The sequence below is a fragment of the Campylobacter sp. CFSAN093233 genome, assembly GCF_011068165.1.
Taxonomy (GTDB): Bacteria; Campylobacterota; Campylobacteria; order Campylobacterales; family Campylobacteraceae; genus Campylobacter_D; species Campylobacter_D jejuni.
The window spans coordinates 56,853-114,523 of the sequence record NZ_JAAMWY010000008.1 but is presented as its reverse complement, the minus strand read 5'-3'; the positions used below and the strand labels follow the sequence as shown (position 1 = coordinate 114,523).

At 30.2% G+C, this 57,671-nt stretch carries 54 protein-coding genes, 10 tRNA genes and 1 pseudogene (2 of these 65 cut by a window edge); 46 read left to right on the top strand and 19 right to left on the bottom strand.

Translation table 11 applies throughout. The features are described 5' to 3' along the window. From FBF15_RS07855 to FBF15_RS07805, 11 genes are all read left to right on the top strand, one after another. On the top strand, positions 1 to 1,064 hold the 3' portion of the coding sequence (locus FBF15_RS07855; protein ID WP_002894188.1) for an ABC transporter permease. The gene continues 142 nt to the left of window position 1, outside the view; the window shows 1,064 of its 1,206 coding nt (coding positions 143-1,206); its start codon lies off the left edge, out of view; its stop codon occupies positions 1,062 to 1,064. A gap of 22 nt (positions 1,065 to 1,086) precedes the next feature. After that, complete coding sequence (locus FBF15_RS07850; protein ID WP_002853310.1) at positions 1,087 to 1,872, top strand: amino acid ABC transporter permease; 786 nt, start codon at positions 1,087 to 1,089, stop codon at positions 1,870 to 1,872. Positions 1,873 to 1,933: 61 nt separating this feature from the next. Further along, a tRNA-Lys gene (locus FBF15_RS07845) sits at positions 1,934 to 2,009 on the top strand. Positions 2,010 to 2,016: 7 nt separating this feature from the next. Then, positions 2,017 to 2,092 (top strand) — tRNA-Val (locus tag FBF15_RS07840). Positions 2,093 to 2,143: 51 nt separating this feature from the next. Then, positions 2,144 to 2,220, top strand: a tRNA-Asp gene (locus tag FBF15_RS07835). Positions 2,221 to 2,224: 4 nt separating this feature from the next. Beyond that, a tRNA-Lys gene (locus FBF15_RS07830) sits at positions 2,225 to 2,300 on the top strand. A gap of 19 nt (positions 2,301 to 2,319) precedes the next feature. After that, positions 2,320 to 2,395: transfer RNA gene (locus FBF15_RS07825), tRNA-Arg, on the top strand. A 6-nt stretch (positions 2,396 to 2,401) separates the two neighbouring features. After that, positions 2,402 to 2,477: transfer RNA gene (locus tag FBF15_RS07820), tRNA-Val, on the top strand. A 51-nt stretch (positions 2,478 to 2,528) separates the two neighbouring features. Then, positions 2,529 to 2,605 (top strand) — tRNA-Asp (locus FBF15_RS07815). Between the two features lie 67 nt (positions 2,606 to 2,672). Beyond that, entirely contained in the window at positions 2,673 to 3,053 is a 381-nt protein-coding gene (locus tag FBF15_RS07810) for a hypothetical protein (RefSeq protein ID WP_032582761.1), read from the top strand. A 44-nt stretch (positions 3,054 to 3,097) separates the two neighbouring features. Beyond that, positions 3,098 to 6,610, top strand: coding sequence for an acyl-[ACP]--phospholipid O-acyltransferase (locus FBF15_RS07805; RefSeq protein WP_002913444.1), 3,513 nt, complete (start codon positions 3,098 to 3,100; stop codon positions 6,608 to 6,610). Between the two features lie 7 nt (positions 6,611 to 6,617). On the opposite strand, the gene FBF15_RS07800 is transcribed toward FBF15_RS07805, so the two are convergent. The 3 genes from FBF15_RS07800 to FBF15_RS07790 all read right to left on the bottom strand — a co-directional run bounded on the left by FBF15_RS07800 (position 6,618) and on the right by FBF15_RS07790 (position 8,184). After that, entirely contained in the window at positions 6,618 to 7,529 is a 912-nt protein-coding gene (locus FBF15_RS07800) for an AEC family transporter (protein ID WP_002890662.1), read from the bottom strand. Positions 7,530 to 7,725: 196 nt separating this feature from the next. Continuing rightward, positions 7,726 to 7,811, bottom strand: a tRNA-Leu gene (locus tag FBF15_RS07795). A 34-nt stretch (positions 7,812 to 7,845) separates the two neighbouring features. Further along, positions 7,846 to 8,184, bottom strand: coding sequence for a F0F1 ATP synthase subunit C (locus tag FBF15_RS07790; protein ID WP_002853292.1), 339 nt, complete (start codon positions 8,182 to 8,184; stop codon positions 7,846 to 7,848). Between the two features lie 232 nt (positions 8,185 to 8,416). Here FBF15_RS07790 and FBF15_RS07785 point away from each other — a divergent pair, with 232 nt between their 5' ends. The 5 genes from FBF15_RS07785 to argH are packed head-to-tail and all read left to right on the top strand — an operon-like array spanning position 8,417 to position 15,914. After that, on the top strand, positions 8,417 to 9,751 hold the full coding sequence (locus FBF15_RS07785; protein ID WP_052803944.1) for a sodium-dependent transporter: 1,335 nt from the start codon (positions 8,417 to 8,419) through the stop codon (positions 9,749 to 9,751). A gap of 12 nt (positions 9,752 to 9,763) precedes the next feature. Continuing rightward, positions 9,764 to 11,104 (top strand): sodium-dependent transporter, encoded by a 1,341-nt coding sequence (locus FBF15_RS07780; protein WP_011049815.1) that lies wholly within the window; start codon positions 9,764 to 9,766, stop codon positions 11,102 to 11,104. Positions 11,105 to 11,135: 31 nt separating this feature from the next. Then, positions 11,136 to 12,935, top strand: coding sequence for a biotin/lipoyl-containing protein (locus FBF15_RS07775; protein WP_002859573.1), 1,800 nt, complete (start codon positions 11,136 to 11,138; stop codon positions 12,933 to 12,935). Positions 12,936 to 12,947: 12 nt separating this feature from the next. Next, positions 12,948 to 14,522, top strand: coding sequence for a phosphoenolpyruvate carboxykinase (ATP) (pckA, locus tag FBF15_RS07770; protein ID WP_002859572.1), 1,575 nt, complete (start codon positions 12,948 to 12,950; stop codon positions 14,520 to 14,522). A gap of 9 nt (positions 14,523 to 14,531) precedes the next feature. Further along, positions 14,532 to 15,914, top strand: coding sequence for an argininosuccinate lyase (gene argH, locus FBF15_RS07765; protein WP_002870278.1), 1,383 nt, complete (start codon positions 14,532 to 14,534; stop codon positions 15,912 to 15,914). A gap of 21 nt (positions 15,915 to 15,935) precedes the next feature. Here the strand turns inward: argH and ychF are convergent, their stop codons facing one another. The 6 genes from ychF to rpiB are packed head-to-tail and all read right to left on the bottom strand — an operon-like array spanning position 15,936 to position 20,413. Then, positions 15,936 to 17,039 carry a redox-regulated ATPase YchF gene (ychF, locus tag FBF15_RS07760; RefSeq protein WP_002853275.1) on the bottom strand — a complete coding sequence of 368 codons (1,104 nt, stop codon included), beginning with the start codon at positions 17,037 to 17,039 and terminating at the stop codon, positions 15,936 to 15,938. Next, on the bottom strand, positions 17,036 to 18,487 hold the full coding sequence (locus FBF15_RS07755; protein WP_038816986.1) for a leucyl aminopeptidase: 1,452 nt from the start codon (positions 18,485 to 18,487) through the stop codon (positions 17,036 to 17,038). Before FBF15_RS07755 ends, ychF begins: the two co-directional genes overlap by 4 nt. Then, the gene (locus tag FBF15_RS07750) at positions 18,484 to 19,080 is read right to left on the bottom strand and encodes a DedA family protein (RefSeq protein WP_002854047.1); all 597 of its coding nucleotides are present in this window, start codon (positions 19,078 to 19,080) and stop codon (positions 18,484 to 18,486) included. The genes FBF15_RS07755 and FBF15_RS07750 overlap by 4 nt, the downstream gene beginning before the upstream one ends. A gap of 18 nt (positions 19,081 to 19,098) precedes the next feature. After that, positions 19,099 to 19,647 carry an adenine phosphoribosyltransferase gene (gene apt / locus FBF15_RS07745; protein WP_038816987.1) on the bottom strand — a complete coding sequence of 183 codons (549 nt, stop codon included), beginning with the start codon at positions 19,645 to 19,647 and terminating at the stop codon, positions 19,099 to 19,101. Beyond that, complete coding sequence (locus tag FBF15_RS07740) at positions 19,644 to 19,976, bottom strand: membrane protein (protein ID WP_002853247.1); 333 nt, start codon at positions 19,974 to 19,976, stop codon at positions 19,644 to 19,646. The genes apt and FBF15_RS07740 overlap by 4 nt, the downstream gene beginning before the upstream one ends. Next, positions 19,976 to 20,413, bottom strand: a complete 438-nt coding sequence (gene rpiB / locus FBF15_RS07735) for a ribose 5-phosphate isomerase B (RefSeq protein ID WP_002856024.1) — start codon at positions 20,411 to 20,413, stop codon at positions 19,976 to 19,978. The genes FBF15_RS07740 and rpiB overlap by 1 nt, the downstream gene beginning before the upstream one ends. Before the next feature lie 164 nt (positions 20,414 to 20,577). On the opposite strand from rpiB, the gene FBF15_RS07730 reads away from it, so the two are divergent. From FBF15_RS07730 to kcuS, 9 genes are all read left to right on the top strand, one after another. Beyond that, the gene (locus FBF15_RS07730; RefSeq protein WP_002853263.1) at positions 20,578 to 21,132 is read left to right on the top strand and encodes a chemotaxis protein CheB; all 555 of its coding nucleotides are present in this window, start codon (positions 20,578 to 20,580) and stop codon (positions 21,130 to 21,132) included. A gap of 16 nt (positions 21,133 to 21,148) precedes the next feature. Then, positions 21,149 to 21,937 (top strand): CheR family methyltransferase, encoded by a 789-nt coding sequence (locus tag FBF15_RS07725; RefSeq protein WP_002853285.1) that lies wholly within the window; start codon positions 21,149 to 21,151, stop codon positions 21,935 to 21,937. A gap of 135 nt (positions 21,938 to 22,072) precedes the next feature. After that, entirely contained in the window at positions 22,073 to 22,801 is a 729-nt protein-coding gene (locus FBF15_RS07720; protein WP_002853259.1) for an amino acid ABC transporter ATP-binding protein, read from the top strand. A 21-nt stretch (positions 22,802 to 22,822) separates the two neighbouring features. Then, entirely contained in the window at positions 22,823 to 23,602 is a 780-nt protein-coding gene (peb1A, locus tag FBF15_RS07715; protein ID WP_002853252.1) for a bifunctional adhesin/ABC transporter aspartate/glutamate-binding protein PEB1a, read from the top strand. Between the two features lies 1 nt (position 23,603). After that, positions 23,604 to 24,356, top strand: coding sequence for an amino acid ABC transporter permease (locus FBF15_RS07710; RefSeq protein ID WP_002853332.1), 753 nt, complete (start codon positions 23,604 to 23,606; stop codon positions 24,354 to 24,356). 10 nt (positions 24,357 to 24,366) lie between these two features. After that, positions 24,367 to 25,026, top strand: a complete 660-nt coding sequence (locus tag FBF15_RS07705) for an amino acid ABC transporter permease (protein WP_002853290.1) — start codon at positions 24,367 to 24,369, stop codon at positions 25,024 to 25,026. 107 nt (positions 25,027 to 25,133) lie between these two features. Then, positions 25,134 to 26,063: a ribose-phosphate pyrophosphokinase gene (locus tag FBF15_RS07700; RefSeq protein ID WP_002853293.1), complete on the top strand. Its 930-nt coding sequence runs from the start codon at positions 25,134 to 25,136 to the stop codon at positions 26,061 to 26,063. Positions 26,064 to 26,229: 166 nt separating this feature from the next. Beyond that, positions 26,230 to 28,341, top strand: a complete 2,112-nt coding sequence (locus tag FBF15_RS07695; protein WP_038816696.1) for a carbon starvation CstA family protein — start codon at positions 26,230 to 26,232, stop codon at positions 28,339 to 28,341. Then, positions 28,322 to 28,519 (top strand): KCU-star family selenoprotein, encoded by a 198-nt coding sequence (gene kcuS / locus FBF15_RS07690; protein WP_002867452.1) that lies wholly within the window; start codon positions 28,322 to 28,324, stop codon positions 28,517 to 28,519. The genes FBF15_RS07695 and kcuS overlap by 20 nt, the downstream gene beginning before the upstream one ends. A gap of 39 nt (positions 28,520 to 28,558) precedes the next feature. Here kcuS and FBF15_RS07685 read toward each other — a convergent pair whose 3' ends face one another. Beyond that, entirely contained in the window at positions 28,559 to 28,972 is a 414-nt protein-coding gene (locus FBF15_RS07685; RefSeq protein ID WP_002853544.1) for an acyl-CoA thioesterase, read from the bottom strand. 61 nt (positions 28,973 to 29,033) lie between these two features. Between FBF15_RS07685 and ciaB the strand changes: the two genes are divergently transcribed. From ciaB to cysM, 3 genes are all read left to right on the top strand, one after another. Continuing rightward, the gene (gene ciaB, locus FBF15_RS07680; RefSeq protein ID WP_165434625.1) at positions 29,034 to 30,866 is read left to right on the top strand and encodes an invasion protein CiaB; all 1,833 of its coding nucleotides are present in this window, start codon (positions 29,034 to 29,036) and stop codon (positions 30,864 to 30,866) included. A gap of 101 nt (positions 30,867 to 30,967) precedes the next feature. Then, positions 30,968 to 31,264 carry an HU family DNA-binding protein gene (locus FBF15_RS07675; protein ID WP_002859562.1) on the top strand — a complete coding sequence of 99 codons (297 nt, stop codon included), beginning with the start codon at positions 30,968 to 30,970 and terminating at the stop codon, positions 31,262 to 31,264. Between the two features lie 126 nt (positions 31,265 to 31,390). Beyond that, on the top strand, positions 31,391 to 32,290 hold the full coding sequence (cysM, locus tag FBF15_RS07670; protein ID WP_002870166.1) for a cysteine synthase B: 900 nt from the start codon (positions 31,391 to 31,393) through the stop codon (positions 32,288 to 32,290). Positions 32,291 to 32,296: 6 nt separating this feature from the next. Here cysM and FBF15_RS07665 read toward each other — a convergent pair whose 3' ends face one another. From FBF15_RS07665 to FBF15_RS07650, 4 genes and pseudogenes are all read right to left on the bottom strand, one after another. Beyond that, the gene (locus FBF15_RS07665) at positions 32,297 to 32,857 is read right to left on the bottom strand and encodes an SCO family protein (protein WP_002859560.1); all 561 of its coding nucleotides are present in this window, start codon (positions 32,855 to 32,857) and stop codon (positions 32,297 to 32,299) included. Then, the gene (locus tag FBF15_RS07660) at positions 32,854 to 33,306 is read right to left on the bottom strand and encodes a hypothetical protein (RefSeq protein WP_002852445.1); all 453 of its coding nucleotides are present in this window, start codon (positions 33,304 to 33,306) and stop codon (positions 32,854 to 32,856) included. Before FBF15_RS07660 ends, FBF15_RS07665 begins: the two co-directional genes overlap by 4 nt. Before the next feature lie 3 nt (positions 33,307 to 33,309). Continuing rightward, positions 33,310 to 33,729: a copper chaperone PCu(A)C gene (locus FBF15_RS07655; protein ID WP_002935814.1), complete on the bottom strand. Its 420-nt coding sequence runs from the start codon at positions 33,727 to 33,729 to the stop codon at positions 33,310 to 33,312. An 85-nt stretch (positions 33,730 to 33,814) separates the two neighbouring features. Beyond that, positions 33,815 to 34,283, bottom strand: a pseudogene (locus tag FBF15_RS07650) (hypothetical protein). A 156-nt stretch (positions 34,284 to 34,439) separates the two neighbouring features. On the opposite strand from FBF15_RS07650, the gene FBF15_RS07645 reads away from it, so the two are divergent. The 4 genes from FBF15_RS07645 to FBF15_RS07630 all read left to right on the top strand — a co-directional run bounded on the left by FBF15_RS07645 (position 34,440) and on the right by FBF15_RS07630 (position 38,444). Further along, positions 34,440 to 35,417: a murein L,D-transpeptidase family protein gene (locus FBF15_RS07645; protein WP_004308420.1), complete on the top strand. Its 978-nt coding sequence runs from the start codon at positions 34,440 to 34,442 to the stop codon at positions 35,415 to 35,417. Beyond that, complete coding sequence (locus FBF15_RS07640; protein ID WP_038817109.1) at positions 35,418 to 36,404, top strand: alanine racemase; 987 nt, start codon at positions 35,418 to 35,420, stop codon at positions 36,402 to 36,404. Positions 36,405 to 36,406: 2 nt separating this feature from the next. Then, positions 36,407 to 36,874 (top strand): tRNA (cytidine(34)-2'-O)-methyltransferase, encoded by a 468-nt coding sequence (locus FBF15_RS07635; RefSeq protein ID WP_002859556.1) that lies wholly within the window; start codon positions 36,407 to 36,409, stop codon positions 36,872 to 36,874. A gap of 103 nt (positions 36,875 to 36,977) precedes the next feature. Then, entirely contained in the window at positions 36,978 to 38,444 is a 1,467-nt protein-coding gene (locus tag FBF15_RS07630; protein WP_002860540.1) for a sodium:alanine symporter family protein, read from the top strand. A gap of 27 nt (positions 38,445 to 38,471) precedes the next feature. Here FBF15_RS07630 and FBF15_RS07625 read toward each other — a convergent pair whose 3' ends face one another. Further along, a complete protein-coding gene (locus FBF15_RS07625) occupies positions 38,472 to 39,200 on the bottom strand; it encodes an amino acid ABC transporter ATP-binding protein (protein ID WP_002858785.1) in 729 nt (242 codons plus the stop codon). Next, positions 39,193 to 39,936: an amino acid ABC transporter permease gene (locus tag FBF15_RS07620; protein ID WP_002852595.1), complete on the bottom strand. Its 744-nt coding sequence runs from the start codon at positions 39,934 to 39,936 to the stop codon at positions 39,193 to 39,195. Before FBF15_RS07620 ends, FBF15_RS07625 begins: the two co-directional genes overlap by 8 nt. 82 nt (positions 39,937 to 40,018) lie before the next feature. On the opposite strand from FBF15_RS07620, the gene FBF15_RS07615 reads away from it, so the two are divergent. Both FBF15_RS07615 and FBF15_RS07610 read left to right on the top strand, forming a co-directional pair. Beyond that, the gene (locus FBF15_RS07615; protein WP_074485675.1) at positions 40,019 to 40,198 is read left to right on the top strand and encodes a hypothetical protein; all 180 of its coding nucleotides are present in this window, start codon (positions 40,019 to 40,021) and stop codon (positions 40,196 to 40,198) included. Then, positions 40,191 to 40,760, top strand: coding sequence for a DJ-1 family glyoxalase III (locus tag FBF15_RS07610; RefSeq protein ID WP_052803947.1), 570 nt, complete (start codon positions 40,191 to 40,193; stop codon positions 40,758 to 40,760). The genes FBF15_RS07615 and FBF15_RS07610 overlap by 8 nt, the downstream gene beginning before the upstream one ends. A gap of 29 nt (positions 40,761 to 40,789) precedes the next feature. Here FBF15_RS07610 and FBF15_RS07605 read toward each other — a convergent pair whose 3' ends face one another. Continuing rightward, a complete protein-coding gene (locus tag FBF15_RS07605; protein WP_002852408.1) occupies positions 40,790 to 41,155 on the bottom strand; it encodes a histidine triad nucleotide-binding protein in 366 nt (121 codons plus the stop codon). A 122-nt stretch (positions 41,156 to 41,277) separates the two neighbouring features. On the opposite strand from FBF15_RS07605, the gene pheS reads away from it, so the two are divergent. The 10 genes from pheS (at position 41,278) to abc-f (ending at position 54,431) form a co-directional block, all read left to right on the top strand. After that, on the top strand, positions 41,278 to 42,270 hold the full coding sequence (pheS, locus tag FBF15_RS07600) for a phenylalanine--tRNA ligase subunit alpha (protein ID WP_002852567.1): 993 nt from the start codon (positions 41,278 to 41,280) through the stop codon (positions 42,268 to 42,270). Continuing rightward, a complete protein-coding gene (gene pheT / locus FBF15_RS07595) occupies positions 42,267 to 44,588 on the top strand; it encodes a phenylalanine--tRNA ligase subunit beta (protein ID WP_038817112.1) in 2,322 nt (773 codons plus the stop codon). Before pheS ends, pheT begins: the two co-directional genes overlap by 4 nt. Next, positions 44,585 to 45,871 carry a 3-phosphoshikimate 1-carboxyvinyltransferase gene (gene aroA / locus FBF15_RS07590; protein ID WP_038817113.1) on the top strand — a complete coding sequence of 429 codons (1,287 nt, stop codon included), beginning with the start codon at positions 44,585 to 44,587 and terminating at the stop codon, positions 45,869 to 45,871. Before pheT ends, aroA begins: the two co-directional genes overlap by 4 nt. After that, positions 45,861 to 46,694, top strand: coding sequence for a 4-hydroxy-3-methylbut-2-enyl diphosphate reductase (locus FBF15_RS07585; protein WP_038817115.1), 834 nt, complete (start codon positions 45,861 to 45,863; stop codon positions 46,692 to 46,694). Before aroA ends, FBF15_RS07585 begins: the two co-directional genes overlap by 11 nt. Positions 46,695 to 46,825: 131 nt before the next feature. Then, entirely contained in the window at positions 46,826 to 48,496 is a 1,671-nt protein-coding gene (locus FBF15_RS07580; RefSeq protein WP_038817116.1) for a 30S ribosomal protein S1, read from the top strand. Further along, positions 48,496 to 48,984 (top strand): hypothetical protein, encoded by a 489-nt coding sequence (locus tag FBF15_RS07575; RefSeq protein WP_038817117.1) that lies wholly within the window; start codon positions 48,496 to 48,498, stop codon positions 48,982 to 48,984. Before FBF15_RS07580 ends, FBF15_RS07575 begins: the two co-directional genes overlap by 1 nt. Further along, on the top strand, positions 48,981 to 50,564 hold the full coding sequence (serA, locus tag FBF15_RS07570; RefSeq protein WP_002852643.1) for a phosphoglycerate dehydrogenase: 1,584 nt from the start codon (positions 48,981 to 48,983) through the stop codon (positions 50,562 to 50,564). The genes FBF15_RS07575 and serA overlap by 4 nt, the downstream gene beginning before the upstream one ends. Then, positions 50,551 to 51,213: a response regulator transcription factor gene (locus FBF15_RS07565; RefSeq protein ID WP_002860529.1), complete on the top strand. Its 663-nt coding sequence runs from the start codon at positions 50,551 to 50,553 to the stop codon at positions 51,211 to 51,213. The genes serA and FBF15_RS07565 overlap by 14 nt, the downstream gene beginning before the upstream one ends. Then, positions 51,207 to 52,496, top strand: coding sequence for a HAMP domain-containing sensor histidine kinase (locus FBF15_RS07560; protein ID WP_002860528.1), 1,290 nt, complete (start codon positions 51,207 to 51,209; stop codon positions 52,494 to 52,496). The genes FBF15_RS07565 and FBF15_RS07560 overlap by 7 nt, the downstream gene beginning before the upstream one ends. Before the next feature lie 3 nt (positions 52,497 to 52,499). Continuing rightward, complete coding sequence (gene abc-f, locus FBF15_RS07555; RefSeq protein ID WP_038816706.1) at positions 52,500 to 54,431, top strand: ribosomal protection-like ABC-F family protein; 1,932 nt, start codon at positions 52,500 to 52,502, stop codon at positions 54,429 to 54,431. A gap of 28 nt (positions 54,432 to 54,459) precedes the next feature. Here abc-f and FBF15_RS07550 read toward each other — a convergent pair. Together FBF15_RS07550 and FBF15_RS07545 are read right to left on the bottom strand one after the other, a co-directional pair. Continuing rightward, positions 54,460 to 54,534: transfer RNA gene (locus FBF15_RS07550), tRNA-Gly, on the bottom strand. 10 nt (positions 54,535 to 54,544) lie between these two features. Further along, a tRNA-Leu gene (locus FBF15_RS07545) sits at positions 54,545 to 54,631 on the bottom strand. A 181-nt stretch (positions 54,632 to 54,812) separates the two neighbouring features. On the opposite strand from FBF15_RS07545, the gene flgL reads away from it, so the two are divergent. Together flgL and FBF15_RS07535 are read left to right on the top strand one after the other, a co-directional pair. After that, on the top strand, positions 54,813 to 57,065 hold the full coding sequence (flgL, locus tag FBF15_RS07540) for a flagellar hook-associated protein FlgL (protein WP_165434624.1): 2,253 nt from the start codon (positions 54,813 to 54,815) through the stop codon (positions 57,063 to 57,065). A 109-nt stretch (positions 57,066 to 57,174) separates the two neighbouring features. Continuing rightward, on the top strand, positions 57,175 to 57,671 hold the beginning of the coding sequence (locus tag FBF15_RS07535; protein ID WP_038816708.1) for a DNA translocase FtsK. 2,344 nt of this gene lie beyond the right edge of the window; 497 of the gene's 2,841 nt are visible here — the first part of the coding sequence; the start codon lies at positions 57,175 to 57,177; the stop codon falls past the right edge of the window.

The window sequence follows — 57,671 nt, the reverse complement described above, 5'->3', positions numbered from 1 at the left end:
TGAATGGTTTTGATAAAGAATTTGAAAAACGCTTTTTTGTGATGAATTATCCTATTACTATTTTGCCTAAATTCTATGCTCCTGTAAATGATGAATTTATAGATGAGTTAAGAAAAACATTTCCAAATTTGTTATTTAGCCCTTATTTAAGCACTCAAGTTGTTGTAAAGGGAGATAATCGTTTTGAAGGTGGTGTGCTTTTTGGCGTTAATTTTAATGATGAAAAAAAAATAAACGAAGTGGTTGCTAAAGCTTTAAAGGATGAGAATTTAAGTGGTTTTGATATACTTGTAGGATCAGCACTTACTGATGAATTTGGTTTGCATAAAAATGACAAACTTTCACTTATTTTTTCAAATCTTAATCCTAGTGGATTTTCTTTAGTACCGCAAACTAAACGTTTTGATGTTAAAGCGCGTTTTACTTCAGGGCTTGCATTTTATGATAAAGCTTATATGTACACAGATGTTGATGCATTGAAAAAAGTACTTGGAATACCTAAAAATCCAAATTATGATGGAATTCATGTATATAGCAATAATGCTTTTAAGGATGTTGAAAAAATTAAATCTTATTTAAAAGATGATTATGCTGTGGTGGGTTGGTGGGAGCAAAATAAAAATTTTTTTTCAGCCTTAGAACTTGAAAAAAGAGCGCTTTTTATAGTGTTGATGCTTATTATTTTGGTTGCAAGTTTAAATATAGTAAGTTCTTTATTGATGATAGTAATGAATCGTCGCAGTGAAATAGCACTTTTACTTGCTCTAGGTGCAAGCAAAAATGAGGTAAAAAAGAGTTTTTTTGCCTTAGGTATGCTTATTGGTGGTGGTGGTATGATAGTGGGTGTGGTACTTGCATTTTTTGCTTTATGGCTTTTGGGAAATTTTGATATTGTAACTTTACCTGTTGATGTTTATGGAACCAGTAAATTACCACTTGATTTGTCTTTAATGGATTTTTCTTTAACCATTGTGGGTGCTTTAATAATCATAGCTTTATCATCTTTTTATCCTGCAAAAAAAGCAACTCAAATTAATATTTTAGATACTTTAAGAAATGAATAAATTGTAATTTTGGAGATTTTTATTGTCTTTGTTTACTCAAAAAAATAAGAATTTTAAACCTTTAAAACCTCTATCAAAGTCAAAAATAATCACTAATTTAATTCTTTTGATTTTATTTTTAATATTGTTTTGTTATTGTAGTTTTAGTATAAGTGCTTATCATTTTGATTTTAGCGCAATTGCAACCTATAAAGAAAAATTTCTTCAAGGTTTTTTAAATACTTTAATAATCAGTTTTTTTTCTTTATTGTTGAGTATAATTTTGGGTGGAGTTTTTTGTGCTTTTTCTTTAAGTTCGATTGTTTTTTTAAGATTTTTATCTACATTTTACATAGAGCTTGTCAGAGGAACCCCTTTACTAGTGCAGGTATTATTGATATATTATATCATTGCAAATAATTTAGGACTTGATAATCGATATGTGGCTGGAGTTATTATTTTATCATGTTTTTCTGCTGCTTACTTAGCTGAAATATTTAGAGCTGGAATTTTAAGTATTTCTATATCTCAGCTTGAGAGCGCTAGGGCTTTAGGGTTAAAAGAGATGCAGGTTTTTGCGTATGTAATTTTTCCCCAAGCTTTAAAAAATATTTTAGCACCGCTGAGTGGACAATTTGCAAATTTAATTAAAGATAGTTCCTTATTAAGCGTTATTGCTGTAAATGAATTAACCCAAAGTGCGCAAGAGATAAATTCTTATACTTTTGCTACTCTTGAAGCTTATGTAATTTTGGCTATTACATATCTTGTTTTGACTTTACCTATAAGTATATTTTCTCGTTATTTGGAGAGAAAATGCCAAAAATGATTTAAAAAAGCTTGACAAATAGAGCTAATTTTGGCATAATCACATTTTTATTTCAGAAAATGTCTCGTTAGCTCAGCCGGTAGAGCATCTCCCTTTTAAGGAGGGGGCCGTTGGTTCGAATCCAACACGGGACACCATTATAAAGGTCGCTTAGCTCAGTTGGTAGAGCGCCACCCTTACAAGGTGGATGTCATAAGTTCGAGTCTTATAGTGACCACCATTTTATAAAATCATAAATAGGTTTTATAATCTCTACTTCTTTACTTTGGATGCAGCGGTAGTTCAGCTGGTTAGAATGCCGCCCTGTCACGGCGGAGGTCGCGGGTTCGAGCCCCGTCCGCTGCGCCATATTGTCTCGTTAGCTCAGCCGGTAGAGCATCTCCCTTTTAAGGAGGGGGCCGTTGGTTCGAATCCAACACGGGACACCATTTTTATTGTTAGGGTTATGACCCTTTCGTCTAGTGGCCCAGGACAACACTCTCTCTGTGTGGAAACAGAGGTTCAAATCCTCTAGGGGTCGCCAATCATAGGTCGCTTAGCTCAGTTGGTAGAGCGCCACCCTTACAAGGTGGATGTCATAAGTTCGAGTCTTATAGTGACCACCATTTTATAAAATCATAAATAGGTTTTATAATCTCTACTTCTTTACTTTGGATGCAGCGGTAGTTCAGCTGGTTAGAATGCCGCCCTGTCACGGCGGAGGTCGCGGGTTCGAGCCCCGTCCGCTGCGCCATCTTGCTTGGTAACAATTTTATAAGTATAATTTACAAAATAATAAAAAATAGAGCTAAGGAAAAAAAATGCTTATTATTGGACATAAATTATTAAAAAATTTAGATTTTTCTTTTATTGAAAGTGTTGAAGAAGTTAAAGATAATAAAGTTTATTGTATTGTTTATAATGAAAAATTGATTTCTTATTTAAGTCAAAATGATTTTGAATTTGCTATTTTAGTTCAAAATAAAGATGAGATATTTTTAGCCAATGCTTTAGGAGCTAAGTTTTTGCTTTGTAATGATAAAAAACTTGCAAAATTTGCTAGTAAGGTTGCAGAATTTTATGTTTTTGATAGTAGGGTTTTAATGATTGTTGATAAATTAGAGAATTTTAAAAAATTTTATAAATTAAAAATCGATGGAATTATTTTAAAAGATAATATAGATAATTTTCCTAAAAACTGATAAATTCTTTTGTAAAATAAGCGCTAATTGACGAGGTTTAAATAATGCAAAAAAAATCTTTTTTGAAAATTTACGGATTAATTCCTTTTTTACTTATAGCATTCATCAATGCTTTCGTGGATTTGGGACATAAAATTATTATTCAAAATACTATTTATAAGGCCTATGAAGGAAGTGAGCAGTTATTTTTAAATGCTATAGTTAATGCTTTGATTTTACTTCCTTTTATTCTTATGCTTTCTCCTTCGGGTTTTTTAGCGGATAAATATCCAAAAAATATTGTAATGAAAATTTCAGCAATTTTCAATGTTATACTCACTTTAATAATTTGCATTTGTTACTATAGCGGTGCTTTTTGGATGGCTTTTATTTTTACTTTTATAATGGGAGCACAAGCAGCGATTTATTCACCAAGTAAATACGGTTTTATTAAAGAACTCGTGGGAAAAGACTTTCTTGCTATGGGTAATGGTGTAATTAATGCGGTAAGCATTGTGGCAATCTTAGCGGGAATGGCTTTATTTTCTTTAAGCTTTGAAAGTCTTTATAGTTCTATGTATAATCAAACAGATGAAATTTTAAAAGAAGTAGCGCCTTTAGGAATTGTGCTAATTTTATTTTCTTGTATCGAAGTATTTTTTGCGTGGCGTTTACCTAAGCTCAAACAAACAAATAAAGATTTAGTTTTTAATAAAAAAGACTATATTCGTGGAAAACTTCTAATAAATAATCTTAAGCTTGTTTTTAAAAATAAAACTATTTGGCTTTGCATAATTGGAATTTCATTTTTTTGGGCTATATCTCAACTTTATCTTGTCAGCTTTCCTGTCTTTGCTAAAAATGAACTTTTCATAGAAAATACTTTTTATGTGCAAATTTCACTCGCTTTTTCTGGTATAGGAGTGATTTTAGGCTCTTTAGTAGCTGGTAAATTTTCAAAAAATTATATAGAACTTGGATTTATTCCACTTGGTGCATTGGGTATGTTTTTAATGGCTTTTTTAATGCCTTATTTTATAAGTTTATTAAGTTATAGTTTTTTATTTTTCTTTTTTGGATTTTGCGGAGCCCTTTTTATCATTCCTTTAAATACTTTAATCCAATTTCATGCTAAAGAAAATGAATTAGGACAAATTCTTGCAGGAAATAATTTTTTTCAAAATATTGCCATGTTGGGATTTTTGCTCTTGGCAACTTTATTTGTAAAATTTGAAATCAATGTGATTTATTTGTTTTATTTTATTGCTTTGGTAACCTTTATAGGAAGTTTTTACATACTTTTAAAACTCCCCTTTTCTTTAGTGCGTATACTTTTAAGCATAGCTTTTTTACAACGATACCGTTTACTTGTGGAAGGTTTTGAAAATATACCAGAAAAAGGTGGAGCTTTACTTTTGGGTAATCATATTTCTTTTATTGATTGGGCTGTTGTACAAATGGCAATTCCAAGAAAAATTTATTTTGTTATGGAAAGAAGTATTTATTCTAAATGGTATATTAAAATTTTTCTTGATAAATTTGGTATTATTCCTGTATCAAGTACAGGAAGTAAGACGAGTTTAGAACTGATAGCAAAGCATATTAAAGAAGGTAATTTAGTTTGCTTATTTCCTGAAGGTACACTTTCGCGACATGGGCAATTAAATGAATTTAAAGCAGGATTTGAATTAGCTTGTGAATGTTTAAGTGAAGATGATGGAAAAATTATTCCTTTTTATATAAGAGGGCTTTGGGGTAGCGCTTTTTCAAGAAGTGATGAAGAATTTTCAGCAAGAAACCGCACTTTAAATAAAAGAAAAATTGCTATAGCTTTTGGTAAAGCTATGCCTTTGCATTCTAAAAAAGATGAAGTTAAAGCTAAAGTTTTTGAACTTTCTTTTATGGCTTGGAAATCACAATGCGAAGCTATGCATACTATAGCAAGAGCTTGGATAGATACAGCTAAAAAAAATCTAAATCAAATAGCTATTATCGATACACTAGCTGGAGATATTTCTTATAGAAAAATGTTGACTCTTAGTTTATTTCTTAATTTTTTTATTAAAAGAAAATCCAAAGAATTAAACATTAACCCTCAGCGTGGAAGTTACGCTCCTAAAGAGGAAGCTATAGGAATTTTACTACCTGCTTCTTTTGCAAGTTCTTTAACCAATCTATCTGTTTTAATCGCAGAAAAAATTGCAGTAAATCTTAATTTCACTGCTGGAGAAAAAGCTCTAAAAGCAGCTATAAAAAATGCGCAAATTTCACAAATTTATACTTCTAAAACTTTTTTAGAAAAATTAGCAAATAAAGGTATAAACCTAAATTTCGATACAAATATACATTTAATTTATTTTGAAGATATTGTAGAAGATTTTAAAATGCAAAAAACTAAAATTTTTAGCATGATGCTAGCAGTTAGTATTATACCTAGTTTTATACTCAAAAGCATCTTCACTCCTTCAAAAAACAATCTTGCCATCGCAGTTATTTTATTTAGTAGTGGAAGTGAAGGTTCTCCAAAAGGTGTTATGCTCAATAACCGTAATATTTTAAGCAATATAGCACAAATTTCTGATGTGCTTTGCACAAGAAATAATGATGTCATTCTCTCATCTTTACCACCTTTTCATGCTTTTGGACTTACCGTAACTACATTTTTGCCTTTGCTTGAAGGTATTAAAAGCATCACTTTTTCAGATCCAACCGATGCCTTAGGGGTTGCCAAAGCTGTTGCTAAAAATAATGTCACTATTATGTGTGGAACTTCAACCTTTTTAGGAATTTATGCAAGAAATAAAAAGCTTGATGCTTTAATGTTTGAAAGTTTAAGAATAGTTGTATCGGGCGCTGAAAAACTAAAAAATGAAGTAAGAACTACTTTTGAAATGAAGTTTAAAAAAAGCATTTTTGAAGGTTACGGGGCTACGGAAACCACGCCTGTGGCGAGTGTAAATTTGCCAAATCATTTTGATGTGGATTATTGGCTTATACATCGTGCCAATAAAGAAGGAAGCGTAGGAATGCCTCTACCTGGAACTGCGGTACGTATTGTTAATCCAAATAATTATGAAAATTTAAAAGCAAATGAAGATGGACTCATACTTATAGGCGGTCATCAAGTTATGGTAGGCTATCTTAATGACAAAGAAAAAACCGATGAAGTGGTTAAAGAAATTGATGGCATAAGATGGTACAACACGGGAGATAAGGGACATTTGGATGAAGATGGTTTTTTATATATTGTCGATCGTTATTCTCGCTTTGCAAAAATTGGCGGAGAGATGATTTCTTTGGGTGCAATAGAAGAAGAAATTGCCAAATTTATAGACACTGAAGTGGTTAAATTTTGTGCCACATCTTTAGAAGATGAGAAAAAAGGGGAACAAATTGTTTTACTCATAGAATGCAATAATGAAATTTTTGAAGGAGTATGTGAGGCTATAAAAAATTCTAATATACCTACACTTTTTAAACCTAGATATTATTTTCAAATAGAAAAAATTCCCCTCCTAGGTTCAGGAAAAGTTGATCTTAAAAAAGTTAAAGAATTAGCTAAAAATTTAGCCATATAATTTGAGCTTATAACAAAGTCCAAATTAAAATTGGCATAGAAACAAAAGCAAAAAGAACTCCAAAGGCTACAGCACTTACGGCTAAATTACTATCTAGTTTAGCTTTCATTACCATAGCTCCTGCTAAAGTCATAGTAGGAGCTGCACTTTCTATAATAGCAACGATGGTAGAATCTTTTAATTCCAAATTAAATAATTTTAAACAAAATACAAAAAATAAAGGAGCTAAAATCATTTTAGCAAAGATGACAACTATTGTAGGTTTGTAAGAGGTTTTAATCGCCATAAAGCCAAGTCCTAAACCTATAGCAAAAAGTGCAACAGGGGTTGCAGAGGCACCAAATAAACGAATAGGAGAGAAAATAAATTCAGGTAAAGTAATCAATTTACACAAAAAACCAAAAAGCAAAGCTAAAAAAGGTGGAAAACTAAGAATTTTTTTAACATTAGCAAGCAAACTGACTTTTTCTCCATTTCCCAAAGAAAGTATAAAAGGTCCAAAAAGTGATATAGGTAAAGTTGTGGCTAAAGCATCGTAAAATATAACTTCAGCGCTAAATTGTGGGTCATTAAATATACCAGCAACAATAGGCATACCCACAAATATAGTATTTCCAAAACAAGAAAGCAAAAACATACTGACTAAAGTTACTTTAGAAAAATGAAAAACTTTTCCAATAAGAATAGCAAAAAAAGCTGCTAGTATACAGCTAAACAATCCAATAAAAATAAAAATAATCAATGAAAAATCAAAATTTAAATGATATGCTTTATCGAAAATCAAACAAGGTAAAGCAAAAATAATAGCAAAATCTAAAAAAGTCCTAGCTTGTTTTTGCTTTAAAACGCCAATTCTTTTGGCAAAATATCCGCCTGCAAGTAAAATAAAAATTGTAAATAATGGTATAAAAACAAACATTGAATAATCCTTTTTAAGGGATGGTTTTTGAAAACGGATAGAATTATATTCTTTATACTTAAAAAAAATCTTAATATTTTTTAAGTTTTTTAAAAAAACCAATATTTTTTATTTTTTGTAACTTTAAGAAATTGTAAGTTGAAATTTGATTTTGAATAGTTAGTATTTTAAGTTGAATGATTATAATTTTAAATAATGGTGCGGTTAGCGAGATTTGAACTCGCACACGCGGAGCGCACCACCCCCTCAAGATGGCGTGTCTACCAATTCCACCATAACCGCATAGAAAAAAGCCCAAAAAGGGCTTTGATAAGTTTTATTGTAAAACTATAAAAGGATTTGCGTAAAGTGCTATTAGCGCGATAACAAGAGCATAGATAACTTGTGCTTCAATCATCGCTAAAGCGATAAACATAGTTGTCATTAATTTTGGCCCAAGACCAGGGTTTCTAGCTGTTCCTGCAATTGTTGCCGCTGCAGTATTACCCATACCGATAGCACCACCAAGTGCTGCAACACCAAGACCTAAGCCTGCTGCAAGAACTGAAAATGCTTTAATCCATACATTAATAGCTTCTTGCTCTACTGGAGCATTAGTTTCAGCTGCAAAAGCTACTGCTGTACATGCTAATAATAAAAAAAGAACTTTTTTCATTATCTTAACCTTTCTATAAAAAAATTTTTTTCAATTTTTAAATCAGTTCGGCTTGCGTATCCCTACTTAAGACTTAAAAATAAATTCGAATTATAACCAAAAGTATCTTTATTTTTATTGAAATTTACAAAAATTCACATTTTTGATTTAAATTTGATTGTTTTCAATAAAGCTTAAAAGTTTTTTTGCTTTAATAATATTTTAAAATAATTTTTAAGTTAAGGTTGCAACATTGAGTTCTAAATTTTCAAAAATAGGTTTCATTTTAGCGGTAGCAGGTTCAGCGGTGGGCTTGGGTAATGCTTGGAAATTTCCAACACTAGTAGGTCAAAGTGGTGGATCTGCTTTTATCTTGCTTTATATAATTCTTACTTTAGGTGTAGGTTTTGTGATATTTTTAGCTGAGCTTAGCATAGGAAAAATTAGTGAAAAAGATCCGGTTAATGCCTATGAAAAGTTAGCACCTTCAAATAAAAAAGCTTGGTCTTATGTTGGTTTTGCTATGGTGGGGGCGATTTTAATAGTTTCTTTTTATACCTTGGTGATTGGCTGGATAGTTAAATATGTGTTTTTAAGTATCACTGGAAATTTGCCTATGGATCTAGAAGTAAGTAAAGCACAGTTTGGATTTTTTATAAGTGAGGATTTTTTAAGTCAGTTTATTTGTTTTACTTTGGTTTTTTTATGTGTTTTTTATATTGTTTCTAAAGGTGTTAAGAATGGGATTGAAAAGTTAAATGTTTGGATGATGCCTTCATTGTTTATTTTACTTATTTTGATGCTTGTTTATGCTATTAGCAAAGATGGTTTTATAATGGCGGTTAAATTTCTTTTTGTACCTGATTTTTCCAAAATCAACACTTCAAACGTTCTTGAAGCCTTAGGACTTGCTTTTTTTAGTCTTTCTTTGGGCGTTGGAACGATTATTACTTATTCTGCTAGTCTGCCTGATAAAACTAATTTTATTACCAGTACTTTAAATATTATTTTTATCAATCTTTTAGTTGGTTTATTAATGGGTTTGGTTGTTTTTACTTTTATCTTTGAATTTGGTTACAATCCTAATCAGCAAGGACCAGGACTTGTTTTTATTTCCTTAGCTACTTTATTTGAAAAAATTGGAGTGATTGGTTGTATTTTTGGAGCAGCGTTTTTTATTTCTTTAATCTTTGCTGGTATTACTTCAGCTGTTTCAATGATAGAGCCTTTCACTTTTTACCTTATTAATACTTTTGGTATGAGCCGTAAAAAAGCTTTGATTTTAATAGGAATTGTTGTTTATATTTTAGGAATGTTGTGTATTTTATCTTCTTTAAAAAGTACTCAGTTTGGATTTTTTGGAATGAGTTTTTTTGATTTGCTTGATAGTGTTTCAAGCAAGGTTATTATGCCTTTAGGTGGAATTTTGGCAGCTATTTTTGTGGGATTTGTGATGAAAAAAGAAGCTTTAAAAATTTTATTTAAACCTTATATGAGGGGTATATTTTTTGAACTTTGGTATGTGTTTTTGAGATTTATTTCCCCTTTGGCTGTTGTTATAGTTATGATAGCCGCTTTTTTAAAGTGAGTTTGAAAAATAATGAGAACATATTTTTCAAAAATCGGTTTTGTATTGGCTGTTGCTGGTGGAGCCGTTGGTTTAGGTAATGCTTGGAAATTTCCAACTTTAAGCGCAGAAAATGGTGGTTTTGTTTTTGTGCTTTTATATTTGTTTTTTACTTTAACTATAGGATTTAGTATTTTTTTGGCTGAAGTGGCTATGGGACGTTTAAGTAAAAGTGATCTTGCAAATGCTTATTCAAATCTTGCCATAAAATATGGCAATAGATGGCGATATGGCGGCGTTTTTATGTTAGGTGGTATTTTTATCCTCTCTTTTTATCTAGTTATCATGGGATGGGTTTTAAAATATACTGTAGTGAGTCTTTATTATCTTCCTAAAACTTTAGATGAAGCAGCAAGTAATTTTCAGAATGTAATTACTACAAATTTGACAAGTTCTGTTTTTTTCTTCACTTTATCTTTTTTTCTTACTTTATTGATAGTATCTAAAGGTTTAATCAAAGGGATTGAAAAATTAAACGTTGTTATAATGCCTAGCTTATTTTTAATGCTTGTTTTTATGTTGTTTTATTGCATGGGATTTAAGCAAGGTTTTGCAAATGCTTTTTCTTATTTATTTTATCCCGATTTTTCACATTTTAAATTCAGCTCTATTGCCGAAGCTTTAGGGCTTGCATTTTTTACCTTATGCTTGGGAATAGGTTGTATAGTTACATATTCATCGGCCTTGGATAAAAAAACAAATTTTATAAAAAGTTCAGTGTATATTGTTTTGATTAATTTATTGATTTCTTTTATTATGGGACTTATTGTTTTTACTTTTATCTTTGAATTTGGAGCCGATCCGCATACTCAAGGAGCAGGAATTGTTTTTGTATCCTTGATGAGTTTGTTTAATCAACTTGGAGCTTTAGGCTATATTTTTGCATTTTGTTTTTTCTTAGCACTTTTTTTTGCTGGTATTACTTCAGCTATTTCAATGATAGAGCCTTTAACTTTTTATATGATTAATAACTATCAAATTTCTCGTGTTAAAGCTCTATTTTTAATAGGTTTATTTGTTTTTGTTTTTGGAATTTGTTGTATCTTGTCATTAAATTTAAATTTTTTTTCTATGTTTAGTTTTTTTGGCAAAGATTTTTTTACTTTATTAGATAAATTAACTTCAAATTTTTTACTTCCACTTGGTGCTATAGTATGCTCTATATTTGTAGGTTTTTTTATGAATAAAAAACAAATTTATAAAATTTTTTCTAAATTTATAAGTCGAAAAATTTTCTTAATTTGGTTGTTTTTTATTCGTTTTATATCGCCTATAGCAATAATTTTGGTAATGTGTTATCAAATTTTTGTATAATAATGAAAAAATATTTTTTTAAGGAAAAATAATGGCTAAAAAATTCATCGATGTAATGGATACAAGCTTTAGGGACGGTTTTCAGTCTGTTTATGGAGCTAGGGTTTTAATGGATGATTTTTTTCCTGCAGTAGAAGCAGCAAAAGAAGCGGGTATTACTCATTTTGAATTTGGTGGTGGTGCTAGATTTCAAAGCTTGTATTTTTATCTTAATGAAGATGCTTTTACCATGATGGATAGATTTAGGGCTATTGTAGGAAAAGATGCTAATCTTCAAACTTTAGCAAGAGGAGTCAATACCGTTACTTTAGATACTGGAAATAGTGAACTTATTGATTTGCATGCAAAACTTTTTGCAAAACACGGTACTACAACGATAAGAAATTTTGATGCCCTTAATGATGTAAATAATTTAAAATTTAGTGGTGAATGTATAGTAAAACATGGGTTAAAGCATGAAATTACTATTACTTTAATGGATTTACCGTCAAATTGCAAAGGTGCTCATGATGTGCCTTTTTATGAAAAAATTTTAAAAGAAATTTTAACAGCAGAAATTCCTTTTCATAGTATTTGTTTCAAAGATGCAAGTGGAACTTCTAATCCAAATAAAATTTATAAAACCATTAAAATGGCTAGAAAAATTTTACCTCAAGATACACATATTAGACTTCATACGCATGAAACCGCAGGGGTGAGTATAGCTTGCTATCTTGCAGCGCTTGAAGCAGGGGTTGATGGTATTGATTTGGCTGCAGCTCCTGTAAGTGGTGGAACTTCTCAGCCTGATATTTTAACCATGATGCATGCTTTAAAAGGCAAAGATTATGATTTAGGTGGACTTGAAGAAGAAAAAATTTTAAGATACGAAGAAGTTTTAAAAGATTGTTTAAAAGAGTATTTTTTACCACCTGAAGCTACTATGGTAAATCCACTTATTCCTTTTTCTCCTATGCCAGGAGGAGCTTTAACAGCAAATACACAAATGATGAGGGATAATAATATTTTAGATAAATTTCCACAGGTCATTCATGCTATGAGAGAAGTTGTGGAAAAAGGTGGATTTGGTACTTCGGTTACTCCAGTTTCTCAATTTTATTTTCAACAAGCATTTAATAATGTTATGTTTGGGCCTTGGAAAAAAATCGCAGAAGGTTATGGAAAAATGGTGCTTGGTTATTTTGGAAAAACTCCAGTTACACCCGATGCAAACATTGTTGAACTTGCTTCAAAACAACTTAATTTAGAACCCACTACAGAGCTTGCTATTAATATAGCCGATAAAGATGAGAGTAAAAGCATAGCTTATACTAAAACCTTGCTTGAAAAAGAGGGTATAGAAACGAGTGAAGAAAATATATTTATTGCAGCAGCTTGTAAAGAAAAAGGTATAGCATTTTTAAAAGGAGAGGCAAAGGTAAATATACGCAAATTAGCTAGCATGCCAAAGCCTATGAGTGTAGATGAAAACAAATTTACTGTAGCTGTAAATGGTAATAAATATCATGTGGAAGTGAGTTATGGTTTTGATAAAGATGTTAATGTTAAGAGTGTAAAAAAAGTAGAAGAAAATAAAAATATTATTTCTTCAAATTCAACAAGTTCTGTCGATGCTGAAAATGAAATTTTAGCAGGTATTTCAGGTAATGTCTTTAAAATTTATGTTAACGAAGGCGAGGAAGTAAAATCAGGTCAAGCTATCATGGTTTTAGAAGCAATGAAGATGGAGATTGAGGTTAATGCCCCAAAAGATGGAATTATTTTAGAGCTTTGTATTAAAATAGGTGATACTGTTAATGAAGGCGAAGTATTAGCTATTTACAAGAATTAAAGTGAGGGAAAAATGAAAAAATTTGATAAGTTAGGTTTGGATAATATAAAGGAAATTTTTCATAATTTAAGTTATGATGAATTAAATGCTCATGAAAAAGCAAATAATGAAGGTTTAAGCACGGATAATGATACTTTTTGTGTAGATACAGGGATTTTTACAGGTAGGAGTCCTAAAGATAAATATTTTGTAAAACAAGATCCATCTAGTAAATATATAGCTTGGGGAAAGGTAAATCAGCCTATTACAAAAGAATTATTTGATAAACTTTTAACTAAAGCAAAGCAAGAATTAAGCGGAAAGAAAATTTATGTTCAAGATGTTTTTTGCGGTGCTTCTTTGCAAAGTCGCAAAGCAGTAAGATTTGTTACTGAAATTGCATGGCAAGCGCATTTTGTTAAAAATATGTTTATTCGCCCAAGTCAAGAGGAACTTGAGAATTTTAAAGCAGATTTTATTGTTTATAATGCTTGCAAATGCATCAATGAAGATTACAAACAAGATGGTTTAAATTCAGAGGTTTTTGTGATCTTTAATGTTGAAGAAAATATAGCGGTTATTGGTGGAACTTGGTATGGTGGAGAAATGAAAAAAGGTATTTTTTCTATGATGAATTATTGGTTGCCACTAGAAAATAAACTTTCTATGCATTGTAGTGCAAATGTCGGAGAAAAAGACGATGTGGCACTTTTCTTTGGACTTAGCGGTACAGGAAAAACTACGCTTTCAACCGATCCAAAAAGAAGACTCATAGGTGATGATGAGCATGGCTGGGATGATGAAGGTGTGTTTAATTTTGAGGGCGGTTGCTATGCAAAAACAATCAATCTTGATCCTGAATATGAGCCTGAAATTTATGGAGCCATTAAAAGAAATGCACTTTTAGAAAATGTAGTTTTAAGAGCTGATAAGAGTGTTGATTATGCTGATGCCTCAAAAACAGAAAACACGAGAGTTTCTTATCCTATAGAGCATATTGAAAATCATGAGCCTAGTCTAAAAGCAGGGCATCCAAAAAATATTATATTTTTAAGTGCAGATGCTTTTGGAATTTTACCCCCGGTAAGCAAACTAAGCAAAGAGCAGGCTATGTATTATTTTTTAAGTGGCTATACAGCAAAAGTAGCTGGAACTGAGCGCGGTATAACAGAGCCTCAAGCAACTTTTTCAGCTTGTTTTGGAGAACCTTTTATGCCTTTACATCCAACGGTTTATGCGAGATTGCTTGGTGAAAAGATTGAAAAACATGAAGTTAATGTTTATCTTGTTAATACGGGTTGGAGTGGCGGAAGCTACGGTGTGGGTAAAAGAATGAGCATTAAGGCTACTAGGGCTTGCATTAATGCTATTCTAGATGGAAGTATTACAAAATGCGAATTTGAAAATTTTGAAGTGTTTGATTTAGCTATTCCAAAAGCTTTAGAAGGTGTAGAAAGTGTACTTTTAAATCCTATAAATACTTGGTTAGATAAAAATGCTTATATTGCAACAAGAGATAAATTAGCACATATGTTTATACAAAATTTTAAACGTTATGAAGATGTCAAAGAAGGCATTGAATTTAGCAAATTTGGACCAAAAATTTAAGGCATTTAAATGAAAAATGAAATGTGGTCAGGACGTTTTAGTGATGCAAGTGATGAGCTTTTAAAAGAATTTAATGCAAGTTTAAATGTAGATAAAACTTTGTTCAATGAAGATATACAAGGTTCTATAGCACACGCTACAATGCTTGAAAGTTGTGGTATTTTAAAAAAAGAAGAATTAGATGCTATTATAAAAGGTTTAGAGCAGGTTAGAAGTGAAATAGAGCAAGGTAAATTTATTTTTGATATTAAAGATGAAGATATTCATATGGCCGTAGAAAAGCGTTTAAGCGAGATTATAGGTAGTGAAATTGGTGGAAGACTTCATACTGCAAGAAGTAGAAATGATCAAGTGGCTACTGATTTTAAACTTTTTGTCAAAAAATCTCATATTGAACTTATAAAGCTTTTAAAAGAATTGATTCAAACCATGCTCGAACATGCTAAAGTGCATAAAAAAACTATTATGCCAAGTTTTACACATTTACAGCACGCTCAGCCTGTGAGTTTTTCTTTTTATATTTTAGCTTATGCTTTTATGTTAATGCGAGATATTAAGCGTTTGCAAAATAGCCTAGAACTCGCAGACTTTTCGCCACTTGGATCTTGTGCATGTGCAGGAACAAGCTATAGAACCAATCGTGAGTTGAGTGCTGAAATTTTAGGATTTAAAGATATTATGCTAAATGCTATGGATGGAGTGAGTGATAGGGATTTTGCTCTTGATTTGCTTTATGATATAGCAGTTATTTTTACACACACATCAAGACTTTGCGAAGAAATGATCTTATTTTCAAGTTCGGAGTTTTCTTTTATAACTATAAGTGATAGCTTTTCAACAGGAAGTTCTATTATGCCTCAGAAAAAAAATCCTGATGTTTGTGAGCTTATACGTGGAAAAACAGGGCGTGTTTATGGAAATTTGATTTCTCTTTTAACTATAATGAAAGCTTTACCTTTAGCCTATAATAAAGATATGCAAGAAGATAAAGAAGGGATTTTTGATAGTGTAAAAACCGCTAAAGATAGCTTAATCATCTTAAATGCAATGCTAAAAGAAATACAAATTAATAAAGAAAATATGCTTAATGCTTGTAAAAAAGGTCATTTATTGGCTACCGATTTGGCAGATTATTTGGTGCGTGAAAAAAATATTCCTTTTAGAAAAGCACATTTTATAGTGGGAAATGTTGTTGCACAAGCTGAAGCACAAGGTATTGATATAAGTGAAATTAAAGATCTTTCAAAAATAGATCCTGTATTTGATGAAAAAGCTATGGAACTTTTAAATTTTGAATTTTCTTTAAATTCTAAGCAAAGTGAAGGCTCAAGTTCTATTGCAAGCGTAGAAAAGCAAATTCAAATTTTGGAAGGTTTTATTCAAAATTTATAAATATTGTTTAGGCTATTTTGCCTAAACATTGAATCTAAAGTGCATTACATCGCCGTCTAAAACGATATAGTCTTTTCCTTCAAGGCGTAGCTTTCCTGCTTCTTTGGCGCCATTTTCGCCTTTGTATTGGATATAGTCTTCATAGGAAATAACTTCAGCTTTTATAAAGCCTTTTTCAAAGTCATTATGAATCACGCTTGCTGCTTTTGGTGCTTTCCAGCCTTTTTTGATTGTCCAAGAACGCACTTCAACTACACCAGCGGTAAAATAACTGATCAGTCCAAGCTTAGCAAAAGCAGTGCGTATGATTTGATCAAGACCGCTTTCGTTAACTCCTAGAGAGCTTAAAAATTCATGACTTTCTTCATCGCTTAATCCTACTAATTCTTCTTCGATTTTTGCACAAAGCTTGATAACTTCATGATCATTTTTTTTAGCATATTCTTTTAAAGCTTTTACATAATCATTATCTTCACTAATACCATTTTCATCAACATTTGCACCATAAATCACCTCTTTAGCAGAAAGCAGTCTTAATTCCTTGATTAGGGCTTGATAAATTTCACTTTCCTTTTCAGGATAAGAACTTGCAGCTAAGCCTTTGTTTAAATGATCAAGTAAGGAATTTGCAAGTTCGAGACTTTCTTTGGCGCCCTTTTGATTGGCTTTGGCTTCTTTGGTGAGTTTTTCTATTTTTTTACTCAGTTGCTCAATATCTGCTAAAATAAGCTCTGTATTGATAATTTCTACATCACGTAAAGGATCAACTCCACCTTCAACATGGGTAATATTTTCTTCATCAAAACAACGTACTATATGCAAAATAACCTCAGTTTCACGTATATTTGAAAGAAATTTATTTCCCAAGCCTTCGCCTTTACTTGCGCCTTTAACAAGTCCAGCGATATCTACAAATTCTATTAAAGAATGCATAATTCTTTCAGGTTTTACTATTTTAGCAAGTTCATTAAGTCTTAAATCAGGAACTTCAACCATGGCTTTATTAGGCTCTATGGTGCAGAAAGGATAGTTTGCACTTTGGGCATTTTGTGCTTTAGTTAAAGCATTAAAAGTTGTTGATTTGCCAACATTTGGAAGTCCTACTATACCTACGCTTAAACTCATTTAGCTTTCCTTAAAATTTGAATTAAATAATTAACACACATTCTAACTCCAGCTCCACCTGCGCCAAAACTAGAATATCCCCAAGATTTTTCTGTATAAGCAGGTCCTGCTATGTCAAGATGTAGCCATTTATCTTTATATTCTTTACGAATAAATTTATCTAAAAATAACCCTGCGGTAATTGCACCTCCGTAGCGACTAGAGGCAGTATTACTAACATCGGCAATATTTGATTTTATAAGTTCTCTTAAGTAAGGGTTGAAATGTAAGATTGTGGTATATTCTCCGCTTTTTTTAGAGCTTAGATAAAAATCATTTTGCAATTCCTCATTATTTCCCATAATAGCACTTGTAAATTCTCCAAGTCCTACAACACAAGCTCCAGTAAGAGTTGCCATATCGATAAGTAAATCAGGTTTTAAATCCTGTGCAAAAGAAAGACAATCAGCTAAAACCAAGCGTCCTTCTGCATCTGTATTTCTTACCTCTATGCTTACACCTTCACGACTGATTAACACATCATCAGGCTTATAAGCATTGCCGCCTATCATATTTTCAGTTGCGCCCAAAATGCAATGCACTTCTAAATCTAAAGCAAGTTCAGCTACGGCTTTTATGATTCCCATTACTGCTGCTGCACCGCTTTTATCAGCTTTCATTGTAAGCATAAAATCAGCTGGTTTTAAGCTTAATCCACCGCTATCGTAAGTTAAGCCTTTTCCAACAAATACAACACGTTTTTTTGCATTTTTGGCTTTATAGCTTAGATGAATGAGGCGTGGTGGGTGTATCGAGGCGCGATTTACCGCTAAAAAGGCATTCATTTTTTCTTTGGCTAAGAATTTTTCATCATAAATTTTACAAATAATGTTTTTATTTTCTTTAGCTAAATTTTGCGCATCTTCTGCCATTTTTAAAGGGGTGTAAATTTCAGGAATTTCATTGACTATATTTTTAGTAAAATTTGTAGCATTAGCTAAAATTTCTCCACGCTCTAAACCTATCTTAGCTTCATCTTTATTAAATTTCTTACCATTTAATTCTTCGCTTGAAATAATAAATTTTTCCAAAGTACTTGTTTTTTTCTCGCTTTTATATTTGTCAAATTTATAAGCTCCAAAAAGTACGCCTTCAACTAAAGATGCAAAACTTCTAACTACACAATCTCCTATTATGCTAGGAAGTTTTACGCTTTTAATATTAAGTTTCTCAAGAGTTTTATATGCTGTGCAAAGACTTAATCTTATATCATCATAAGCAAGACTTTTAAGCTCTAAATAAAGCTTTTTATTGTTTAAGTCTAATAATGCACCTTCGCCTTTGTAATTATTAAGTTTAAAAAAATCTTTTTCTTTGTTAAAAATTTTTAAATTTTTATCCTGTATAAAAACAAGTTCAAAGTCTGCTTTTATAGCATCTAGTTTTTTATCGTTTAATTCAAATTTCATGATTTTTTCCTTTTATCTTTAAGTATAGCTTTTTCCATTTGTTTAAAACCAAATAATAAAAGGGATAAAAAAGCTATAATAATAATGGCTGCATAATACCAATGTTCTTCAGCCCAAGTCACCATCTTCCAAATTTGTTCTCCAAAATACCAAGCTAGAAGTATAGTGATTGATGCCCAAACCCAAGCACTAAAAAGATTGATAATAGCAAATTTTTTTGCACTATAACGCGTGATTCCTATACTCATAGGTATAATGGTTCTAAAGCCATACATATAGCGTTGTATAAAAATAATAGGCCAACCAAAACGTTGTAAAAGTAGGTGTGCTACTGCAAATTTACGCCTTTGAGTTTTTAATTTTTTTTGTATGTAGCGTTTATTATATCTTCCTATATAGAAATAAATTTGATCACCTACAAAACCACCAAGTCCTGCTATAAATATAACAAAACCTAAATTTACATGTCCTTGATGAGCAAAAATACCTGCTAAAATTAAAGCTAACTCTCCTTCTAAAATGCACCATAAAAAAATAATAATATAAGCTAGATCTTTGTATTGGTAAAGTAAATTTTTTAAAAATTCTTCCATTTGTACCTTTCTATAGTTTTAAATTTCTAAAACACTATAAACTGAAGTAAGTTTTTCAAGTTTATTTGCTCCATTTAAATCTTTAAGATTCATTAAAAAACAAGCTTCAACACATTTAGCTCCAGCTTTTTGAATGAGTTCATATGAAGCTATAGCTGTTCCGCCAGTTGCTATTAAATCATCTACAAGTAAAACTCTTGCATTTTGAATATTTTTAAATGCATCTTTATGAAGTTCTACTTTATCGCTGCCATATTCAAGATCGTATTCGCAGCTAAAGGTTTCAAAAGGGAGTTTTCCAGGTTTTCTAATAGGTGCAAAAGGAAGATTAAGTTTTGCACAAATCATAGATGCAAAGATAAATCCTCTGCTTTCTGTTCCTGCTATGAAGTCTAGATTGTAATCTTTGTAGCGTTCTTTTAAATGTCTAAGTAGAAAATTTAAAGCTTCTTTGTTATTTAGTAGAGTGGTGATATCTCTAAAAATAATTCCTTTTTTTGGAAAATCAGGAATAATCCTAATGCTATCAAGCAGATATTTTTTTTCTTCTTGTGTTAGTTTTATCATAATAATGCCTCGATTTTTGCTTCTAATTCTTTAATTCTTTGTCTTAGTTTGTCATTTTCCAAGCGATATTGAGAATTTCTGGTTCTTAAAGATGTAAGGTCTGCTTTGATTTTATTAAGTTCTTCTGTGAGTATATCTATATTTCCAAGACTTCTTTGAAGTTGAATTTGTAGTTTTCTAATGACAATCTCAGTATCATCAAGATTGTTTTTGATAAAATCTTTTGATGTTTTTTCTTTATTAAGTAGAGTTTTATAGTAAAACAACATTACAATAAGATAGATAGTTGCACAAATCAATATAGTTAAAACAAGCCAGTTTGTAAACATTATATTTTTACCTCAATTTTTTGAATTCTTTGCATATGTCTCCCTTCTTCAAAAGGAGTTTGAATGAATTTTTCTATAATATCTATAGCTAATTCAACCCCGATTAATCTTCCGCCTAATGCCAAAACATTGGCATCATTATGCCTTCTTGCAAGTTCTGCACTTAAGCTTTCATGACATAATGCACAACGAATGTTTTTATGACGATTTGCTGCAATAGAAATTCCAATTCCACTTCCACAAATAAGAATGCCAAAGCTTCGTTCGTCTATTTTTTCGGCAAGTAAATGTGCATAATCAGGATAATCGCAGCTTGCGCAAGTGTTTGTTCCTAAATCGTTAAAAATTATATTTTTTTCTTTTAAAAATACGCAAATTTTTTCTTTTAATTCAAAACCAGCATGATCACTAGCAATATAAATTTTTTCCCTAAGCATTGGCTTCCTAATTACTATATAAAATAAGATAAAAACCTAATCTTATCATATTAAATCATAAAAACAGCTTTTCTTTTTTTAAAAATAAGCTTTATTTTTCTTTATATATGTTAGAATCATGTGACAAGAAAAATAAAATTTCAATAAATTAAGGGGAGAAGAAAATGAAGCTCATACTCATAGGATCTTCAACAGGTGGTCCTAATCAGCTTAAATTTCTTTTAAAGGATATTGATGTAAAAAATACTTGTGTAGTTATAGCTCAGCACATGAGTGCCAGTTTTATTCCATCTTTTGTGGGGCAATTTAATAAAGAAGCTTTTAGTGAAGTGTGCTTATTGAACGATAAAGAGATATTAAGCAATAAAATTTATATTTGCCCTAAAAATACTATTTTATCTGGAAATTTAAATATTGTAGCCGCTTGGCAAGATGTGGCTTCAAGCTTTAAACCGAGTGTGGATTTACTTTTTCATTCCGCTGTTTCTTTGGCAAAAACAAATAAAATACTTGCTATTATTTTAACGGGCATGGGAGATGATGGCGCAAAAGGTTTATTTGAGCTTTATAAAACAGGAGTTAGATGTTTATGTGAGAATGAAGCAGATAGCGTCGTTTATGGTATGCCAAAAAGAGCAAAAGATATGAATCCGCATTTAAAACCTATGAGCTTAAAAGAAATTAAAAAAGAAATTGTAAATTTTATTGATCAGGATTAATAATAAGGAAAATTGCATGGAAAAAAAAATAACTCCTAGCGAATTGGAACTTAATGAATTTATAAAAATTATCAACGAAATGAGTGGTATTGATTTAACCGATAAAAAAAATATACTAGCTTTAAAGTTGAATAAATTTCTTGAAGGAACTAATACTAAAAATTTTTCCGAATTTTTGGGAAAATTAAAAAGCAATAGACAACTTAAACAAGAAACTTTAGATTTTGTAACCATAGGTGAAACTTATTTTTTAAGAGAATTGGCTCAATTGAAAGAAATAATTTATTATGCCAAAAGCTTAGAAAAGAGAGTAAATATCCTAAGCGCCCCTTGTTCAAGTGGAGAAGAAGTATATTCTTTGGCATTATTGGCTGCGCAGAATTTTATTAAAGATATGTATATTTTAGGCGTTGATATTAATTCAAGTGTGATTGAAAAAGCAAAACTTGGAAAATATCAAGGAAGAACTTTACAGCGATTGAGCGAGAGTGAAAAAAGAAGGTTTTTTTTAGAAAGCGAAGATAAATTTTATACTATTAATAAAAATGAGCTTTGTACTTGTAAATTTGAACTTTGCAATGTTTTTGAAGAAAAATTTTCAAGATTGGGAAAATTTGATATTATAGCTTCTAGAAATATGATTATTTATTTTGATCATGAATCAAAACTAAAACTTATGGAGAGATTTCATAGAATTTTAAATGATAAAGGAAGGCTTTATGTTGGCAATGCTGATTTAATTCCAGAGACTATTTATTTTAAAAAGATTTTCTCTCCAAGAGGTGTTTACTATGAAAAAGTATAAATTCTAAAAATTACTAAAAGTTACACTTTGGAAATTTATTAGTAAAAATAAGTTACATTTTGAAGTAGTTTTCTTTATTTAATGATAAAATAATTTCAATTAATTTTATATTTAGTTAAAAATAAAGGAAAAAACTTGATTGAATTAAAAAATGTAAACAAATACTACGGAACTCATCATGTTCTAAAGAATATTAATCTTTCTGTTAAAGAAGGTGAGAAGCTTGTTATTATAGGTCCAAGTGGAAGTGGAAAAAGTACAACTATCCGTTGCATGAATGGGCTTGAAGAAGTTAGTTCAGGAGAGGTCGTAGTTAACAATCTTGTTTTAAATCATAAAAATAAAATTGAAATTTGCCGAAAATATTGTGCAATGGTTTTTCAGCATTTTAATTTATATCCACATATGACGGTTTTGCAAAATTTGACCTTAGCTCCAATGAAACTTCAAAAAAAATCTAAAAAAGAAGCTGAAGAAACAGCTTTTAAGTATTTAAAAGTTGTAGGTTTGCTGGATAAAGCAAATGTTTATCCAGCAACCCTTTCAGGTGGACAACAACAACGCGTTGCTATAGCAAGATCACTTTGTACTAAAAAACCCTATATTTTATTTGATGAACCTACTTCAGCCCTTGATCCAGAAACCATACAAGAGGTTTTAGATGTAATGAAAGAAATTTCACATCAAAGCAATACTACCATGGTGGTTGTTACACACGAAATGGGTTTTGCAAAAGAAGTAGCAGATAGGATTATTTTTATGGAAGATGGTGCTATTGTGGAAGAAAATATTCCTAGTGAATTTTTCTCAAATCCAAAAACTGAAAGAGCGCGACTCTTTTTAGGGAAAATTCTTAAAAATTAACCAAAATTGAAAGGAGAAAAAATGGTTTTTAGAAAATCTTTGTTAAAGTTGGCAGTTTTTGCTCTAGGTGCTTGTGTTGCATTTAGCAATGCTAATGCAGCAGAAGGTAAGCTTGAGTCTATTAAATCTAAAGGACAATTAATAGTTGGTGTTAAAAATGATGTTCCGCATTATGCTTTACTTGATCAAGCAACAGGTGAAATTAAAGGTTTCGAAGTAGATGTTGCCAAATTGCTAGCTAAAAGTATATTGGGTGATGATAAAAAAATAAAACTAGTTGCAGTTAATGCTAAAACAAGAGGCCCTTTGCTTGATAATGGTAGTGTAGATGCAGTGATAGCAACTTTTACTATTACTCCAGAGAGAAAAAGAATTTATAATTTCTCAGAACCTTATTATCAAGATGCTATAGGGCTTTTGGTTTTAAAAGAAAAAAAATATAAATCTTTAGCTGATATGAAAGGTGCAAATATTGGAGTGGCTCAAGCTGCAACTACAAAAAAAGCTATAGGTGAAGCTGCTAAAAAAATTGGCATTGATGTTAAATTTAGTGAATTTCCTGATTATCCAAGTATAAAAGCTGCTTTAGATGCTAAAAGAGTTGATGCGTTTTCTGTAGACAAATCAATATTGTTAGGTTATGTGGATGATAAAAGTGAAATTTTGCCAGATAGTTTTGAACCACAAAGTTATGGTATTGTAACCAAAAAAGATGATCCAGCTTTTGCAAAATATGTTGATGATTTTGTAAAAGAACATAAAAATGAAATTGATGCTTTAGCGAAAAAATGGGGTTTATAATATGAATGAAAGTGTAGGTTTTGTTGAACATTTAAGACAAATTCTTACTTCTTGGGGTTTATATGATGAAAATAGTATAAGCCCTTTTGCGGTATGGAAATTTTTAGATGCTTTGGATAATAAAGATGCTTTTATTAATGGTTTTATTTATACTTTAGAAGTAAGCATTCTTGCTTTGCTTATAGCTACAATTTTTGGAACTATAGGCGGAGTTATGGCTACAAGTAGATTTAAAATTATCAGAGCCTACACTAGAATTTACGTAGAGCTTTTTCAAAATGTTCCTTTGGTAATACAAATTTTCTTTTTGTTTTATGCCTTACCTGTTTTAGGTATAAGGCTTGATATATTTACTATTGGTGTATTGGGTGTTGGGGCGTATCACGGAGCTTATGTAAGCGAGGTGGTTAGAAGTGGAATTTTGGCTGTGCCAAGAGGTCAGTTTGAAGCTTCTGCGTCTCAAGGGTTTACTTATATTCAACAAATGCGTTATATTATAGTACCTCAAACCATTAGAATTATTTTACCGCCGATGACAAATCAAATGGTAAATTTAATTAAAAATACCTCTGTATTGCTTATTGTAGGTGGAGCTGAGTTAATGCATTCTGCTGATAGTTATGCAGCTGATTATGGAAATTATGCGCCGGCTTATATATTTGCAGCGGTTTTATATTTTATAATTTGCTATCCTTTGGCTTATTTTGCAAAAGCTTATGAAAATAAATTAAAAAAAGCACATTTAACGAGATAAAGGGTTGTTAATGGAAAATGTTTTTAATGCACAAAATATTGAATTTTTAATGCAAGGTTTATTTCTGACATTAAAAATAGCCTTAGCAACTTGTATTATTTCGATTGTTTTTGGAACTTTTTTAGCTATAACTAAAAATTATGGGGATAGATTAAGTAAATTTTTAGCAGCTTGCTATATAGATATTTTTAGAAATACTCCTTTATTATTATGGATGCTTGCAGCTTGTTTTGTTCTACCTGTATTTTTTGGACAATTTCCTCAAGCTTTTTGGGGTACTATAGGATTTTCACTTTATACGAGTTCGGTTATGGCTGAAATTATTAGAGGTGGATTAAATTCTATACCAAAAGGTCAGTTTGAAGCAGCTTATTCTCAAGGTTTTGGTAAATTTTTTACTCTTTTTTATATTATTTTACCACAAACTTTTAGAAAAATAATACCTGCTTTATTATCTCAAATTGTAACCACTGTAAAGGATACAGCTTATTTAGCGGGTTTAGGTATAGCTGAACTTACTTATAATTCAAAAACTATATTGGCAAAACTAACAAGTTTTGAAGAAATTTTAGCGATGATAGGTGTTGTTGCGGGAATTTATTTTATAATATGTTTTTCACTTTCTATGTTGGTAAGATATTATGCCAAAAAGACAGCTTACATTTCTTAAAAAAGCTTATATTTTTATATAAGCTTTTTAAATTTACAGCAGTTTTTAACATTTTTTTTATTAAAATCTTTTGTATTAATTCATAATTTTATTGATTAAGGTTTTTTATGCGAGGTTATAAAATTTTTTCAGGCTCAGCTAATGTCGAATTTGCAAGACAAGTTTCTAAATATCTCTCCCTGCCTTTAAGTGATGCTGGAGTAAAGCGGTTTAGTGATGGAGAGATTAGTGTTCAAATTGATGAGAGTGTACGCGGAAAGGATGTTTTTATTATTCAAAGTACTTGCGCTCCTACAAACGATAATTTAATGGAACTTTTAATTCTTACAGATGCTTTGCGTCGCTCAAGTGCAAATTCAATTACGGCTATTATCCCATATTTTGGCTATGCGAGACAAGATAGAAAAGCAAATCCTAGAGTGCCAATTACTGCTAAACTTGTGGCTAATTTGATTCAAGCAGCTGGGATTGATCGCGTAGCTACGATAGATTTGCATGCAGGACAAATTCAGGGTTTTTTTGATATTCCAGTAGATAATCTTTATGGAAGTATAGTTTTTAATGATTACATTAAAGCCAAACATTTTAAAAATGCTATTATAGGAAGTCCAGATATAGGGGGTGTTGCAAGAGCTAGGAGTGTTGCAAAGCATTTAGGACTTGATATAGTTATAGTTGATAAGCGTCGTGAAAAAGCCAATGAAAGTGAAGTAATGAATATTATTGGAGATGTAAAAGATAAAGAAGTTATCTTAGTGGATGATATTATTGATACTGCTGGCACTATAGTTAAAGCCGCGGAAGCTTTAAAAGAAAAAGGTGCAAAATCTGTTATGGCTTGCTGTACTCATGCAGTTTTAAGTGGAAAAGCCTATGAGAGAATAGCAAGTGGAGTTTTAGATGAGCTTGTGGTAACAGATACTATACCTTTAAAAGAGCAATTACCAAATATTAAAGTATTAAGCGTTACACCTGTTTTTGCTGAAGTAATACGTCGTGTTTATCATAACGAAAGTGTAAATTCTCTCTTTATTTAGATTAAAAAAGCTTAAAGATTATTTTTAAGCTTTTCATTTTTATGCTACTTAAAGAAACAAAAAACATATATTTTTTTAAAAATGTGAAAAAACTAAACATCTTTCTATATAATTTAATCTATAAATCTGCTATTCTTTGAAAATATTTTATTTTCTTAGGAGAAATATGACTCAGTTAAGTACTAAAATTTTATGGTTGTTTGTTGCAACTTTAGGCGCTATTTGTTTTGGTTATTTAGCTTTACAAAATGGCGAAAGTGTATCAGCGATTTATTTGGTGGTTGCTGCTGTATGTATTTATATGATAGGATATAGATTTTATGGGCGTTTTGTAGCTTATAAGGTTTTAGAACTTGATAAAAATCGTGCAACACCAGCACTTGTAGAAAATGATGGGCGTGATTTTGTGCCTACAAATAAAGCTGTATTATTTGGACATCATTTTGCTGCTATTGCAGGAGCAGGTCCATTAGTAGGACCTATCTTGGCCGCTCAAATGGGATATTTGCCTTCTATGCTTTGGATTTTAGTAGGAGGAGTTTTAGCGGGTGCTGTGCATGATTTTGTTGTTCTTTTTATATCTACTCGTAGAAAAGGTAGAAGTCTTGGCGAGATGATTAAGGATGAGATGGGTAAATTTACAGGTGGAGTTGCTATGGTGGCGATTTTTGGCATTATGCTTATTATTATTGCCATTTTAGCTATGGTGGTTGTAAAAGCTTTAGCAGAATCTCCATGGGGTTTATTTACTATCGCAATGACTATTCCTATAGCAATATTTATGGGCATTTATATGCGTTTTATCCGTCCAGGTAGAGTAGGGGAGGCTTCTATAATAGGTTTTGTGCTTTTAATTTTGGCTATTCATTATGGTAGCGTTATAGCTGCTGATCCTTATTGGGCTAAAATATTTACTTTAGAAGCTCCAATTTTGGCAATTGTTATGATGGCTTATGGTTTTATTGCTTCTGTTTTACCTGTGTGGTTTTTACTTGCTCCAAGAGATTATCTTTCAACTTTTTTGAAAATCGGTGTTATTGTGGTAATGGCTGTAGCTATTGTTTTGGTTGCTCCTGATTTACAAATGCCAAAAGCAAATACTCAGTATTTTGATGGAACAGGTCCAGTATTTGCAGGTGGAGTGTTTCCATTTTTATTTATTACCATTGCTTGTGGTGCGATCAGTGGTTTTCATGCTTTGATTTCTAGTGGAACTACTCCTAAAATGCTTGAAAACGAAACTCATGCTTTGGCTGTTGGATATGGCTCTATGCTTGCTGAGAGTGCTGTGGCGATTATGGCTTTAATTTGTGCTTGTATTTTACATCCAGGTCTTTATTTTGCTATAAATTCAAGCTCTGCTTTGATAGGAACAGATGTTGTAAATGTAGCACAAACTATTTCAAGTTGGGGATTTAGTATTACTCCTGAAGAAATTACTACTTTAACCACAAATATAGGAGAGCATACTATACTTTCAAGAACAGGGGGAGCCCCGACTTTTGCTATAGGTGTAGCTTTGATCTTACATGAACTTTTTGGCGGCGTGGATTTGATGGCTTTTTGGTATCATTTTGCTATATTGTTTGAAGCTTTATTTATTTTAACAGCGGTGGATGCTGGGACAAGGGCTTGTCGTTTTATGGTGCAAGATATATTGGGTAATGTTTATAAACCTTTAGGAGATATTCATAATTATCCAGCTGGACTTTTGGCTACGGCTTTAAGTGTTGCAGGTTGGGGATATTTTCTTTATCAAGGTGCCATTGATCCTAAGGGAGGAATTTATACGCTTTGGCCTCTTTTTGGCGTGAGTAATCAAATGCTTGCGGGTATGGCTTTACTTCTTGCTACAACTATACTTGTAAAAATGGGCAAGGCAAGATATACTTGGGTTACTTTAGTACCTGCGGTATTTGTCTTAGTGGCAACTCTGTATGGAGGAATTCAAAAAATTATGCCTTATGAAGAAGGCAATAAAGTAGCAAATGCGGTAAGTCATGTAGCCGCCGTTAGCATACAAAGTCAAAAAATTAAAGATTTAGAATTTAAATTAAATAATACTAAAGATGAAAAAGAAATTTCTGTAATTAAAAAAGAAATTTCAATAGCCACTCAAAATAAAGTTGGAAATTTACTTAATGCAATTCTTTGTGTGTTCTTTATGATAGCTACCTTGCTTGTTATAATTTCTTGTATAGGAATTTGCTTAGGTAAAATTAAAATTCCTCTTAAAGAAACTAAGTATATTAAGATTGATGAATTTCAAAAAATTTAAGTATTATTATGAAAAAGCCGAAAGGTTTTTTCATCCCTTGGTGGGACTTTCTAGTTATGATAAGTATTTAGAACACATGAAACAAAAACATCCAGGAAAAATTCCAAAAACCAGAGGGGAATTTTTCAAAGAATGTCTAGATAAAAAATATAATAGTGGCGGTTTAAATAAATGCTGATAAGCTTAAAGGATAAAGTTTTATCATACAAAATAAGCTTTAAGCATTTAAAAAGCCATGAATTCTTTTAAGTTCTTCACTAATAGGCTTTTTCTTTCCATCTCTTGTAACACTTACATAAGTTACTAAAGCCGAAGTTACATTAATGCAAGAAGTACAACCTTGAGAATCCACTCTTTGAGCTGTGACTTCTACTTCAACGCTGATTGAAGTGTTGCCCACATTTACAACTTTAGAGTAACAAGAAATTATATCGCCTATAAAAACAGGTTCTTTAAAAACTACTTTATCCATAGAGATGGTTACAACGCGTTCAGGAGAAAGTTCTCTTGCTGCGATAGCTCCTGCTAAATCGATTTGTGAAAGTATCCATCCGCCAAAAATATTTCCTGCTGGATTTGTGTCACTTGGCATAGCTACAATTTTTAATTTTGGTTCTCCCATATCTCTCATTTTTACTCCTTATTTTAAAAAATGAATTATAATTAAAAAAGTTAAAAAGGAGAATAAAAGTATGAATAATTTTAAAGAAATAGCTAAATTGGTTAGAAAATACAAAGAAAGAAATAATGCGTTATATGAGTTTTTAGACAAAGAAGATGTGGGCGAGTATTTTAGATCTTTGATTTCTTTAAGTGAGTTAAAACAAGATAAGACAACTATGCTAGCCATACTTAGGCGTTTGGTTGATTTAAAGGAAGAAAATTTAGTTCAAGAGTGGAAAAAAAACAACTTTAAGGAAGATAAGATTATAGAGTTAAAACATAAGTTCTATGAAGAGGTTAGAAAGTTTTATGAAAAAGAACATCAAAATTTAATTAATGAAATAAAAGAGAAAAAACTTTTAAATAATTTTTATCAGTCCTTAATACAAGGAGTGCATAATATAGGTTTAATTATGAATATTTTTGAAATTTCTTGGACTAAAGAAATTATAGAAAAAAATAATAAAATTTTATCTACTCAATTTCCAAATTTAGATGATGCAATGGAATTTTTACGTAAAAATCATTTATATCAAAAAACTCCAGAAGGAGAAATTTGTGAGCGAAGCTATGGTGTTTTAGTTAGAATAGGAAATTTATGGAAATTTGTTCCTTATGCGAGATTTTTCGAGAATGAAATTTTAAAATTAGAATTTGCTTTTGAAAATATGATTGATCAGCTTAAAATATTTGCTAGCAGCGAAGAGGAAAAAGCTTATATAGAATATTTTGAAAAATTAAAATTAGCGTTTTGTGAAAAAGATGAAGATAGGGTTATAAAAGCTTGGCAAGAAGCTGAATTTGCTTGGATGAAAGTAAAATCACCTTTACAAGTGGGACATCCCTTAGAATATTATGAAGATAATTATACTCATGCGGTGGCATTAGAATGGGATATAAGAATAGAAGATGAAAATGATTTTGATGTTTTGAAATTTGGTAATGAAATTAAGGAAAGTTTTGAACATGTTTATAAAAATATAGGACTTGAAGATTATGAATTAGAAAAAGAAGTTTTATCTAATATAGAAAAAACTCAACTTTATATTTGCACTCCGATGATATTTTATGGTGCTGAACTTAAAGGTTTATTCTCAGCTCAAGTCGTTCCAAATGATGAGTTTGTAAGTTCTAAGGCGGGCAAAAAAATATTTGCCTTTATAAATTTTGTATATGAAAATGCTAAAACAAAGCCTTTTATGAAAATTTCTAGCGAGGTTTTTGATAAAGAATTTTTGGATTTTGGAAGAAATATTTTATTTTATCAGGAAAAAATTTGGAAAAGGGTTTATGAAGTATCAACTATAGGCCATGAATTTGGTCATATATTTTTTATTGCTAATGATACCGAAAAAACAATGAATCAGAGTGGTTTTTTTAAAAATATAGAAGAATATAAAGCTACTACAGGTGGACTTATAAATTTCTTTTATCATGAACAAGATGACTTGATAATGCCTGTTTTTCATGAACTTATAAAAAGAGCTATTGGACTTATTTCTTGGCAAAGGGTTGATGAAGTTAGACCTTATTATACGGAAGGACTTATTCATCTTAGCTTGCTTTTTGAAAGCGAAGTATTGATTTTTGAAAATAATAATTTGAAGATAAATTTTGATTTAAGGTATTATGAAAAATTTAAAGAGCTAACTTTAAAAAATTATCATGAATTGGCAAAACACTATGCTTTAAGACTTGATGCAAAAGAGTTTTTAAGTAGATTTTGTGAAATTGAAGATAATATTTTTCTTCCTATTATGCCTAAGTGTAAAGAATTTGTTAAATTTTATTATGATTTATACGAGAAAATTGGTAATGAAATTGATAATAGTGGAGAATTTGAAAGATATAAGAAAAAATAATAAAGTTTTTTGAAAAAAACTTAAAAAAAGCTGTTTTTTACTTGATATTGTTTTTTAAATATGCTAAAATTAGGCGTTTCAATTAAAACAAAGGAGCTTTTATGACTAAAGCAGATTTTATTTCATTAGTTGCTCAAACAGCTGGGCTAACAAAAAAAGACGCTACTACTGCTACTGATGCAGTTATTTCTACTATTACTGATGTTTTAGCTAAAGGTGATAGCATCAGTTTTATTGGTTTTGGTACTTTTTCAACTCAAGAAAGAGCTGCTAGAGAAGCTAGAGTACCAAGCACAGGAAAAACAATCAAAGTTCCTGCTACAAGAGTTGCAAAATTTAAGGTAGGTAAAAACCTTAAAGAAGCTGTTGCAAAAGCAAGCGGCAAAAAGAAAAAATAAAACTTCGGCTAGATAAATTCTAGCCTTCTTTCTTAATTGATCCAGATATTTTATATCTTTTATTTACTTTATTTTTTTAAACTTTTATAAAACTATCATTATTAAATAAAAAAGGATATTAAAATTATGAAAGTATATGAAAAAGTAAGTGAGCTTATAGGAAATACTCCTATTATACATTTGAAAAAATTTGGTATCAATGTTTTTGCTAAATGTGAATTTTTAAATCCTAGTCATTCTATAAAAGATAGAGCAGCTTTTGAAATGATTAAAGATGCTTTAGATAGTAAAAAAATTAATCAAGATACTACAATAGTTGAAGCAACTAGTGGAAATACTGGAATTTCTTTGGCTATGATTTGTGCAGATTTGGGACTTAAATTTATTGCTGTAATGCCCGAATCTATGAGTTTAGAAAGAAGAAAAATGATAACACTCTTTGGCGCTAGGTTAGAATTAACTCCTGCAAATTTAGGAATGAAAGGAGCGGTTGATAAAGCAAATGAAATATTATTAAATACTCCAAATTCTTTTATGGTTTCTCAATTTGAAAATATTTCAAATAAAAATGCGCATCGTAAGAATACGGCTTTAGAAATTTTAAGAGATTTGGATAATGAACTTGATATTTTTGTAGCTGGTTTTGGAACTGGCGGTACTATTAGTGGAGTTGGGGAAATACTAAAAGAAAAATTAGAAAAAGTGCATATTGTTGGAGTCGAGCCTCTAAATTCTCCATTGCTTAGCAAAGGTGAAGCGGGAAGCCATAAAATACAAGGAATAGGGGCGAATTTTATACCTGCTATTTTAAATAAAGAAGTTATAGATGAAGTGATCACAGTAAGTAATGAAGATGCTATAAATACAGCCAAAGAACTTGCCAAAAGTGGTTTAATGGTAGGTATATCAAGTGGAGCAAATGTATTTGCCGCAAGTATGCTAGCAAAGAAATTTCCAGATAAAAGAATTTTAACTATGCTAAACGATACGGCTGAAAGATACCTCTCAACTGATCTTTTTGCTTAAGTATAATTATTGAGAATTTAGAAAAATTCTAAGTTCTCTTAAAATTTCTTGTGGATTTAAATCGCTAATTTCTTTATAAAAATGACCTTTTTCATCAATAAGATAAAGCATATTGCTATGTGCTATAGAATAACCCATAAAAGAATCATTTAGATCTATTTTTTGATATTGAACATTATATTGTTTTGTTATTTTTTGAAGAGTTTTTTCATCTTTTGCAATTAAGGCATCTGCTTTTGGGTAAAAGTATCGTAACCATTCGTTTGTATTGCTTAAGTTATTATCTCTATTTGGATCTAAAGAAATAAAAAGAAGGTGAGCCTTAGGATTATTGATTTGCTTTAAGGCTTTGCCTACTAAACTAAGAGTTGCCGGACAAACATCAGGGCAATAAGTATATCCAAAATAGATAATAAGCTTATCTCCTTTAAAATCTTTTAGGGTGGTTTCCTCTTTTAAGTCTGATTTTAAGATAAAATCATAAGAATTTTGATGATTTTTAATAAAAAATATTACACCTAAAATAATGGCAACTATAACTATAAACAAAATAATATTTTTTTTCATTTTTTTAGCTCAAAATCAAAATAAAACCCTATGGGTTTATTATTATCCATAAATTCTACCCTGAAACGCATAGTATCTAAAACGCAAGCAGCAAGAACTATTTTACTTTCATAGTCTGTTGAATTTAATCGATGTATTTTAGGTTTAATTTCGCCCATATACATATTTAATCCATAAATTTTAATTCCTAAGTTGTTATAATTTCCTAGATTTACAATCTTTAGATTTGTAACATCTAAAGATTGTAAGGGTTTGGGATTTAGGGAAATTAAGACTTTTTTATTGTTAAAACTATATGTGCAGTCTTTAACATTAAGATCGCAAGTCAATGGGGTAGAAAAATCAGTTTTTGTTATTTTTTGAGAATCTTTTATTACATAAAAATCAAAAATAATATATAAAATAGCAATAACAAAAGCAAAAGCTAGGATAAAAATAATTTTTCTCATTAATTAAAATTCTTTAGAATCAATATTTTTTAACTCTATGGTTTTGTGATTATTAAATTTTAAATCTAAATTTACCTTCGTGTCTTTAATAATAGGTTTTTTTAGTTTTAAAAGCATTATATGGTAACCTCCAGATTTAAGCTCTGTGCTTGAATGAGCTTTTATAATAATTTCAGGAATTTTTTGCATCATCATTTTTCCATCTTTATGTATATGTGTATGCAGTTCACTGACTTCACTGATATCGCTTTTGGCACTTATTAGAGCAATATCCTTATCAGTATTATTAAAAATAGTAAGAAAAATAGCACTATTTTGCGCATGAGGTGGAGTTTGTTTTACAAAGGCATTTTTTACCTCTATATCATTAACAGCCCAAAGATTTACAGCAAAAAGAGCACCTAAGAGAAGAATTTTTTTCATATTGTATCCTTATTTTTATAATATTAAATATTTGTTCATTATATCAAAAAATATTTTTATTTGAATATAAAATTTTGAAAATTTTTCAATGTGTGTTACCTGTTTGAAATTTTTTGCATAGTAACATCAAAATCAAAGAAAAAACCAGTTGGAGCATTATTGTTTAAAAATTCAACCCTAAATCTAGAATCATCGGTAATGCTTCTACCTATAAAATTTATAAGAATATCACCATTAACTATATTAAATTTAGGAATGATATCGCCTATATAGGAATTTAAACTATAAATTTTAATCTTTAAATTAGAATAATGAGGAAAATTCTTAATTTTTATAGTAGTTTTATTGAAAATTTTTATAGGTTTTGGGTAGGCTGAAACTTCAATATTTTTTTTATTAAAAGAAAAAACACAATCTTGTAAATTTAAGTCACAAGTTAGAGGTTGGCATGTATTTAAGCTAAATATACTTTCTTTCTTTTTATCATATAATGTATAAAAAGCTAAAAACAAAATGCCTAAAAAAGACATTCCTATAAAAAAATTTCTTATCATTATAGACAACCTTTTAAAACAAGCCTTTATGATTTGTAAAAATTATATCATAAATAAGGCTGCATTGTTAATATAATTAATATTTTTTAAGAAAAAAAATATTATAATCACAAACATTTTTGACTTAAAAAAATTTGAAATACCTAAGGAAAAACATTGTTAAAACGACTTGCTTTATTAATTGCACTTTCTTCATTGGTGTTGCATGCCTCAGATCTTGTTAAAATTTATCTTAATCAAGGATTAGATGCTGTTGGTGTAGCGATTGAAAAAGAATTAACTCAAAAGGATTTTTGGTTAAGTGAAATAGGAGATAAAAATATTTCACTTGGATACTATGATGATAATGTTGCTATCGTGCTTACAAATAAAACAGATAAAATTCTCCGTGTTTATTCTTACGAGGACGGAAAAATAAGAAAAGATTTTGAACAAAAAGAAATAATAACTGGATTAATGGGTGATAAAAAAATAGAAGGAGATTTGAAAACGCCAGTAGGTTTTTATGAGTTAGGCCGTAAGTTTAATCCAGGTGATCCTTATTATGGTCCCTTTGCTTTTGCCACAACTTATCCAAATTTACTTGATAAAGTACAAGGAAAAACAGGTGGTGGTATTTGGATCCATGGCTATCCTTTAGATGGTTCTAGACTTGATGAATTTAAAACAAGAGGGTGTATTGCTTTATTTAATAATAATTTGGAGAAATTTGCAAAAGTTGTGCAAGATAAAAAAGTTTTTGTTATGACAGAAGAAAAAGAAAAAATTAGAGCTAAAAAGGATCAAATCGCTAGTTTATTGGCTGATCTTTTTACATGGAAACTAGCTTGGACAAATAGTGACACTAATGCCTATTTAAGTTTTTATGATGAGCAAGAATTTAAACGTTTTGATAAAATGAAATTTGAACAGTTTGCTTCCATGAAAAAATCTATTTTTTCTCGTAAAGAAGATAAAAAGATTAAATTTTCAGATATTAATATCAGCCCTTATCCGAATTTAGAAAATGAAACTATGTATAGAATTTCATTTTATGAGGATTATTACACTAAAAACTATCAGTTTAGAGGCGATAAAATTTTATACGTTAAGATAGATAGTAAAGGTAAAATGAAAATTTTAGCAGAGCAATAAATGTCTTTAATAAAAATTGATCAAAAAGCTTATGAATACAATTTAAGACATATTGCTAAAAAAATAGGGAGTTTTCAAAGATTAATTTGTGTTTTTAAAGATAATGCATATGGACATGGAGCTAAGCTTTTAGCTCCATTAGCCAAAAATTTAGGAGTTTCTTTTGTTGCTGTTAAGAGTGAAGAAGAAGCTCGAGAAATCGAAGAATTTTTTGAGAATATATTAATACTATCACATCGTCCTCATGGTAATGAAAATTCTCGATTTATTTATGCTTTAAATGACATTTCTCAAGTAAAAAATTACAAGCAAGATATAAAAATACATCTAAAAATAGATACAGGCATGCATCGCAATGGAATTTGTGTAGAAAATTTAGAGCATGCTATAAATCTTATTCAAGGTAGTGATTTAAAACTTACTGGAATGTTTACACATTTTGCTAGTGCAGATGAAATGGATGGAAGTTTTTTTGTTCAAAAAGAAAATTTTCAAAAAGCTAAAAAGATAGTAAAAAAATATTTTTCAAATTTATTATTTCATTCGCATAATTCTGCAGCATTATTTAGAGGGAAAATTCCCGAAGATGAATATTGTAGAGTTGGGCTTGTTCAATTTGGATATGGGGATTCAAATTTAAAAAGAGTTTTAAGCTTGTATGCTCATAGATTAAGTCAAAGGATTTTACAAAAAGGACAGAGTATAGGATATGGAGGCATTTTTACTGCTGCAAAGGATATGGAAGTAGCAACTTATGATTTGGGTTATGCTGATGGTCTTTTCCGATACAATGGAAAAGGGGAGTTAGTGCTTGGAAATGGAAAAGTAATGCTTGGAAAGATGTCAATGGATAGTTTTTCTTGTGAAAATTCTGGTGAGGAAATTTGCGTGTTTAAAGATGCTGATATTTGGGCTGATTTTTTTCATACTATTAACTATGAAATTTTAGTAAAATTAAATCCTAATATTCAAAGAGTTCTAGTATAAATATGTTTAATATAGTTTTAGTCCACCCTAGAATACCGCAAAATACAGGTAGTATAGGTAGAATGTGCTTTAATGCTGGTTTTAAACTTCATATTGTTAAACCAACTGTTTTTGATATTTCACAAAAGGCTGTTAGAAGGGCAGGACTTGATTACTGGGATAAATTAGAGCCTATTATTTGGGAGAATCTTGAAGAATTTTTGAATGAAAATATGATTTATAAAAATCGCTTTTTTTTCGCAACAACTAAGAGTCAAAAAGCTTATTTTGATGCAGAATTTCAAAAAAATGATTTCTTATTCTTTGGAAGTGAGAGTTATGGTTTGCCTATGGAATTAATGCAATTAAATTGGGAAAATGCTATAACTATACCTATGAAATCTTATGGAAGAAGTTTAAATTTAGCCACAAGCGTTGGTATAATCTCTTATGAAGCTTTAAGACAAAATTTTAGAAATTTTGCTTCTTAAAAGTTTCAAATTTACACAATAGCTTAAAACAAATAAAATCATAAAGTCCTTTTTATAAAAATTATGTTAAAGTAAAATTCAGATTATTTTTTGAGGAGTTTGGATGAAATTAGATATTATGCTAGATTTTGCCAATAAAGCGTCTGATATTATAGCTAATAAGATTGTCCCAAATACAGACATTATTATGGTAGTTTTACTTATTGTTTGTGGGCTTTATTATAGTTTTTTAACTCGCTTTGTTCAGTTTCGTATGTTGAGTTCTGTATTTAAAATTCTTACAGAAAAAAACGAAGGACACGCTAAAGAACATATTTCACCTTTTCAAGCATTAATGATCTCAACTGCTTCTAGAGTTGGTATAGGAAATATTGCTGGAATTTCTTTGGCATTGGCTACAGGTGGAGCTGGTGCTTTATTTTGGATGTGGGTTATGGCATTTTTTGGTGGTGCCTCAGCATTTGCTGAAAGTACCTTAGCTCAAGTTTACAAATCAAAAGATGATACAGGCGGGTTTAAAGGTGGTCCAGCTTATTATATAAAAAAAGCCTTAGGCTCACATTTTTTTGGAGCTTTTTTTGCTTTTATTCTTATTATTACTTATGCTTATGGATTTAATGGACTTCAAAGTCAAACAATGACTTCGTCTTTTAAAGTTTATTATGATATGTTTAATCCAAATGCTGCTGTAGATTTTGCATCAAGTTCTTGGCCAATGATTATTGGTATTGTTTTAACTATTTTTGGTGCATGGATGTTTTTTTCTCACCATACTAAAATAGGTAAAATTAGTTCTTTAATTGTTCCTTTTATGGCTTTAGCTTATGTTTTACTTGCCGTGATTGCTGTTTTAATGAATTTTGATAAAATTCCTTCTGTGATTCATATGATTTTACAAAGTGCTTTTGATTTTAAAGCGATTTTTGGTGGTTTTGCTGGTTCTGCTTTGGTTATAGGGATTAAAAGAGGACTTTTTTCAAACGAAGCGGGTATGGGCTCGGCACCTAATGCAGCTGCAGCAGCTTTGACAAGTCATCCAGCTAAACAAGGTGTTATACAAGCCTTTTCAGTTTTAATTGATGTTGTTGTTTGTACAAGTTCTGGATTTTTAGTTCTTTTTTCTATGGCATATTTAGGACTTGGAGAAAGTAAAATTGATGGTGGAATGCCTTTAGTTCAAGAAGCTATGCGTGAGTATTACGGTAGCTTTGGAATCCATTTTATTACTATAGCTATTGTTCTTTTTGCAATAACTTCTTTAATAGGAAATTATTATTATGCTCAAGCTAATGTTAAATATTTAACAAATTCCAAATTTGTAATGAATTTGTTTAGAATTACAGCTGTGGCTATGATTTTTATAGGCTCGCAAATGAATTTAAAACTTGCTTGGAATTTGGCTGATTTGACTATGGCTTTCATGGCAACGACAAATATTATATCTTTATTGCTTTTAGGTGGTATAGTAAATAAAGTTTTAAAAGATTTTAATATGCAACAAAAATCTGGTATAGATCCTAAATTTAATGCTAGCAAACTTGGAATTAAAAACGCTGAATGTTGGGATTAAAATTCATAAGCCTTAGTGGCTTATGAATTAATGATTTAAAACCTTGTTTAAAAATTCTCTCAATCTTTCATTGCTAGGATTTTCAAATACTTCTTTAGGGCTTGCATCAACAGCAATTTTTCCTTTATCCATAAAAAATATACGATTGGCAACATTTCTAGCAAAGCCCATTTCATGAGTTACTACAAGCATAGTTAAACCTTCTTTTGCAACATCTTTCATAATGCTTAGAACCTCGCCTATCATTTCAGGATCTAGAGCTGAAGTAGGTTCATCAAATAAAATAACATCAGGATTCATCATCAAGCTTCTAGCAATAGCTATGCGTTGTTTTTGTCCGCCAGAGAGCTTATGGGGCATTATATTTTCTTTGTCTGCTAAACCCACCTTAGCAAGAAGTAATTTTGCTTTTTTTATGGCTTCTTCTTGACTTAAAATTCCTGTTTTAATGGGCGTTAAACATAAATTTTCCATAACATTTTTATTGGCAAAAAGATTAAAATGCTGAAATACCATGCTAACTTTTTGCCTGATCTTATTAATATCAATTTCTTTATCAAGTATGTTTTGCTTATTGATTAAAATTTCCCCACTATCAGCTAGTTCTAAGCGATTGATGCAGCGTAAAAATGTACTTTTTCCGCCTCCACTTGGACCTATGATAGCTATTACATCGCCTTTTGAGATTGTAGTGTTAATATTTTTTAAAACTTCTAATTCTCCATATTTTTTTTGTAAATTTTTAACTTCAATCATTTTTATTCATCCTAAGTTCAAGTTTTTTTGCAAAATAGCTAAAAATTTTTACACTTACATAATAAACAAGTCCAGTGAAAATAATAGGTTTTGGATTGTAAAGTACGGCTTGCAAGCTTTGACTTTGCATGGTAATATCAATAACACTAATAAATCCTACAACAGAAGTTTCCTTAAATAAAGAAATAAATTCATTAGCTAATGCAGGTAGAATGTTTTTAGTAGCCTGTGGAAGAATAATTTCTTTCATTGAAGTTTTGTAATCAAGTCCCATTGCTCTTGCAGCTTCCATTTGTCCCTTATCTACACTATTAATGCCACTTCTTACAATTTCTGCTATATAAGCCGAGCTATTAAGTCCTAGTGCAAGAATGGCTGCATAAAGGTTATCTATAAAAGTAAAAATTACAAAAGCAAAAATCATCAATTGTAAAATTACTGGTGTTCCTCGTATAATGTCTATATATTCATCTATAATAAAATTAAGCGTTTTAAATTTAGAGAAGTGTAAAATAGCTAAACTAAAACCAATAATCACTCCGATAATAACAGCGCAAGCAGTTAATAAAAGTGTAATAAGATAGCTTTTTAAATAAGCTTTTGCATTTTCTGTATAGCCATAGCTTACAACTCCACTAGGATCTTGAATTTTTAATATTTCTATTGGGAAAGAAAAATAGCCCCATAAAATAATAATAACAAAAAAAACAAAAATTCTTATATTTTTCTGATTCAATTTGTAAACCTTTTCAGAGAAATTATTTAAAAAAAGATTTTATAGAAATATCTTTGAATTTTCTCTAAAGATTTAAAAAAATGTGTTAGAATTTCCCAAAAATAAGGTTGTATTTATGGAAATTTTAGATTTCATTCTAATAGTTATTTTTGTGTTTTTAATGATTGTTTTGGTTATAGGTTTCAATCATCAAATGATGCAAAAAAGCAAAGAAAGAGAAGAAAGATTTAAAAAATATAAAAAAGGAGAACAAAATGAGTAAAAAAGTATTAATTCCATTGGCTCAAGGTTTTGAAGAAGCTGAATTTATAGGAATTGTGGATGTTTTAAAACGAGCAAAAGAATTAAATCCAGATTTGGAAGTTGTTATAGCTTCGTTAAACAGTGAGTTATTGGTAAAAGGTGCTAATAGCATTAGTATAAAAGCAGATTGTTCTATAGAGGATGTTGATATAGAAAATTTAGATGCTATTGCTTTGGCGGGTGGCTTTGAAGGTATGATGAATCTTAAGAATTCAAATGTTATTTTAAATATCATTAAACAACTTCATAGCAAAAATAAAATTGTTGCCGCAATCTGTGCTTCTCCTATAGTTTTAAATGAAGCAGGTGTTTTAGAGGGCGAGTTTGCTTGTTATCCTAGTTGTGAAGTTGGACTTAATGGAAATCGTGTTAACAAGGCTGTAGTTGTAAATAAAAATGTTATAACTTCAGCAGGTCCAGCTACGGCAATTCTTTTTGGTTTAGAACTAGCTAAAAAGTTATGCGGTGATGAAATTTATCAAAAATTATATGAGGGAATGTTGATACCTTTGACAAAATAGTTTAAATGGTAGTTTTTCTACCATTTAAACTAAAATAAAGCTTGAGGATTTTCTTTTTTTGTTTTTTCCTTAGGCAGTTCAAAACCTCCAAGCATATGAAAATGCAAATGAAAAACTTCTTGTCCACTATTTTTTCCACAGTTTGTTACTAAGCGATATCCACTTTTATCTACACCTAAAAGAACAGCTAATTCTTGTATGAAACTTGTCATTTTGGCCATAAGTTCAGGATCAAATTCTTGAAAGTCTTTAAAATATTTTTTAGGGATTATAAGTATATGTATGGGTGCTTTGGGTGCAATATCATGAAATGCTAGAAAATCGTCACTTTCAAGCACTTTATTGCATGGAAGTTTACCTTCAACTATGAGTTCAAAAATTGTTTTTTCTTGCATTATTTATCCTTTTTTATTGTTGGTTTGATACAATTATATCTTTAAAGTTTGGTTTTTATGCTGAATTTAAAATAGTTTTTAATAGAATTAGAACTTGAAATATTTTATTTAAGGTAAGAAAATTGCAAAATTTTATAGAACAGATTCAAAAATGTGAGAATTTAAATGATTTGGAAGCCATTAGGATTTCCGTTCTTGGAAAAAAAGGTATTTTAACAGAAGGCTTTACAAAGCTTAAAGAGTTAGAAGATGAGGCGAAAAAAGAATTTGCTGCTAAATTAAATGCACAAAAAGAAATATTTAATGAGGCTTATTTAGCCAAATTTAAAGATTTGGAAAATCTTGCTTTAGAAGAAAGAATGAAACAAGATGCTTTAAATTTTAACTATTTTGATGAAAGTATTACAACAGGTGCCTTGCATCCTGTTATGAGCACCATGGATAAAATCATAGAATATTTTATAGCTTTGAATTTTAGCATAGAAAAAGGGCCTTTAATAGAAGATGACTTTCATAATTTTGAAGCGTTAAATTTACCTAAATCTCACCCCGCAAGAGATATGCAAGATACCTTTTATTTTGATGATAAAAGGCTTTTAAGAACACAAACTTCGCCAGTGCAAATACGGACAATGCTTGCGCAAAAACCTCCTATTAGGATGATAGCCCCTGGTGCTGTATTTAGAAGAGATTTTGATATTACGCATACTCCTATGTTTCATCAAGTTGAAGGCCTTGTGGTGGAAGAAGGGCAAAAGGTTAGCTTTGCAAATTTAAAAAGTGTATTGGAAGATTTTTTGCGTTATATGTTTGGAGATGTGAAAGTTCGTTTTCGTCCAAGTTTTTTCCCATTTACAGAACCTTCTGCTGAAGTTGATATTTCTTGTGTATTTTGCAAAGGAAAGGGTTGTAGAGTTTGCAAACATACAGGTTGGCTTGAAGTTTTAGGATGTGGAATAGTTGATCCTAATGTTTATAATTTTGTTGGTTATGAAAATGTAAGTGGTTATGCTTTTGGATTGGGAGTAGAACGTTTTGCAATGCTTTTGCATCAAATTCCAGATTTAAGATCTTTATTTGAAGGTGATTTGAGATTATTGGAGCAGTTTAGATGATAATTACTAAAAGTTGGTTGAATGATTGGTTAGAACTTGAAGAAATAAGTTCAGATAAAATAGCTAAAACTTTAAACTCTATAGGTATAGAAGTTGATAGGGTTGGCGCTTTAAAGGCTCCAGATAAAGTTGTTGTAGGCTATGTTAAGGAAAAAATTAAACATGAAAATTCAGATAAATTAAGCATTTGTCAAGTTGATATCGGAAGTGAAACCTTGCAAATTGTCTGCGGTGCTGCGAATGTTGATGCAGGACAATTTGTAGCTGTTGCAACTAAAGGTGCTATCATGTCAAACGGTATGGAAATAAAAGAAGCAAAATTGCGAGGAGTGGATTCTTGTGGTATGCTTTGTTCTAGCTTAGAACTGGGTTTTGAAAAAATCAATGAAGGAATTATGCTTTTAGATGAGAGTATAGGGAAATTAGAACTTGGGAGACCTTTAAATACTTATGAAATTTTTAATGATGAGCTAATAGAAGTGGAACTTACTCCTAATAGGGGTGATTGTTTAAGTATTTATGGTATAGCTCGTGATTTAGCCGCAGCTTTAAATTTAAATTTAAAAGAACCAAAACCATTTAAAGAAAGTGAAAATGTTTTAGGTATCGGTAGAATTTTGCGCTTAGCAGCTGAGAAAGAACTTAATGGACTTTATAATTATCGAGCCATAGAGCTAAAAGAAGAAATTCAAACAAATTTATTGCTTAGTTTAAGACTTGCTCAAATTGAAGGTTTGGGAAAAAATTCCATAGAAAATTTATTAAATTATGCAACGCATTCAACTGGTGTTCTTTTTAATGCTTATGATTTAAGTAGTTTTTCTGAAAAAGATGAAGAATTTACCATTAATTTAAGCAAGCAAGTGCATGGAGAAACAAAAGTATCTTACAAAGATAAACTTTTAAGCTTTAGCGGAATTTTCCAAAATAATGAAAGTAGATGTAAAGATGATTCTAAAATAATTATTATTGAGGCTAATTATACCGATCCATTGGTAATTGCAGATGCTAAAATATATCATAAAGATCAAGATGAAAAAATGCTTTATAGAAGTTTTAGGGGAAGTGAACCTAAATTAAATTTAGGAATGGATTTTTTGCTTGGTATTTTTGAGCAGATTCCAAATCTTGTTATTTATAGTTCTTCTCAACAAATTTTAACTGACAAAGAATTACCAATCATACCAATAAGTATTGAAAGTATTAGCGATATAATAGGGCAAAATGTTGATAAAGATGAAGTATTAAAAATATTGAAAAAATTAGGTTTTGAACTCATACTTTCAGGTGAAGGGCTTATAAATGTTAAAGCACCTTTACATCGTCCTGATATTAAAAATTTATCAGATATTTGCGAGGAAGTTGTAAGAATTATAGGTATTGATAATATTGCTTCCAAGGGTTTGGAATTTATAGAAAAAAATCGTTTAAATTCTGCATATAAAAATTATATTGAGTTTTTGAATTTAAGGAAAAGAGCAGTAGCTAGTGGTTATTTTGAAAGCTTACATTATGTTTTGGATAATGAAGAAGAACTTAAAAGATTGGGTTTTGACTCTGTTAAATTAAAACTAATCAATCCAATTACAGCAGAACTTAATACTTTAAGAACAACCCTTTTAAATCATTTGTTAAATGCAGCAAGTTTAAATGCAAAAAATTCTAAAAAAATTATTAAACTTTTTGAATTAGGGGTTGTTTTCAATGTTAATAATCAAGAATTAAATCGTATCGCATTTATCCATTCTGGCTTAAAAGAAGAAGCTAAAATTTCCAACAAGGCCAAACCTGAATCGGTGCAATTTTATGATTTTCTTTTAGACATTAAAAATATTATAGGTGATTTTAAACTAAAATCATCAAAATATAATATTTTAAGCCCTTATGAACAAGCAGATATTTATCTATCGGATATTAAAGTAGGTTTTATAGGCCGTTTGCATTTAAAAATAGAAAATGAGAGAGATTTACCAAAAACATATATTTGCGAACTTGATTTAGATTTAATCAGGCAAGATTTTAAAATAGCTAAGCCTTACTCCAAATTCCCAGCTATCACTAGAGATCTTAGTGTGTTAATACCTAAAGGTTTTGAATACAATCAGATTAAAAATTGTATCGAAGAATTGAATTTAGAAATACTTGAAAATTTTCGTTTAGTTGATATTTATAGTGATGAAAACCTTAAAGAATTTTATAGCATTACTATAAGTTTTTCTTTTAGGGATATAAATAAAACTCTAGAAGATAATCAAGTGAATGAATGTATGGATAAAATTTTAAATACTCTTAAAAATTTGGGTCTTGATTTAAGATGAAAATTTACAAATTGCAAACCCCTGTAAATGCTATACTTGAAAATATAGCAGCAGATAAAAGCATATCTCATCGTTTTGCTATATTTTCGCTTTTAACACAAGAAGAAAATAAGGCTCAAAATTATCTCTTAGCTCAAGATACTTTAAACACTCTTGAAATTATAAAAAATCTTGGAGCTAAAATTGAACAAAAAGATTCTTGCGTCAAAATTATACCCCCTAAAGAAATTTTATCTCCAAATTGTATTTTAGACTGTGGAAATTCAGGAACTGCTATGCGTTTGATGATAGGATTTTTAGCAGGAATTTCTGGTTTTTTTGTTTTAAGTGGAGATAAATATTTAAACAATCGTCCTATGAGAAGGATAAGCAAACCACTTACTCAAATAGGCGCTAGAATTTATGGAAGAAATGAGGCAAATTTAGCTCCACTTTGTATAGAAGGTCAAAAATTAAAAGCTTTTAATTTTAAAAGCGAAATTTCTTCGGCTCAAGTTAAAACAGCTATGATTTTATCTGCTTTTAGAGCTGATAATGTATGCACTTTTAGTGAAATTTCTCTTAGTCGAAATCATAGTGAAAACATACTAAAGGCTATGAAAGCTCCAATAAGGGTTAGTAATGATGGCTTAAGTCTTGAAATAAATCCTTTAAAAAAACCTTTAAAAGCTCAAAATATAATCATTCCTAATGATCCTTCTTCGGCTTTTTATTTTGTTTTAGCAGCTATTATTTTGCCTAAATCTCAAATTATTTTAAAAAATATTTTGCTTAATCCTACTCGTATAGAGGCGTATAAAATTTTGCAAAAAATGGGTGCCAAGCTTGAAATGACAATAACTCAAAATGATTTTGAAACTATTGGTGAGATCAGGGTGGAGTCTAGCAAGCTTAATGGCATAGAAGTTAAAGATAATATCGCTTGGTTAATAGACGAAGCGCCTGCTTTGGCTATAGCTTTTGCTTTGGCTAAGGGTAAATCTAGTTTAATAAATGCTAAAGAATTACGCGTTAAAGAAAGCGATAGGATTGCTGTGATGGTTGAAAATCTAAAGCTTTGTGGTGTTGAAGCTAGAGAACTTGATGATGGTTTTGAAATAGAAGGTGGATGCGAACTAAAATCTTCAAAAATTAAAAGCTATGGAGATCACCGTATTGCTATGAGTTTTGCTATTTTAGGTTTGCTTTGCGGAATCGAGATTGATGATAGTGATTGTATAAAAACTTCTTTTCCAAATTTTATAGAGATTTTATCAAATTTAGGAGCTAGGATTGATTATTGAATTAGCAAAAAACTATGGTTTTTGTTTTGGTGTTAAAAGAGCTATTAAAAAAGCAGAACAAATAAAAGATGCCGCAACTATAGGCCCTCTTATTCACAATAACGAAGAAATTTCTCGTTTGCAAAAAAATTTTAATGTCAAAACTTTGGAAAATATACAATCTTTAAGTAATGAAAAAAAGGCTATTATAAGAACTCATGGTATTACAAAGCAAGATTTAGAAGAATTGAGAAAAAAAGATATAGAAATTTTTGATGCCACTTGTCCTTTTGTTACAAAACCACAACAAATTTGCGAGCAAATGAGTAAGGAGGGTTATGAAGTTGTTATTTTTGGAGATGAAAATCATCCCGAAGTTAAAGGAGTCAAAAGTTATGTAAGTACAAAAGCTTATGTAGTTTTGGATAAAAAAGAACTTCAAAATATAAAACTTCCTAATAAAATAGCTGTAGTAAGCCAAACAACTAAGAAGCCTGAGCATTTTATGGAGATAGTAAATTTTTTAATACTTAAAACCAAAGAAGTAAGAGTTTTTAACACTATATGTGATGCAACCTTTAAAAATCAAGATGCCATTAAAGAACTCTCGCTTAAAAGTGATGTTATGGTTGTTGTAGGGGGTAAAAACTCAGCCAATACAAAACAACTTTTTTTAATTGCAAAAACCAATTGTGAAGATAGCTATCTAATTGAAACCGAAGAAGAGTTAAAAAAAGAATGGTTTTTGGATAAAAAACATTGCGGCATTAGTGCAGGTGCTAGTACTCCTGATTGGATCATACAAAAAGTTATCGCCAAAATAAAAAATTTTAAAATTAATTAAAAAATGTTTTCAAATAGAATAAAAAAGTCAAAAATTTAAAAAAAATTAACAAAAATAAAAAAACTTAACACTAATTAAAGAAAAATAAGGTAAAATCAATCAATTTCTAAAAATTATTTTAAAGGATCATAATGAGCGAGGTGAACAAAAAAGTTCAAGGCGGCGTAGATGATTATCTTGAGGAAGAAGATTTTGGACAGCTTTTAGAAGCTTTTGATAAATCAAGAGAAGAGGCTGCAACAGAGGGTGTGATTGTAGAGATCAAAAATGATGAAGTTTATGTAGATATAGGTAAAAAATCTGAAGGTATTTTAGCTCTTAGCGAAATACAAGATGACAATTCTAAGCTATTATTTAATGTAGGCGATGGTATTAAAGTTGCTGTTATGGGTTCTCGTGGTGGCAGATCTTTACTTTCTCATAAAAAAGCTTTGAGAAAAGAAAAAGTTATCGAATTTATTAAAAACTATCAAGAAAATCAAGATGATATTTTTACCGTAAAAGTAGTTGGAAAAAATAAAGGCGGATTGATAGTTGTTGATGAAAATGATGTTGAATTTTTCTTACCAAAATCTCAATATGGCTTCAAAGAAACAAATAATATTATAGGCAAAACGTTTAAAGTTAAAATTATTAAAATCGACAAAGATGAGCAAAGTATCATTGTTTCTCGTAAAAAAACTTTAGATGACGAGAGAAGAAAACGCAAAGAATTGATCAATAATGTAGCACAACAAGAAGATTTAATTGAAGGTATTGTGAAAAAAATTACTACTTATGGTATGTTTGTGGATGTAGGAGGTGTTGATGGTCTTGTTCATTACAGCGAAATTTCTTACAAAGGACCTGTAAATCCTGGAACACTTTATAAAGAGGGTGATAAGGTTCCAGTTAAAGTTATAAAGTATGATAAAGAACGCAAACATTTATCCTTGTCTATAAAAGCGGCTTTACCCGATCCATGGAGCGAGATAAAAGATACTCTTGATGTAGGTGATACCATTAAAGTAATAGTATCAAATATAGAGCCTTATGGTGCTTTTGTGGATTTAGGAAATGATATAGAAGGATTTTTACATATCAGTGAAATTTCTTGGGATAAAAATATTAAAAATCCAAAAGATTATATCAACAAAGGTCAAGAAATTGATGTTGAAGTAATTGAAATCAATCCAAATGAAAGACGCTTAAGAGTTTCTTTAAGAAATTTACTTTCTAGACCTTTTGATGAATTTATGAAATCTTACAAAATTGCAGATGTGGTTGAAGGGGAGATCACCTCGGTAACTTCTTTTGGTGCGTTTGTTAAACTTGGCGGTATTGAAGGTCTATTGCATAATGAAGATGCTTCTTGGGATAGAAACGATAAATGTAAAGACAAATTCTCTCAAGGGGATAAAATCAAGGTAAAAATTATCAAAATAGATGAAGAAAACCAAAAAATATCATTAAGCGCAAAAGAATTAAACAGTTCTCCAGTGCAAGAATATGCCAAAATTCATAAAGTCGGCGATATTGTAAAAGGCACTATCCGTGATATTAAAGATTTTGGTGTTTTTGTAGAGCTAAGTAAAAATGTTGATGCTTTAATTCATAAAGAAGATATAAGCACTTCTATGCTTGAAAATTTAAAAATTGGCGACGATATTGAAGCTGCTATAGTTTTTATTGATGAAAAGAAAAATAGAATTCGCCTAAGTGTTAAAAATCTTGTTAGAATAAAAGAAAGAGAAGTTCTTAATGAAATCAATAATGATGATAAAGTAACTTTAGGTGATATCATTAAAGATCAGCTAGCTTAATGAAAAAATACATTACAATGAGCATTTTGAGTATTTTATTACTCATTTTGCTTGCTGTTGTTTTTACATTGCTTTGGCAATTTAAAGCTAATGTAAATTTCATTCCACAATTTGCTAAAGATACAAATACGCAGCCAAGCATTCAAACCCAAAATCAAGATCTTTCATGGCAAGAAGAATTAGCAAAATGGCCTACAAGAGATTTTACCCCAGCAGCAGAAAAATTTACCTTATATTTTGATGCGGATACTAGCGAGCTTAAGGAGAAAAATAAATATTATCAACTTATAGTTGGAAAATATGATATTTATTCTATGTTTTGCTTAAGACAGACTTTAAATTCTTTTAATGTGAAGTATTTTCTTCTTAAATCTGGCGATAGTCCAGAAATCTTTTTGGATACAGGCAATGAAAAACTTATAGATGATATTATCAAAGAATTAAAAAAATATAAAATAAATACAGAAGTAAAGGAAATTTGGTTATGAAAAAAAAGATTATAGTGTGTGATGCTATTTTGGATAAAGGTGTCGATATTCTAAGAAAAGCTGAAGATATTGAGCTTATAGAAGCTGCAAAATTTCCAAAAGATGAACTTATGCAAATGCTAAGCGATATTGAAGTTGCAATTACTAGAAGTTCTACGGATGTAGATGTAAATTTTTTAAATCATGCCAAAAAATTAAAAGCGCTTGTGCGTGCTGGGGTGGGCGTAGATAATGTTGATATTCCAGAGTGTTCTAAACGAGGAGTGATTGTGATGAATGTCCCAACTGCAAATACTATTGCCGCAGTTGAACTAACAATGGCACATCTTTTAACATCAGCTAGAAGCTTTGTCAATGCTCATAATTTTTTAAAAATTGAAAGAAAATGGGAAAGAGAAAAATGGTATGGCATTGAATTGATGAATAAAACGCTAGGGGTTATAGGTTTTGGAAATATAGGTTCAAGAGTAGCTATCCGTGCTAAAGCATTTGGTATGAAAATTTTAGCCTATGATCCGTATATTTCTGCTTCTAAGATTACAGATTTAGATATGGAACAAGCAAAAAATTTGGATGAAATTTTAGAAAAAAGTGATTTTATTACCATTCACACACCAAAAACCAAAGAAACCAATGGTATGATAGGAAAGCAAGAAATTGCAAAAATGAAAGATGGAATAAGATTAATAAATTGTGCTCGCGGAGGATTATACACAGAAGAGGCTTTATATGAAGGTTTAAAAAGTGGTAAAATAGCTTGGCTTGGTATAGATGTGTTCGATAAAGAACCCGCGACTAATCATCCTCTTTTAGACTTTGAAAATATTTCAGTTACTTCTCACCTAGGAGCAAATACTTTAGAAAGTCAAGACAATATCGCAAGAGAAGCTTGTGAGCAAGCATTAAGCGCAGCACGAGGCGTGGCTTATCCTAATGCCTTAAATTTACCAATTAAAACTGAAGATTTACCACCTTTTGTAGCTCCTTATATAGAACTTGTTTCTAAAATGGCTTTTTTAGCTGTTCAAATTGATAAAAATCCTATAAAAAGTATTAAATTAGAGGCTGAAGGAATTATTGGTGAGTATGCAAATTCTATGCTAACTTTTGCAGCTGTTGGTGCTTTGGGTGGAATTTTAGGAGAGAAAATTAATTATGTTAATGCAGAATTTGTTGCCAAAGAAAAAGGAGTTGAATTATCTTGCGAAACTCTTCCAAATAGTGGTTATAATAATAAACTTAGCGTTAAAATTATCACCGAAAATTCAAATATCAGTGTTTCAGGAACAGTGTTTAATGAAAATGAACAACGCATAGTTGGATTAAATGGCTTTAAAACTGATTTTAAGCCAAAGGGAAAAATGATTATTTTTAAAAACAAAGACATACCAGGAGTTATAGCTAAAATCAGTTCCGTTTTGGCAGCTAAAAATATCAATATAGCTGATTTTAGGCTTGGTAGAGATGGTTTTGGGTATGCTTTGGCTGTTGTTTTGATTGATGAAAAAGTTCAAAAAGAAGTATTAGATGAACTAAAACAATTAGAGGCGTGTGTATTTGTCCAATATGTTGAAATTTAAAATTTTAATTATAGAAGATGATATAGATTTAAACGAACTGCTTGTTTTAAAGTTAAAATCTAGCGGTTATGAAGTTATATCTTTAGCGGATTTTTTTGGAGTTGAAGATTTGCTCGATAATGAGCAAATTGATCTTTTAATAGTCGATAGAAATTTGCCCAGTGGAGATTCTTTAGAAAAAATTCAAGATTTAAGAGAGCAAGGATATAAAGAAGCAGTTATTTTTCTTACAGCCAAGGCTTTACATCAAGATTTACTCGAAGGCTTTGAAAGTGGTTGTGATGATTATGTTTGTAAACCTTTTGATTTCAATGAGCTTTTGCTTCGCATTAAAGCAATTTTAAAACGCCATAAAAAAGAAGAAGAAAAACTATCTTTTGGTGATTTTATTTTAGATTTGGTTAGTTATGAATTCTTTTACAAAAATCAAAAATTAGAAATCTCAAATCTTGACTATGAGCTTTTAAAATGTTTTTTTGAAAATCCAAATACCTTGCTTACTAGACAATTTTTAAGCGAAAGTGTTTGGAAAGATGATACTACAAGTGATAAAACAATCAATATAGCTCTAACAAGACTTAGAAATAAATTTCCAAAACTAAAAGATCATATTATAAGTGTTAGGGGTATTGGCTATAAATTATGCTAAAAACTAAAAATATTTTTATAGTTTTTTTTGTTGTATTGGCTTTGATTTTTGGGTTTATTTTTTATACTTTTACTAATTCTTATCTTAATTTCTTGCTTATAAAACAATATGAACAAAAAATCAAAAGCCTTGATGATGTTTTAAAATTTTCTCTCTTAGAGCATTTAAATGATGCTAATATCAAGAATTTTGCTAAAGATACTAGGGCTGATTTTATTATCCTAAACAATGATATGAAAATAAGTTCTGTAAAAAATCCTGATTTTTTTTCTAATCTTAAAGAAGGAGAAATTTTAAATTTCAATTCAAAAAAAATTCTCACTAAAAGCTTTATTTACAAAGGATATAAATATATTATTATTGTTTATCCTCGTTTTTTAGATTTAGAACTTTTTTGGACAAAAATGGCAATCGGTTTTGGAGTATGCTTGCTGTTTGTTTTTATTTTAATGTTGTTGTTAGGTAGAAGAATAGAGAAAAATTTTAATAAAATTTTGGATTTTTTGGATTCTATAGGGGATCATAAAGTTGTTATATTAGAAAAAGGAATGTTTAAAGAATTTAATTTACTAAATGAGAAACTTTTAAAAACTAAGGATAAAATTCTAAAGAATACCCAAAAAAATAAAAAACAAAGCGATAAAATCACTTTAAAAAATACTCAGCTTGCTAGCGTGATTTCTGCTATTTCTCATGAGCTTAAAAATCCATTAAGCGTGATTGATCTTAGCTTAGAGATGCTAAAAGATGAGAAATTGGAAGATAAAAAATTAAAAAAGGAATTACTAGAAAAAATTTCACGTCAAAGCGTTAAACTTAATGCTTTAACCCATAAGCTTAATTTTGTTTTTAATCTTAATAGTGAAGCCTTGCAGATGCAAGAATTCGATCTTTTTTCTCTATGTGAAAAAATCACTAAAAACCCAGGCTTTGAAAGAGTTGCATTGCAAGGTAAAAGCACGAAAGTTAAGGCTGATGAATTTTTAATCGAGCAAGTGATTATAAATTTGCTTTCTAATGCTTTAAAATATAGTCAAAAAAAAGTCATTTTAACGGCAAGAGATCAAAAGATAATAGTGCAAGATTTTGGAAAAGGCATAGAAGAAGATAAAATAAAATTGATTACAAAAAAATTTTATAAAATTGATGTAAAAAGTGATAATTCTTTTGGTTTGGGACTTTTTTTAGTAAAGAAAATTTTAAATATACATAAAAGTTATCTTGAAATTTCTAGCACTTTAGGTTATGGTTCTAGTTTTAGCTTTAAACTCAGTCAAGGATAAAAAATGGCTCTTATAGATTTAATTGAAGCTTCAAAAAAATTTGGAGACAAAATAGTTTTAAATGAAGTAAATTTTAGCGCAAACGAGGGAGAAAAGATTGCTATTATAGGCAAAAATGGAGAAGGAAAATCTACTTTTTTAAAAACGCTTTTAGGCACACTTCCTTTAGATAGCGGTAGAATAATAAGACAAAATGGAAAAAGCATAGCCATGCTTTCACAAACCGTTGATTTTAATGCAAATTTAAGCGTAAAAGAAGCCATCAAGCAAGAGCTTGTAGAAATTTACAATACCTTAGAAGAATATGAAATACTGCATAAAAAATTAGAAGAAGATCCTAGTAATAAAGATTATCTTCAAAAAATAGATACGCTTATGACTTTGATTGATAGTAAAGATGCTTGGAGTATAGAATCTAAAATAATACGCGTTTTAAAAGAATTTAGTTTACTTGAGTATGAAAATCGCATTATATCTACTTTAAGTGGTGGAGAAATACGCCGCGTTGGGCTTTGCATACTTTTACTAAAAAATCCTGATATTTTATTGCTTGATGAACCAACTAATCATTTAGATGTATATATGACAAGCTTTTTGGAAGAATTGCTAAAAAATTCAAAGATGTGTGTGATTTTTATTTCCCATGATAGATATTTTATTGACGCTATAGCACACAAGTGTGTAGAAGTAGAGCAGGGTAAGCTTAGTATTTTTAAAGGCGGATATGCAAACTATTTAGAGAAAAAAACACAAATTTTGCAAAGCCTTGCTAAGAGCCATGAAACTCTTTTAAAGCAATTAAAAAGCGAAGAAGAATGGCTTAGAAGAGGGGTTAAAGCAAGACTTAAAAGAAATGAAGGACGAAAAGAACGCATTTTTAAAATGCGTGAAGAAGCGAAAAAAAATCCTGGGGCAATCAAACGCTTAAAACTTGAAATTTCAAGAGCGGCTTTAAATTTTAATAGAGAAAAAACGATCAATCGTAAAAAAATGCTTTTTGAGCTTAAAAATATAAGCAAAAATATAAACAATAAAAATCTTTTTAAAGATTTTTCAACGCGTATTTTACAAGGTGAACGCATAGCTATCGTAGGAAGAAATGGTTGTGGAAAATCAACATTGTTAAAAATTCTTCTAGGGCAAATAAAACAAGATAGCGGTGAAATAAAACGCGGAGAGCTTAAGATAGGATATTTTGATCAGGCTAGAAGCTTGGTAAATTCTGATAAAAGCTTGCTTGAAATTTTTTGTCCCAATGGTGGAGATAGGGTTGAAGTTCGTGGTAAAAATATGCATGTTTATGGATATTTGAAAAATTTTCTATTTCCTAAGGAATTTTTAGATAAAAGCGTGGCTCTTTTAAGTGGCGGAGAGAAAAATCGCGTTGCTTTAGCCTTGCTTTTTACTAAAGAATATGATGTTTTGATTTTAGATGAGCCAACTAATGATCTTGATATAGCTACGATTAATATATTAGAAGAATACTTACTTAGTTTTGAAGGGGCTATTTTGCTAGTATCACACGATAGATATTTTGTTGATAAAATCGCAACAAAACTTTATGCTTTTGAGGGAAATGGATATATAAATATTTTACACACTCTTTATACTGAATATCTTGAAAATGAAAAAGAAATTGAAGAATTGGATAATTTTGCTTTAGAGCTTCAAACCCAAGAGCAAAATAATAACCAAAAAGAAAAAAGCTCCAAAAAATTGAGCTACAAAGAAAATGAGATATTAAAAAACCATCCTGAAAAAATAGATTTTTTAGAGCAAAAGATAGCTAAATTAAATCAAGATTTATCCGATCCAAATGTATATCAAGAAATAGGTATTAACAAGCTTTATCAAGAGCTTGAAGTAATGCAAAAAGAACTTGAAATTCTAGAAAATGAGTATTTTTTAGTATTAGAGAAAAGCGAGAATTTATAATTAAAGAGATTTTATATTTTTTATTCTATGGAGCGGGAAACGAGATTCGAACCCGCGACCCCAACCTTGGCAAGGTTGTGCTCTACCCCTGAGCTATTCCCGCAAAAAATAAGTGGTGCCCGAGGTCGGACTCGAACCGACACAAGGTTGCCCTTACCAGATTTTGAGTCTGGCGCGTCTACCAGTTTCACCACTCGGGCTCATTTTATAAGATTTAAAGCTAAAATTATACTTTTTTAGGCTAAAAAATACTTTAAAAATAAAAAGTATTTTCAAAAAGACAATATAAAATTATATAATTTAAATTTTTGGAACAGTTATTGCTTTTGTTTATTAGCAATGTTTGAAAAGATTTTAACTTTAATACTTTAGAGGAAAAAAATGAGAATTACAAATAAACTTAACTTCACAAATAGTGTGAATAATTCTATGGGCGGTCAAAGTGCTTTATATCAGATATCTCAACAACTTGCTTCAGGTTTGAAAATACAAAATTCATATGAAGATGCAAGCACTTATATAGATAATACGCGTCTTGAATATGAAATTAAAACATTAGAACAAGTAAAAGAATCAACAAGTAGAGCTCAAGAAATGACTCAAAATAGTATGAAAGCTTTACAAGATATGGTTAAACTTCTTGAAGATTTTAAAGTTAAAGTAACCCAAGCTGCAAGCGATAGCAATTCTCAAACCTCAAGAGAAGCTATAGCAAAAGAACTAGAACGTATAAAAGAAAGCATAGTTCAGCTTGCAAATACCAGTGTTAATGGTCAGTATCTTTTTGCAGGTTCTCAAGTTGCAAACAAACCTTTTGATTCTAATGGAAATTATTATGGAGATAAAAATAATATTAATGTAGTAACTGGAGCTGGAACTGAAAGCCCATACAATATACCAGGTTGGGATTTATTTTTTAAAGCAGATGGAGACTATAAAAAACAAATAAGCACTAATGTTAGTTTTACAGATAATCGTTGGGATTTAAATAAAGACCCTGATAAAACTAAATATCTCACAGGAGATTCTAAATGGCAACAACTTATCGGACAAGGTTATGTAAAAGATAATAGCTTAGATGCTGACAAAGACTTTGAGTATGATGATAGCAAACTAGATTTTCCTCCAACAACTCTTTATGTTCAAGGTACAAGACCCGATGGAACAAGTTTTAAAAGTGCTGTACTCGTCAAACCCGAAGATACTTTAGAAGATGTAATGGAAAATATTGGAGCTCTTTATGGTAATACTCCAAATAATAAAGTAGTAGAAGTAAGTATGAATGATAGTGGTCAAATTCAAATTACAGATCTAAAGCAAGGTAATAATAAACTCGATTTTCATGCTGTAGCTTTCACACCACAAGCTGATGATAAAACTGAATTAAATAATATTATCCAAGCAGCACAGGATGAAGGCATTACAATGGAAGATGTTACAAACAGGGTTATGACTGCTGCACTAGGAAATCCCAATAATGAAGATATTACAAATTTAAATAATCCTGTAACCATTCAAATTAACGGACAAAACTTTGAAATTGATTTAAAACAAACTGATTTTATCAAAAGTAAAATGACAGATACAGATGGAAATGCTGCTAATGGAGCTGATTACGATAATGTGTATTTTGAAAAAAATGGCAATACTGTTTATGGTAATGTTTCTCAAGTTATCAAAGGAAGCAATGCTTATGCCACTGATTCAACCAAACTTAGCGAGGTAATGGCAGGAGATAGCCTAAATGGTACTACTTTAAATTTAAAAGTCAATTCCAAAGGTGGAAATTCTTACGATGTTACTATAAATTTACAAACTTCAACTGTAAGCTATCCTGATCCTAATAATCCAGGTCAAACCATAAGCTTTCCTATTATGCATACTAATCCTGCAACTGGAAATAGTGGGGTTGTTACAGGATCAAATGATATTACTTATGGTCAAATTAATGATATTATAGGTATGTTTGCTGCAGATAAAATTCCTACAACAACCATACAAGCCAATAATAGTCAAATTAATAATGCAGATTATACCCAAATACAACAACTCATGAAAGATTCACAAGCTACTGTTGATGTAAGTATGGATTATAAAGGTCGTATTAGTGTTACTGATAAACTTTCATCAGGAACCAATATAGAAATTTCTCTTAGTGATTCTCAAAGTGGCCAATTTCCAGCACCTCCTTTTACCACAACTTCTACTGTACAAAATGGTCCAAATTTTAGTTTTAGCGCGAATAATTCTTTAACTATAGATGAACCAAATGTGGATATTATTAAAGATTTAGATTCAATGATTGATGCTGTTTTAAAAGGCAATATGAGAGCAGACTCCGAAAGTGAAAACCCTAGAAATACAGGTATGCAAGGAGCTTTAGAAAGACTTGATCATTTAGCAGATCATGTTAGCAAGCTTAATACAACTATGGGAGCATATCATAATACTATCGAAGGTGTTAATACACGCACATCCTTTTTAAGCGTTAATGTCCAAAGTATAAAATCAAATGTGATTGATGTAGATTATGGTGAGGCAATGATGAATTTAATGCAAGTTCAACTTGCATATCAAGCTTCTCTTAAAGCTAGTACAACAATTTCTCAACTTAGCTTATTAAATTATATGTAAAATTTTTTATGGTATAATTTGGCTTTGATTTTATTTTCAAGGAAAGAATATTAAAAAAGAAGCCATTTTTACCAGCTCCACGCTTGTTATTTTTTATCTTTGTCTTTGTATGCTAGCACCTGGCATGGGAGAATGGGTTTACAAGGCTAATTTATTTTTATTTGGAGAATTTGGGTATTATTATCCATTTTCTTTGCTTATATTAAATTATCTCTACTATAAAAAAAAATATAAAATAGAAAATTTTAAGCGTAGGGAGCTTTTTGGTTTTTCTTTGGCCTTTTTTTCTACCTTGCTTTTATTTTCTGTCTTTTATAGAGAGTTTGGGTATATTTTAGAAATTGTATATGGATTTTTTTCTATAATCTTAGGGCGTACAGGGAGTGGAATTTTTGCTCTTTTACTTCTACTATTTTCTTTGGTTTTATTGTTTCCAAAATTTGCAAAAGAAATTTTAAAAATAGAATTAGATTTTACTTATTTATTAAAAGTAGAGCAAGCTTTTAAATCTTTACTTATGCGTGTATTTGGTGGAGAAAACGAGAAAGAAGATGTAGGTAAATCAGAACCTATAGCTCCAAAATTAAATATTTTGCAAGATAGTAT

Bases quoted from the DNA above. Each gene is read 5' to 3' on its own strand.
- FBF15_RS07810 (WP_032582761.1), top strand. From the start codon at position 2,673: ATGCTTATTATTGGACATAAATTATTAAAAAATTTAGATTTTTCTTTT.
- FBF15_RS07805 (WP_002913444.1), top strand. From the start codon at position 3,098: ATGCAAAAAAAATCTTTTTTGAAAATTTACGGATTAATTCCTTTTTTA.
- FBF15_RS07800 (WP_002890662.1), bottom strand. From the start codon at position 7,529: ATGTTTGTTTTTATACCATTATTTACAATTTTTATTTTACTTGCAGGC.
- FBF15_RS07790 (WP_002853292.1), bottom strand. From the start codon at position 8,184: ATGAAAAAAGTTCTTTTTTTATTATTAGCATGTACAGCAGTAGCTTTT.
- FBF15_RS07780 (WP_011049815.1), top strand. From the start codon at position 9,764: ATGAGAACATATTTTTCAAAAATCGGTTTTGTATTGGCTGTTGCTGGT.
- FBF15_RS07775 (WP_002859573.1), top strand. From the start codon at position 11,136: ATGGCTAAAAAATTCATCGATGTAATGGATACAAGCTTTAGGGACGGT.
- pckA (WP_002859572.1), top strand. From the start codon at position 12,948: ATGAAAAAATTTGATAAGTTAGGTTTGGATAATATAAAGGAAATTTTT.
- argH (WP_002870278.1), top strand. From the start codon at position 14,532: ATGAAAAATGAAATGTGGTCAGGACGTTTTAGTGATGCAAGTGATGAG.
- ychF (WP_002853275.1), bottom strand. From the start codon at position 17,039: ATGAGTTTAAGCGTAGGTATAGTAGGACTTCCAAATGTTGGCAAATCA.
- FBF15_RS07755 (WP_038816986.1), bottom strand. From the start codon at position 18,487: ATGAAATTTGAATTAAACGATAAAAAACTAGATGCTATAAAAGCAGAC.
- FBF15_RS07750 (WP_002854047.1), bottom strand. From the start codon at position 19,080: ATGGAAGAATTTTTAAAAAATTTACTTTACCAATACAAAGATCTAGCT.
- apt (WP_038816987.1), bottom strand. From the start codon at position 19,647: ATGATAAAACTAACACAAGAAGAAAAAAAATATCTGCTTGATAGCATT.
- FBF15_RS07740 (WP_002853247.1), bottom strand. From the start codon at position 19,976: ATGTTTACAAACTGGCTTGTTTTAACTATATTGATTTGTGCAACTATC.
- rpiB (WP_002856024.1), bottom strand. From the start codon at position 20,413: ATGCTTAGGGAAAAAATTTATATTGCTAGTGATCATGCTGGTTTTGAA.
- FBF15_RS07730 (WP_002853263.1), top strand. From the start codon at position 20,578: ATGAAGCTCATACTCATAGGATCTTCAACAGGTGGTCCTAATCAGCTT.
- FBF15_RS07725 (WP_002853285.1), top strand. From the start codon at position 21,149: ATGGAAAAAAAAATAACTCCTAGCGAATTGGAACTTAATGAATTTATA.
- peb1A (WP_002853252.1), top strand. From the start codon at position 22,823: ATGGTTTTTAGAAAATCTTTGTTAAAGTTGGCAGTTTTTGCTCTAGGT.
- FBF15_RS07710 (WP_002853332.1), top strand. From the start codon at position 23,604: ATGAATGAAAGTGTAGGTTTTGTTGAACATTTAAGACAAATTCTTACT.
- FBF15_RS07705 (WP_002853290.1), top strand. From the start codon at position 24,367: ATGGAAAATGTTTTTAATGCACAAAATATTGAATTTTTAATGCAAGGT.
- FBF15_RS07700 (WP_002853293.1), top strand. From the start codon at position 25,134: ATGCGAGGTTATAAAATTTTTTCAGGCTCAGCTAATGTCGAATTTGCA.
- FBF15_RS07695 (WP_038816696.1), top strand. From the start codon at position 26,230: ATGACTCAGTTAAGTACTAAAATTTTATGGTTGTTTGTTGCAACTTTA.
- kcuS (WP_002867452.1), top strand. From the start codon at position 28,322: ATGAATTTCAAAAAATTTAAGTATTATTATGAAAAAGCCGAAAGGTTT.
- FBF15_RS07685 (WP_002853544.1), bottom strand. From the start codon at position 28,972: ATGAGAGATATGGGAGAACCAAAATTAAAAATTGTAGCTATGCCAAGT.
- ciaB (WP_165434625.1), top strand. From the start codon at position 29,034: ATGAATAATTTTAAAGAAATAGCTAAATTGGTTAGAAAATACAAAGAA.
- FBF15_RS07675 (WP_002859562.1), top strand. From the start codon at position 30,968: ATGACTAAAGCAGATTTTATTTCATTAGTTGCTCAAACAGCTGGGCTA.
- cysM (WP_002870166.1), top strand. From the start codon at position 31,391: ATGAAAGTATATGAAAAAGTAAGTGAGCTTATAGGAAATACTCCTATT.
- FBF15_RS07665 (WP_002859560.1), bottom strand. From the start codon at position 32,857: ATGAAAAAAAATATTATTTTGTTTATAGTTATAGTTGCCATTATTTTA.
- FBF15_RS07660 (WP_002852445.1), bottom strand. From the start codon at position 33,306: ATGAGAAAAATTATTTTTATCCTAGCTTTTGCTTTTGTTATTGCTATT.
- FBF15_RS07655 (WP_002935814.1), bottom strand. From the start codon at position 33,729: ATGAAAAAAATTCTTCTCTTAGGTGCTCTTTTTGCTGTAAATCTTTGG.
- FBF15_RS07640 (WP_038817109.1), top strand. From the start codon at position 35,418: ATGTCTTTAATAAAAATTGATCAAAAAGCTTATGAATACAATTTAAGA.
- FBF15_RS07635 (WP_002859556.1), top strand. From the start codon at position 36,407: ATGTTTAATATAGTTTTAGTCCACCCTAGAATACCGCAAAATACAGGT.
- FBF15_RS07630 (WP_002860540.1), top strand. From the start codon at position 36,978: ATGAAATTAGATATTATGCTAGATTTTGCCAATAAAGCGTCTGATATT.
- FBF15_RS07625 (WP_002858785.1), bottom strand. From the start codon at position 39,200: ATGATTGAAGTTAAAAATTTACAAAAAAAATATGGAGAATTAGAAGTT.
- FBF15_RS07610 (WP_052803947.1), top strand. From the start codon at position 40,191: ATGAGTAAAAAAGTATTAATTCCATTGGCTCAAGGTTTTGAAGAAGCT.
- FBF15_RS07605 (WP_002852408.1), bottom strand. From the start codon at position 41,155: ATGCAAGAAAAAACAATTTTTGAACTCATAGTTGAAGGTAAACTTCCA.
- pheT (WP_038817112.1), top strand. From the start codon at position 42,267: ATGATAATTACTAAAAGTTGGTTGAATGATTGGTTAGAACTTGAAGAA.
- aroA (WP_038817113.1), top strand. From the start codon at position 44,585: ATGAAAATTTACAAATTGCAAACCCCTGTAAATGCTATACTTGAAAAT.
- FBF15_RS07580 (WP_038817116.1), top strand. From the start codon at position 46,826: ATGAGCGAGGTGAACAAAAAAGTTCAAGGCGGCGTAGATGATTATCTT.
- FBF15_RS07575 (WP_038817117.1), top strand. From the start codon at position 48,496: ATGAAAAAATACATTACAATGAGCATTTTGAGTATTTTATTACTCATT.
- serA (WP_002852643.1), top strand. From the start codon at position 48,981: ATGAAAAAAAAGATTATAGTGTGTGATGCTATTTTGGATAAAGGTGTC.
- FBF15_RS07565 (WP_002860529.1), top strand. From the start codon at position 50,551: ATGTTGAAATTTAAAATTTTAATTATAGAAGATGATATAGATTTAAAC.
- FBF15_RS07560 (WP_002860528.1), top strand. From the start codon at position 51,207: ATGCTAAAAACTAAAAATATTTTTATAGTTTTTTTTGTTGTATTGGCT.
- abc-f (WP_038816706.1), top strand. From the start codon at position 52,500: ATGGCTCTTATAGATTTAATTGAAGCTTCAAAAAAATTTGGAGACAAA.
- flgL (WP_165434624.1), top strand. From the start codon at position 54,813: ATGAGAATTACAAATAAACTTAACTTCACAAATAGTGTGAATAATTCT.